Here is a 57,671-nt window from a genome sequence, read left to right on the forward strand (position 1 = left end):
TACAATATTTCAAAGAAAGCATTATTTAATTGACCCAATCTGCAACAAATACATTGGTATCTCTAGTGCCTCCATTATTCCTGTTACTTGAAAAAAGGATCTTTTTCCCGTCAGGACTGAACATAGGAAATGCATCAAACCCTTTATCCCGGCTAATTTTTTCAAGACCCGAACCATCTTGGTTAATAATATACATATTAAAGGGAAAGCCTCTTTTATATTCATGGTTGCTACAAAATATAATTCGCCCATCAGGTAAGAAGTTGGGAGCCCAATTCGCCTGGCCAAGATTGGTGACCTGCCTGGCTCCTGATCCGTCAGCATTTGCTATAAAAACTTCCATTTGAGTTGGAGCTACCAATCCTTCAGCCAGAAGTGCCTTATAATCTTTCACTTCGGCTTCGGTAACAGGACGACTTGCTCTCCATACTATTTTTTTACCATCCGGGCTAAACCATGCACCTCCATCATATCCAAGAGTATTGGTTATTTGTTTTACTTTCCCGGACTTCAATTCCATTAAATACAGGTCAAGATCTCCATTCCGGATGGATGTGAACAACAATTTATTCCCATCAGGGGAAAGTGTGGCTTCTGCATCATAACCTGGTGAATCTGTAAGTTTTTTTATGATCTTGCCTTTCGTATCAGCCATATAAATATCATAACCTGCATAAACTGGCCATATATAACGGTTGCCATATTTTGCCCTGTCAACAACAGGGGGGCATTGATCACCCTCTTGCTGGGTAGAGGCATAAATAATATGTTTATTATCTTTTGTGAAAAAAGCACACGTGGTCCTTCCCTTTCCGGAGCTAACCATCCTGTATTTAAATTTGTCATCTTTGCCAGGAAGCGATCCAAGAAATATCTGGTCGCATGGAATGCTATCTTTTAATGAAGTTCTCTGAAAAACAATATTCTTCCCATCATAGCTCCAGTAAGCTTCTGCGTTGTCTCCTCCAAAAGTCAACTGCCTGATGTTTTTGAAATGCTTCTCTTCAGGATAATGCAATGTATCTCCCTGGGCAAATAGGCAATTCATATAAATCAACAATACGCAAACTGTGAAAGGGATTTTCATTATGGCCAATTTATAAGTTGTTAAACTATCATAAAAATAATGATTGAGCTACCCAAAGTTGTCAGAGAATTATCATATGATGTTATACTTAATTAGTTTTGAGTATGCGACGTTCGTATGTTTTTTTAATGACATTAGTGCTCTTTGCCTGCAAAAACAATGACAAGGGTAATGATGATACCTTAGCGCAGCCACCATATCAAACCTTTACAGATAGTATTTCAAACTTTCCTGGTCGGGCAGATTTGTATTACAAGCGTGGTGTATTACTTTTTCAAAATGATCAATTGGCATATGCAAAAAATGACTTTCAAAAAGCATGGGAAACTTCTGCACAGGAAGAATATGCCTTAAGCATGACTACAGTTTTAAAGAAAATCTCTCCTGATTCCGCTATTTTATTTTTGGAAAATGCTACCAGGAAACTTCCTCAAAGCATTGCATTACAGGTTGGATTAGCAAGAGGTTATCAAAATAAAGGTGAATCGGAAAAGGCTTTAGAGATCACTAACAATGTAATTAAAAAATACCCGGCACAATTAGATGCATTAAGTATTAAATCAGAAATACAGGCTGCTATGAATGATAAAAAAGGATCGCTCGCCAGCCTCGAAAAAGCCTATTCTTTAGCTCCTGCCGATCCTGTAATCGCCTATGACCTTGCATACGCTTACGCAGATGCAAAAGAATCAAAAGCAATCGAACTTTCTGATTCTTTGATCAACTCCAAAACGGAAGAACCAGAAAAAGCTTGGTATATCAAGGGAGTTTATTATGCAAATACCGGTAATACAGATAAGGCAGTTAAAAGCTTTGATAATGCCATAAAGCTCAATTATAACTTTTTAGATGCCTATCGTGACAAAGGACAGGTGCTGATGAATGAAAGAAAATTTAAGGAAGCCCTTAAAACATACTCCCTTGCCTTAAAGATTGCCCCTGCATCTGCAGACTTTTACTACCTTATAGGAAAAGCTCAACAAGCTTTGGGTAACAACACTGAAGCCAAAATAAACTATTTAAGAGCTTATGGCCTGGACAAAACGCTTTCAGAAGCAAAAGAAGCAGCAGAAAAATTATAGCCATTTAGGTTATTAATAGTAAAACCACTTAGTCCAAACTGGCAGTGTAAATTCCTTTATCTTGCGGCCGCAAATCTTATCTAATGCCAATTATTGCACCCTCCCTATTATCTTCAAATTTTTTACGTTTAGAAGAAGAATGTAAAATGCTCAATGAAAGTGAAGCCGACTGGTTTCATCTTGATGTAATGGATGGGCGATTTGTTCCAAATATCTCCTTTGGATTCCCTATTATAGAACATATCCGCAAAGCGACCACCAAAATATGTGATGTTCATTTAATGATATTGGAGCCCGAACGATATGCCGAGGCTTTCAAAGCTGCAGGCGCAGATCAATTATCCGTTCATATTGAAGCCTGTGTTCACTTACATAGGAACATTCAGCAAATAAAATCACTGGATATGAAAGCTGGAGTAGCCATAAACCCTCATACTCCTGTCAGTTTACTCCAGGATGTGTTGGGTGATATTGACCTGGTTTGCATGATGAGTGTTAACCCTGGATTTGGTGGCCAGAAATTCATTCCACGCACACTGGATAAAATAACCGAACTCCGTCGAATGATAGATGATAATAAGCTAAATGTATTGATTGAGGTAGATGGAGGGGTGACCATTGAAAATGCAGGAGCCATTATTGATGCTGGCGCCCATGCCCTGGTGGCTGGAAATACGGTTTTTAAATCATCAGATCCCACAAAAACTATCAGCCAGTTGAAGCATATCAGGTAAATCACCTGTTATTGATACATCAGGCTGCAATTGATTTTAAAAGAGGTAAGCTTTATAAGAGTGTAAATTTGGGTTATGCCCAAAGATCTATTTTCAGAACAATCTGAAGCATATTTCAAATACCGTCCTGGCTACCCGGTAGAACTTTTTGAATATATATTAGGTTATGTTCAGGACCGCAAACTTGCATGGGATTGTGCTACAGGAAATGGACAGGCAGCTACAATTTTGGCTAACTATTTCGATAAAGTAATGGCCACTGATATCAGCACAGCACAACTGAAAAATGCTATTCGTAAACCTAATATAATTTACATTAAAGCTTCCGCTGAAAAAACTGGTTTTGAAGCCAATTCCTTTGACCTTATTACAGTAGCCCAAGCTTATCATTGGTTAAATTGGGACAAGTTTTACAGTGAAGCAACAAGGGTAGGGAAATCAAATGGGGTAATAGCTATCTGGACTTATAATTTGATACGTTCGGATGAAAATGCAATTAATAATATCATTGAGCATTTTTACCACGATATAACCGGTCCCTATTGGGATAGTGCAAGAAGGCATGTTGATGAAGGATATGATAATATACCATTTGCATTTGCTCCTCTTCCTTCAAAAACTTTCAATATTCAATGGGTTTATACCAGGGAAGACTTACTAGGCTATTTAAATACCTGGTCGGCCTTACAAACCTATATTAAACAAAAAGGCGAATCGCCGCTACCCTTAATTTCAGAAGCACTCTACGATAAATGGGGTACAGATGAAACCCGCGTATTTAACTTTCCCCTCAGTTTAAAACTGGGCAGAATTATAAAATAGAATAGTTTCCTGGTTTATCTATTATTTTTATTACAAATCTGCTTTTGTGAACCGCCGCCATCAAATCCTTATCGTAACCCTGCTTTTAGCCTCTGTATGTTTTGCACAAAAAAGAAGTGCAACTGTTACAGGTAAGGTCTTTGATGATTCAGGACATCCTTTATCTCATGTTTCTGTAACTATCCTTGGCCATCAACAAGGAGTCACTACAACAGATTCCGGCAGCTTTTTCTTAAAAGTACCAGCAGAAAAGGCTTTTGCACTGGTATTTTCATACACTGGCTATAAAACCATCCAGCAAAACTTCTTATTAAATGAGGCAGAAACCGAACATGTAACAATTACTCTTGAACAGGGAAGTGGGGTTTTGCAGGAAGTGATAGTGAAAGACCAAAGAGAGCGAACAGAGATTGGGCTTATTAAACCTAATCCTAAAACCATCATTAATATTCCTTCCCCAATAATGGGCGTTGAAAGCATGCTAAAAGTTTTTGTTGGTTCAAACAATGAATTAACCTCTCAATATAATGTGCGTGGTGGAAGTTATGATGAGAACCTGATTTACGTAAATGACTTCGAGATTTTTCGGCCATATTTGGTTCGCAATGGCCAGCAGGAAGGACTAAGCTTTATAAACCCAGAACTTGTTCGGAATATCAACTTTTATAACGGAGGGTTCCAGGCCAGGTATGGCGATAAAATGAGTTCGGTTCTGGACATACAATACAATAAACCTAAATCCTTTGGCGGATCAGCTTATATAAGCTTACTGGAACAAGGATTTCATTTGGAAGGTATAGGTGCAAAAAATAAACTTTCCTACCTGGTAGGCCTGAGAAACCGAAGCAATCAAAACCTTTTAAAGAGACAGGAAACACAAGGCAGCTATACTCCTTCTTCAGCCGACATCCAGGCTTTGATCAATTACCAACTTAATAATAAGTGGAGTACCGAACTATTAGGAAATATTTCCAGGACAAAATTTAGCCTCGTTCCTGAATTTAGTCAACTGACATCCAGTGTGTTTTCTCCCTTCTTTACAGCCAATGTTGGTGTAGACATTTATTTTGAAGGCAGAGAAAAAGACCAGTATAGTACTGCAATGCTTGGCATGTCAGCAACCTACGAGCCAAATAAAAAATTAAAACTTAAGTGGCTGACATCCAGGTTCGAAAATGATGAGCAGGAAAATATAGATATAGCTGGTGCTTATCTTTTTGGTGATAGGGATTTTGATAAGTCAAGTACATCCTATGGCGTTATTGTTAATCCATTAGGTGCAGGTATTAACCAGAATTTTGCCCGCAATCGCCTCAATATTGTGGATTATAACCTATCACATAAAGGTAGTTATGAGTGGAATAAACATTTTATTCAATGGGGTTTAGGTTACGATAAAACGAAGATCGGGGATAAACTTCATGAGTGGGAATACCAGGATTCTGCAGGATACTCATTACCTTTTGAAACTGATCGGCTACAACTGAACAATGTATTGAATTCCTCAGCCAACCTGGATATCAATAAGTATAATGGGTACCTGCAGGATAATATTGTTATCCATCAAAAAGGAAATACTTACACCTTCAATGGTGGCATTAGATTCAATTATAATGATCTAAACAGGCAACTTCTTGTATCTCCCCGTTTTGGTGTATCCTGGAATCCATCTGGCAAAAAAGATATTGTTTTAAGGGCAGCGGCAGGCACCTACCACCAACCTCCGTTTTATCGTGAGTTACGCCGTTATGATGGAACTGTTAATACTCAACTGGAAGCTCAAAGAAGCAGTCAGTATGTGATTGGTGCAGATTATAACTTTATTGGCCTTGGCAGACCCTTACGTCTTACTACTGAAGCTTATTTCAAATACATGACTCATGTGGTTCCTTATGATATAGATAATGTGCGTATACGTTACTTTGGTGAAAACAGGGCTAAGGCTTATGCAGCCGGAGTGGAAATGAGGCTTTTTGGTGAATTGGTAAAAGATGCAGAAAGCTGGCTTAGTCTAGGATTGATGAGAACCAGAGAGAACCTGGAAAATGATTTCTATACAAATTATACACTGGACTCAAACTTTAAACCAGTAGACAGCAGTATCGTGGAAGGAGGATGGTTACGTAGGCCTACAGACCGTTTGATCACCTTTGGGATGTTCTTCCAGGATTACCTGGCAACAAACAAAAACTTAAAGGTTTATATCAATTCATTATACGGATCTAACCTACCTTATAATATACCTGGAAGCATTAAATACCGCAATGCTTTGCGTATAGAACCATATATAAGGATTGATCTAGGATTTAGTGCATTATTGCTTGACTCAGAAAGATCCAATAGAAGAAGTCATTCTCCATTTAGGAGCTTTGATAACATTTGGGCAAGCCTGGAGATATTCAATCTCATTGACAGACCTAACACCATATCTTACCTGTTAATAAAAGATTTTCAAAACAACATATTTACTATGCCCAATCGATTAACTCCAAGGTTAGTGAATTTCAAGATTGTTGCAAGGTGGTAATTATTGAAAATGTAAGAATTTATGTGATATTACCTATCACGCTTTCTTCATCCAAAATTCATCCTTCCAATTACCAGTGAGCGGTTTTTCTATAGAAAGCTGGTCATATATCTTATCCAGATTTTCAAGGGATATAGTGCTTTCTGCGTGAGGGAAGAATTCTCTTTCTTCAAAACGAATATGATTTGCAATAGCGTCCGCTATGTTTAAAAGATTGGCTTCATCTACAATATTTTCATTAATATGTATCAATGCTTCAATCTCCTGGTGTTCATTTATCATTCGATCGACTTGTAAGTCACCAGCTGGCATATACGCTGCCAACACTTGTTCTTCTAACCGGAAATGCTCATGTAGATGAGATGCCCAGAACCATTGAACAAAGCGGCCAATTGTATTAATATCTGTGCCATTTTTTAATCCCTGCTTAATCTTCCAGCCAAACAATAAACCTTCATGATGTTCTCTTGAAAGCGGTGTTAATTGCGGGCTTCTCTTAATTGGATTTGTTTCATTTCCCATATCCAAAATTAAGGTTGTTTCATGCATTTACACCTACGTTAAAATGAATAGAGTCCAAACTAAGTATTAACCTCATTACCTAAATTTTTCAGCAAACAATTGTTCGCTTCGTAAATTTCCGCATAATATGATTTCTCAAATAATTGAGGAATCACTGATCAGTCCTCAGGACTTTCATACCTGCCTGTCAATTTTTCTAAAACAATTTTGTATACGACAAATGTAAATGGCTCCTCGCGGGGGTGAAGTCGAAAGGGAAATTGTTCGGGCGGTAATGCAGTGACACTCATTTTCATATAAAGCATTCTTTCAACAAAGGATTTCATAAGAGCTTCCCTTTCTGCTGGTTCAAGGACTTCTTCATACTTTCCCCAGGCAATCACACTTTGCCAGCTATTGTAAGTATTTATTTGATCTACCTCAAAGCAAACCTGTGTATTGGCACGCATCATCTCCACTTTCATCCCTACCTTGGAATGCAGAATAATATCTTTACCGTTATAGAAGTAGGTAATAGGAACAACGTAGGTTATATTACCATCTGTGCAGCCAATTCTTCCCAGAATATTAGAGGTCAAAACATGCTTTATTTCTTCCTCTGTTAAAAAACCCATCATAGCTGATAATTTAAAGGGTTAATCGCTTTTATAGGAAGTTGAGGGCAGTTGTGAACTTTTTTTCCTTTCCAATTTTTTAAAATAACCTTTTAATAAAAAGTTCTGTTTTAGGGCATCCATTATTTGATTAAAGGATGCAGTTCCTTTCTCTATGTTATTTAAACTGCTGTTCATCTTTAATACCAGGCCCTCGTCTTTTAATAATGCATTTGCGGTTCCTTTTCCACTATTTACATCTTTATCAATGCTAACAACCAATGCATTTATATGTCCGGACAATGTATCCGCCTGGTTCCCGATATTTTTAATTTTCTCAACCGCTTCTTCAAGTTTTATCGTAAAAGAACTGTCTCTTAAAAGTCTGCCCAGGGAACCTTTACCAGATTTTACATCTGTTATTAAAAGCTGTAGTTCTTTTACAAGGTTATTAGTACCATCGGTAGTTCTACGCGCATTATTTAAGGACCTTCTTAAATTGTAAGGTAAGGTCTTATCATTTAAGATCGCCCAAAAAGCAGCACTTGAATTGATTCGTTGAACAGTAGTTTTTAACCCGGATGCAATTGTGGCTACATCCTGGTTTGTTTTATCAAGAACAGCCATCATTGTCTCTGTGTCTATAGATTTCCCACTGGCTATCACATCCCCTTCATTAACAACTTGTGCTGCAAACTTTACCGGGCTTATATTGATCAACTTATTTCCCATGAGCCCATCAGTACCAAGGTTTGCCTGTGCGTTTTTACGTATATACCTCTTCATTTTTTTCCGGATTAGCATAGTTACTTCCAGTGAACCATCATCCAGGATAGTAATAGCTTTTACAGTTCCGGCGTCAATACCTGAAAAACGAACACTGTTGCCGGGAACCAATCCATGTACATCCTCAAACCTTGCCTTAAGCAAAAAAGTTGAACCAAAAAGATTTTCATTCTTTCCTATCATATATAGCAAAAGAATAAGGAAACACAATCCAGCAGAAACAAATACGCCAAGTTTAATATGGTTAACAACTTTTTTTGCCATGATCTAATCAAAAAATTGCCTTATCATTTTATCCTCTGAATGTCTTAACACTTCAAAGCTTCCTTCTGCCCAACATTTTCCGTCTATCAGCACTACCACCCTATCTGCAGTTAATTGCACACATTTCATGTCATGAGAAATTATGAGTGATGAGGTATTATATTTCCTTTGCAGCTTTACCATCAATTCACTTATCTCTTTGCTTGTAATAGCATCCAGACCCGTAGTTGGCTCATCATATAATATAATCTCAGGCTTTAATATTAATGTTCTCGCCAGGGCTATTCTTTTACGCATGCCTCCAGAAAGTTCTATAGGCATCATATCAACTGTATATTCCAGGCCAACATTCTCCAAAGCTTCCATGACCATATTATCAACCTCTTGTTGAGAGACCTTCATCCAATGTCGCCTTAGTGGAAATTCCAAATTTTGCCTTACGGTCATAGAATCATACAATGCATTACTCTGAAATAAAAAACCCACTTTAACGCGAACCTGGTCCAGTTCATCATCATTCAAATCAAGTATACTCTTACCTAAAACAGTGATCTGTCCCTGGTCCGGATCAAGCAAGCCAATAATACATTTGATCAAAACTGATTTTCCTGAGCCTGATCTGCCCAGTACTACCACGTTCTCTCCCTGGAAGAGGTTAAGATTAAAATCAGTTAGTACAATGTTAGTTCCGAAAGATTTTTTAAGATGCTCAATAGTAATTACAGAAATTCTGTTATTCTTTTTGACTACAGGAGCAATATCGGGTGACGCATCTAACATTGTTTTAGTTTAAACCCAAAATATCAGTGATCTGAACAGCAATGAGATCTATAAAAAATACCACTATAGATCCAACTACTACTGCTGTATTAGCTGACCTTCCAACACCTTCAGTTCCTTTACTTGAAAAGTAACCCTTATAACAACCTATGATACCAACAGCAAAACCAAAGAAAAACGATTTAATAAATGCTGGCAACACATCTCCAAATTCCAGCCTGTCAAACACCAAATTCCAGAATAAAGAAAAAGAAGTAAATCCCCTGATATTCACGCCAATGAAAGATCCGTATAATGAAATGGCATCTGATAATAATATAAGAATTGGAAGCATCACCATTGCTGCCAAAACCCGGGTAACGACAAGGTATTTAAAAGGATTGGTACCCGAAACCTCCATAGCATCTATCTGTTCTGTTACCCGCATAGATCCTAACTCGGCTCCAATGCTACTTCCAATTTTCCCAGCAAATATTAAAGCTGTGATTACAGGACCAATTTCACGAACTATAGCAATTCCAACCATAGCAGGCAATTGGGATTCCACGCCATACTCAATTAAGGAAGGGCGCAGCTGCATAGTGAGCACTAAACCCATAATAAAACCTGTTAAACCAATTAAGGGTAATGATTGATAGCCAATTATATAACATTGGCGAATAAACTCACCCCATTCGTTTCTTGGTTTAAAGCTTTGCTGAAAAAAACGTAAAGTAAATTGTGAAATAGCACCAACTTCCTTAAAATATTCCCGCCATGTTTCGGAGAAGTTCATTTGATTGTTTGACAATCAAATATTGGACATTTTAATCTGTTTTTAAATGAAACTCGTCAAGGGAAATAATGATATAAATCACCAAAGAAAAATTATAAAAGGATCTCTCTTTCTATCCATAAATTATTACGATAATTTAAAACGCTTTTTTTGCCTATTTCATTTAGTTCATCAAGAGATAGCTCATCCGTACCAGCTGTTTCAACCCATGAATAGCCATTCCGGCGATATATTTGTGTAAACAACCCAAATTGCTCTTTCATTTGCTCTTCAACCTCCCCGGCTTTCATCCATCTGTTAAAATGAATCATATTTTGAGTATGCTTTTTTGTTTCAATTGCAGATATCTTAAATTCGGATGAATAACGATGCGCTTTCCTGGTTGTTTCCCCCCAGTTATGCGGCATGTCAAAAAACTCAATCTTTAAATATGGATATTCTTTGCTAAAAGGCGATTGGATATCCTTAATACAGGATATTTTCTTGATTTCGAGTGTCATAATATTGGGTTTTCCTGAATGAATAATCTATATAATTGATCGAGTACAAAAACTATAATATCTTTTATATATCTAAACCCAAAAGCTATTAGCAAAACTGAGATCATCAGAAATGCCAATTGCCTGTAATCTGTATCAATAATATACGGCGCGGGGGTAAACATAAAGGTTAAGGGTTTATAGCAAATTAAGTAAGACCTAAAACACTTTCAATGAGCGCTGTCACCAAAACCAATGATGGCTGTCACCTATGATAGCTTAGCTATAAAATAAATTTGGTATAAAAGGGTTACTTCCAAATGTCATCTCGTAAAAAAAATAATAACCACTACCTACATAACAATCACATCCAGTTGATACGCGGTGGTAAGGATTACTTTTCAAAGTTGATTGCCCTTATTAATAAAGCAGAGCTGATCATACAAATGCAAATCTATATTTACGAGGATGATACCACCGGGCTAATGATTGCAGATGCGCTTATGAATGCATCAAAAAGAGGGGTAAAAGTATTATTAGCGGTAGATGGCTATGCATCTCAAGGCTTATCCAAATCTTTTATAAGACAGCTCAGAAATGCTGGAATATATTTTAGATTTTTCGAACCATTGTTTAGGAGCAAACATTTTTATTTTGGTCGTAGAATGCACCAGAAAATAATAGTTATTGATGGGTATAGTGCATTTGTAGGAGGAGTTAATATAGCAGACAGGTATAATGATATAAACGGAATTCCAGCCTGGATAGATTATGCGCTTTTAGTTGAAGGAGAGGTTGCATTACAATTAAATAAGATCAGTTTAAATTATTGGAAAACCGAACCATTATTTAAGGATCCGGTTCCAATGAAAGACATTTCTTATAAGATACCAAAGGATATGCAGTATTCTGTAAGGCTAAGGCAAAATGACTGGGTAAAAGGCAAACATGAAATCTGGAGAAGTTATTTCAACTTATTCAACAATGCCGAGCAATCCATTACTATTATGTGTAGTTACTCTTTGCCGGGTTATGTATTACGCCGGCAATTGAATAAGGCTTCACAAAGGGGGGTAAAAATAAAGGTGATACTGGCCGGTCCATCCGATGTAATGCTTGCCAAATATGCAGAGCGTTATCTGTATGACTGGATGTTTCGTAATAATATAGAGATCTATGAATACCAGCCAACTGTCTTACATGCAAAATTGGCTATAGCAGACAATCACTGGATGACAATAGGCTCCTTCAATGTAAATAATATTAGCGCATATGCTAGTAGTGAAATAAATGTAGATGTTCGAAATCGCCCCTTCGTCATTTCAGTAAACCAAGTTTTAGAAGAAATTATAAAAAACGATTGTATCCAGGTAACACGGAAAAATTTTGAAACCAATGCAACTTTATTCAGGCGATTCCTGCAAAAAACTTCCTATGAGATCATAAGAATTGTTTTAAATCTTTCAACATTTTATTTTAAACATGAAAATTAATTCCCCTTTATACGCATCCACAATGACTTCATAGAATTCATATCCCAATTAGCAAACCTTCCCCTTTGCACAACAAGCCTGTTATCTTCCGGAGAATGTTGCAGAAAATAATGAAAAACAAAATGCTCCCCTGGGTCGTACCAACCAACTATCTGTCCAAAGCGGAGGTCATTAAAAACAAGCGTATCATTCCATTTCTCGACTGTATAAAAACCCTGGGAGAACCGCAGTAGCTTTTGAACTTCTTCATGGTCTTTTATAGAACCCAACAATGAATCTCTTTTTGGAAAGTAATGAAAGTTCATTTTTAAATCATTGTCAAAAACAGAACGAAATCCGATATAAAACCCATTACTGTCGCCTGCCACCACATACCATAGCCAGTTATTCAACGGGGTGGGCGTAGTAAAATACTGGTTATATACTATTTTTTCATTTGCTAGTGCTGACCTTGTTTCTGTATCAATGATAAGTTTATTGAAAACACAGTACAATAAATAAAAAGCTGGAATTGTGATCCCGAATTTCCACCAAAAAGCCCTTCGCCTGTCTTTTCTTTTAAGAAATAACAACATTAAAAATGACAAACCAGCACAAATAGAGAAAAAAGGATCAGCAACATAAATCACATTAAAGGAAATACGATAATGGTTAAAGGGTTCCCATAGACCCATTCCGTAATTATTAAAAAGATCAAGGAATAAATGAGCACCAATTTCTACCGAAAAGAACACCACCCATATTTTAAAACCAACCTTATGCCTTCGATGAAAATGCTCAGCAAGCAATCCAAAAAAACAGACTCCTATAACAGCAAAAAAAAGGGAATGCGTGAATCCCCTATGCACCAGCAAATTAGAAGCAGGATCGTTCCAGAAAGCTGCAATGAAATCAATATCCGGGATACTTTGAGCTAAAGCCCCAAGGAACATAGCTCTTTTGCCCAGCTTTTTCTCAAGCAGGGCCTCGCCTATACATGCGCCCAGTACGATATGTGTGATGGAATCTATAAAATAAAAATGAGGTTTACCACTACATTGCTTTAGCTCCGCCAGTGGATTGTTTGATCAATAAATTATTAGTAACTAAAGACTTAACAATTAGTTTTCCATATTCATGCGCTAATTCCTCTCTTGAAGAAGGTTCGAAAGATTGGGTTTGAATAGAATATAGCAGCTTATTTTTATTCAGATCATAAAGGTTGCTTTCCCAAAAATAGTTTGAATAACTACTATAATAACCAGGAGTTTCTATTCTCTCATAAATTGTTCTGTAATATCCCCAAAAACGGGTATGGTATGTAAAGTAAGGTGTGTATATCACCCTGCCCGGTACGTAATACCTTTCCTGTTTCTTATCTAATAAAACAATAGTAAGCACTCCATCAAAACCACTCGATTTAAGTTTTTGGTTTGCCTGTTCTTCGGTTAAATTTTCAAAAGCCTTAGGACCATATTCTTCAAGAGCTGAATAGGCATTATAACCTAATTCTTTAAGATCCCCTACCAAGTGATTTTCCATATTCTGTTGAATGCTTCTATCTGCATCCCGAATCAATCCCAGCACCATTACCTTATCAAATGTGCGCGGTGCCGCATCGGGCGCTTTCCAAGTACTGGTTATTGCAGTGGTGGTTCCGCATGAAATAAATAACCACCCCGAAATCATAAGAAACACAATAATATTTTTCATACCCTTTTAAACCTGTAACAAATTATTAAATAGAAAAATGCCTATCAATGATGGCTGTCAGTTAATAGCAGAATTGATATCATTTTACCATTGATAACAGCTTTAATCTAGGAATCATTATAAAATCTGACGACCATCAGCACTTAGAAAAAGCGTTTAGGTTACCTTAACAAAAACTAATACTTGAATAGTGTCTCTTTTAATGGAATATTTACAGGTTTAACGCAAAAGGAAATTCCGGAACTTCAAAAGAAATATGGAAAGAACGCTTTTCAGTCAGGAGAGTCAGGCAATTTACTTCGCTTAACATGGGGAATTATTTCAGAACCCATGTTCATCATTTTATTGGTGGCCTGCGCCCTTTATTTCATTCTTGGCGAATCCAGGGAAGGCTTCCTTATGCTGGCAGCAATGATATTTGTTTCTGCTATTTCTTTTTACCAGGAAACGAAAAGTTCCAATGCTTTAGCCGCACTCAGGGAATTTACTGAACCAAAGGTTATGGTGATACGCGAGGGAAAGGAAACTGAGATCTTTTCCATTGATTTGTTACCAGGTGATATAATGTATCTATCCGAGGGGAGTCGTATTCCTGCGGATGCCATTATTATGCAGGCAAATGATTTTACCATCAATGAATCTATTATAACGGGAGAATCACTTCCTGTAAATAAATCTTCAAATACAAAAGACACTAAACTATTCCAGGGAACAACCATCAATTCCGGATGGTGCTATGCCAGGGTCACAGCAATTGGCAATGATACCACTTTGGGCAAATTGGGCAAATCAATTACAACTATAAATACATCCAAAACCCTATTACAAAAGCAGGTAAGCACTTTTGTAAAAAGAATGGCAACATTTAGTATGATGGCATTCCTGCTTATATGGTTTATCAACTACCGCCAAACGGGTAGCCTGGCAGAGAGCCTATTAGTTGGACTTGTATTAGCTATGTCTGTTATTCCTGAAGAGATTCCTGTGGCTTTCTCTTCCTTTATGGCATTGGGTGCTTTCCATATGGCTAAACTTGGCATCATTACCAGGCAGCCAGCAACTATTGAAAACCTGGGGGCGGTTAGTGTTATCTGCCTGGATAAAACCGGTACCATAACACAAAATAAAATGGCGGTAAAATTAATTTACGACTATAAAAGCGATAAACTACTGGACGTTCAACAGCTAACAAAAAATGAAACACCTGTTTTGCACTTTGCCAGGTTGGCAAGTGAACAAATGCCTTTTGATGCCATGGAAAAAGCAATTATTGATGCATACCAGGAATCTAATGATGGCGATGCAGATAGTGTTTTTTCAATTTCACACGAATATCCATTGGAAGGCTACCCTCCCATGATGACACATGTACACGGCCATGCTGATATAAAAACGGTGGCGGGGAAAGGTGCCCCCGAAAGAATAATCAAAGTGTGCAGGCTCGATGAAAACAGTATCGCTAAAATCCGTAAAATAGTTATCGACATGGCTTGCCAGGGATACAGGGTTTTAGGAGTATGCTCCGCCCTATCAGCCAATAACGATTTCCCTCAAAGCCAGGATGATTTTAACTGGCAATTTGAAGGCCTCCTGGCTCTTTATGATCCACCCAAAACCCAGGTACACGCTGAACTCAAAAAATGGTACAAGGCAGGAATCAAGATTAAGCTAATTACTGGTGACTATGCTGAAACCGCAATAAATATTTCAGAACAAGTTGGATTAAGGGAATTTAAAAAAAATAAAACAGGTGAAGAAATACAGCATTACTCGGAAGTTGAAATAAAAGAGGTAGCAGCATCAACAAACCTTTTTTCACGGATGTTTCCAGATGCCAAATTAAAGATCATAGAAGCTTTAAAAGCAAATGGTGAAATTGTAGCAATGATGGGAGATGGGGTAAATGATGCGCCAGCTTTAAAATCGTCGCATATTGGCATAGCGGGAGGAAGTAAGGGTGCAGACATTGCCAGGGAAGCATCTGATCTTATTCTTACAGATGACAATCTTGATAAGATTACCGAAGCTATCTACCAGGGTAGAAAGATCTTTAATAATTTAAAGAAAGCAGTCAGGTATATTATTTCCATTCATACCCCGATAATCCTGACAGCAGCCTTGCCTGTAATTTTAGGATGGAAATTTCCTAACATCTTTACTCCAATTCATGTAATATTTCTTGAGATCATTATGGGCCCCACCTGCTCTATCTTTTATGAAAGAGAACCAGCCGATAAGGATATAATGACCTTACCTCCCCGGGAAAGATCACAAACCATGTTTACCTGGAATGAATTGCTTGTAAGCTTAATACAGGGAGCGATCATTGCAATAGGTGTCCTTTCTATATACTATTACTTTATGAACCTGGGATATGAAATTAATTACGTCAGGACTATTGTATTTATCACGTTGATCTTCAGTAATATATTTTTGACCTTTGTAAACAGGTCCTTTAGAGAAACAATAAACAATACCTTAAAATATAAAAACAATCTTGCCCCATGGATACTTATTATTTCAGTAATATTTCTATGGAGTATATTATCCATCCCATTTATAAAGGATGTTTTTTATTTAAGCAAAATTTCAACACAACATTTTATACTTGCTATGGTAGTTGGCTTTACAACTACTGCCTGGTTTGAATTATACAAATTAATTAAGAAAAAAAAGAAGGCTCCTAGCATATAACATTGGGTATATCCTTATTAGTATACCACTATCCTTCCTGACCTGTTTCTGAATCCGCCTTTTAGTTTTGGGAAATATATTTTAAGCAGCCCGTCCTCGTAAACAGATTTAATAAAATCGGTATCAATATCTTCTGGCAATGGAATTCTTCCCATTAAAGATTTAAAATCGTAGTTCTTTACCTCGGAAAATAATGCCTGGGGATTCACTGGTTGCATGACAAAAATAATAAGGTCATGCTCGTTAATGAAAATGGCAAAGTCTTCTCTTTTCAATCCAGGCATTCCCATTTCCACCTTGATATGATCTGCAAACTCATAGGTATTGATCAAAGGAGCAGGACCCTTATTAATACCTTTATTGGTTAGCAGATCCTGTATATTATACGGAGGGGGGTTGTATTTACCTGGGTATAATGTCGTGGCATCATTGTCCTTGGTGTAGTAGTTATTCATAAACGATTACTTCAATTTATAAAATGAACCAATTTTAAGCAGGTAGTTCGGGAAGGGTGTTTTTATAGCACGGAAGGGTGGAGATGTACCGGGGAAGCATCTGCTACATAGCTAAGCTAAGGACATAAATACCTCCAAACCATGACGGAAATCATTATTTAAAAATCATTATTGGCCCGTATTTAAAAGTAGAATAAAACCACAGGCATTATACTATCCATTTACCAATAAGTTAATTCCTGGCAAACATATTCGTTTTTAAAATAATGAATTGAAGAACCCAAATTATATCTTCCTTTATGCCATCATTTTCCTTTCATATTTAAATGCTTTTCTGACCAGGTTATCACAAGTCTGTGCCGCCTTTATACCACCTCTTTAAAGAGCCGTTACAAAGCCGTTACATAGGCGGCACATAGGGGGTACATAGCCGTTGCATACATAGCTTTGCCTGCATTAACACCCAAGCAATGTCATTCAATGCCCTTACCTGAAATAATTCTTTAAATTGTTGATTTTGAGGTTCTTAGCTTGTTTTAGATACGGTTTGCTATTATTGGGAAGTTTTTCTTTATGAAATTCAATTACTGCTGCGGGGCTTCATTTCCGCCTTTATCTCCTCCATTAATCCCACCTGTACATTTTGGATTTCAAACATAGTCTTCATTTGCTCTGCTATCAACAGATCTAGCTTTTGGTGTAGATTTCGAACTTCTATCTCGGATTTTAAATTGACCAGGTAATCGTTAATGGCTCTCCGTCGATCCTTCTCTTCCTTGCGATTTTGGCTCATCATTATTATGGGCGCTTGTAGAGCAGCTATTGTAGAAAGAATGAGATTAAGTAAAATAAAGGGATAGGGATCAAAAGGCTTTCTTATCATATAAAGATTTAGAATGATCCAGAGCAGCATCAAAACCAAAAAGAACAGGATGAATAACCAGCTTCCACCAAATGAGGCAATTTTATCAGCAAGCCTTTTATCAAAGCCAGGATTCTTATCTTCAAATTCGTAAAGTTTTTCAGATATTAGTTTTTCTTCTTCAATAGATTTAATAACAATTTCATTAAGCTTCTGCAACTGTTGATTTTCAGTTTCTAAAAGCTCCTGCAATTCTTTACTTCTTTCCAATTTTGTATTTCTATTCATTTATGTGCAATGAAAACCGGCAACTTCAGGGATTGAATAATATCTGATGCAAAGCTTTTATGAAACATTTGAGATAGTGCTGAACGCCCAAATGCACCAAAAACAGCCAGGGCACCTTTCTTTTCACTTATCCAATCATCAAAGAATTTCCTGTGTGCAACTTTAAGTTTAAAGAACTCAATGTTTGGAAAATGCTGGTTTACCAATTCTTCCATATTTTCCTTATCGGGCATGAGTTCATCGCCTGAATTTGAATAAACAAGCAATGAAGGTGCTGATGTTAACTCGGGAAACAAGTAAGCAAACTGCTTAATAGCATATACCGCAGACTCAGTTCCATCATAAGTTAATAAAGTGCTTTGAGGGAAATCATAATGTTCAGGTACAATCAATATTGGACACTCCGCCATTTTCAAAGTTTCACGCATGTAATCATTCATTTCTATACCCATATTATTATAAAACACTTCTCCCCCTAACAGCAACAAATCCGCAAAACGTGTTTCTTTCCTAAGCTCTGCCATAGCGAACCCATAAAAGTTTTTATGAACACGAAACTTTATATTATTTAGCTGACATAATTCTTCAAAATGCCTTATATTTTTTTGAACCAATGTAGTATCTTCATCTTCCACCAAGGGTATTACCATACCCCCGGCCACGCCCACTGAGTAACTCCATAAATTGGCATAATCCACCTGAGGCATAAAAGCTGCAGTTACTAAAACCGGTTGCAATTCATTAATTCGCATTACGAATTCAAATGCACCTTCTGAAAAGTTGGTACCATCAAAAGCAAGCAAGATCTTTTTCATAACACCTGATTATAATACAAACTATGACTAAATTCTACCAGGAACAATGACCAAATAACACTTGCTTCACTGATTATTATCATTACAGCTCATCTTCCAGTGCAAGTCTTTAACTGACAGCAATTACGATTCGCTGTGATGGTCGTCATTGAAACACTCATACTGTCTTAATATGTTTGCCTCGAACATAAAAAACAACTTTATGTATATTACTTCCCCCCGGCTTACCCACGAAGAAATGGATATGCTGCAGACCAACGAAAATGATACTTGCATATCAATAATTCTCCCTTCCCATAATAACTGGACAGCAGGATCGAAATCTATAAACCTGGACCGATCGATTCAAAAAGCTATAGACCAATTAAACCTGTCATATCCAGATTCGAAAGAAGAACTGGAAGGAAAGCTTAAGCACCTGGCCAATAATGTCATACTTGAACAATATCCTTTGGGCCTTGGTTTATTTGTAAGCGAGAAGATTGAATATTGTGTTCAATTCCCCTTTATTGTAGAAGAAAAAATAAGTATTAGCAATCATTTTGAATTGAAAGACCTGTTATACAAGGTTAATTATTCAAACCCGTATTACGTGCTTTTACTGGATGAAAAACAAGCCTGCCTATATACAGGAGAGTTTAACATAATTCATAAAGTGCAGGATGCCAATTTCCCTCTTATCTATACGGAGGACTTTGAATACGAGAAAGCATCCAGGACAAATTCGTATTCTGGCAGGGCAACCATCAGCAGTTTTGAAAAAGACAAAAGTGCTGTACAAAAGAGCCGCTACCTTTCATTCTTAAAGTCTGTAGATGATTTGCTTGATATTTATATTTCTAAAAATGATAGCCAGGTTATTATTTGTGGCGTAAAAAGCGTTACAGCTTCATTTCTTAATCATTCTAAACATGATGACAAAATAATAGGTGTGCAGCATGGTAATTATAGTCATCTAAATGAATTTGAATTAGGACTATTGGTATCACCTTTACTGCTGGCCACACAGGAAGAAAAAATGCTTGAAGAAATATCTGATCTTGAAGAAAAGAAAGGCGAAGGATTAGCGGAAGAAGGTATTTCCGATGTATGGGCAGCAATTACTGACGGACGGGGATACATTTTACTTGTGGAAAGGGATTATGATGTTAAAGTATATTATGATAAAAGTTATCCCTTGGAAATACAGATGACGCCTTCCAAACAGTCGCCTGGCATTTTAGAGAACGCGGTTGACAAGGTTATAGAAATGCATTTGAACAAAAAAGGAAAAGTACTGATCCTAAATAATGGCATGCTGGCTGGTCATAAGCAAATTGCACTTATTACCCGTTATTGATATTTTTGATATCCATCGTGTATTATAATACAATGTGCTTCAAATGTAAATAGGAAATGAAATAAATATTTAGGTCTATTCTTTATTATTAAAGTGATTGTCTAACTATAGAAACAAATGATTGAATTAAACAAGTACATACTGTACCCATTAATATTTATATTAAACTTCAACCCAAATGTTTGGAAAATTAACAGCAGAGCAGATTGAACAGGTGTTACAAAATCAGCTCCTGGGCCACCTGGCTTGTCATGCAGATGATCAAACCTATCTCGTTCCAATAAGCTATGCTTATGAAAACAATTCGCTGTATGTTCATTCTGAAGATGGTATGAAAATAAAAATGATGCGGAAAAATCCGAAGGTATGCGTCCAGGTAGATGAACGCCAGGATATGTCCAATTGGAGAAGCGTAATTGGATGGGGAAAGTTTTCAGAAATTACAAATGAGGAAGAAAGGAAAAAAGCTTTGCAATTATTAGTAAACCGCCAGCTCCCCATTCTTTCCAGCTCAACTACTCATCTTGGCAGCAATTGGCCTTTCTCTTCCAATGATGAAACGGTTATTCCAGGTATTGTATTTAAAATAACACTGGATAAAAAAACCGGGAGGTTTGAAGAAAATAAGGTTTCGCCCCAATTTGCCGGTTAAATCATTCCATTTGGTTTTGAATATTTTCAGGAAATTATAAATGCGCAATAAATACAGGAATATGCCTTTCTTCAATGATGCCTTCTGCAAAACTTCTTTTTAAAAACTGTGATATGGCAGAACGTCCAAATGATCCACTTACCAAAACTGAATTGCGATTTGCCATCACCCATTTGGTAAAATCTTTTTTGGGATCTACATCAAGTTTTAAAAGTTCAAGATCAGTAAAATGTTGCGTTGCTAGTTCTTCAATATATATTTCATCCGGCAAATGATCCTGGGTATCATTCTTAGAAAAAACCAAAACCGTTTTATTTCTACAAAGCTCAGGAAATAAATAAGCAAACTGCTTAATGGCAAAAACACAATCACGGCTTCCATCATATGCAAGAATGTTAAATTCCGGAAACTCATATTTACCAGGTACCACCATAACAGGGCATTCGGCTTCATGCAATGCCTCTTTGAGATAGTCTATAGGGTTTACACCTACCTGATTTTGATAAAACGCATCACTCTCAATTATAAGAAGATCTGCAAAACGTGTTTCTTTTTTCAATTCGGGAATAGCAAATTTACCCTGGTCATTATGTACTCGGTAAGTTATTCCATTATGTAAACACATATTTTCAAACTGAGCAATAGAACTTTCCACCACGTCAGGGACTTCTTCTACTAATGGAACAAAGGCAGGTCCTGCCATGCCCGCTGTATAGCTCCATAAATTGGTATAACTGGTCTCAGTCATAAATACTCCGGTAAGAAGAACTGGTTGCAATTCATTAATTCTCCTGGCAAACTCAAATCCTGCAGAAGAAAAATGCCCTCCATTGAAAGCTATAATTATCTTTTTCATTAAAAATATTTTAGTTTAAATCACTTGAACTAAACTAATACATACAGTTAATTTATTTTATGACTAATCAGCGTCTATAAACTGATTATGGTTAGCCTAAAAGAAGAGGCAGAATAGAAATTCCGCCACTTATAAGATCCAGATATTAATTGAAAAACCTTAGTAAAGCTCATTAACCGACTCTATGTTTTCTATGACTGTTATTGACTTGTTTTATGATGGTTATCAGTACAAACACAATGCAGTTATATACTTTTATAAGTATAATTTTTATGATGTTACTTTCATTGCATTTGTTGTATTATGGCGAATGATATTATCGCAGATTCAATCAATGATGGGAGATTTTGCCAACGGATTGATCTCCTGTTCTGCTAAAAAATTTAATCTTGAATCAATATCCTTTTCGTCCTTTTCACTGGCATAAAATTCTGCAGCTGTTATATCAAGATCAAGAACTTGCGCAAAGGCAGCTATCGTACCATACACACATATCTTATAATGAATCATTTCCTGTATACTGGAAAGTAGAAGAGCATCAATTATTTCAGCATCTCTGCAATCGCTCATTTTTTCATTTACCTCATCAATGAAAGCTTGCGCTACAATATTCTGAACATCGAAATCAATAAGCTTCTTTCGTTCAAAAAATTTAAGTATTCCATCTACATGGTATTTTATGTAAACAAGATAGTGTTCCATTACAACTTTCAGCCGAGCGGATTTTATTCTGTCAATCCATCCCGGAAGTGCGCTTATAAGCTGGTTTTCGCAATAAAGGATCTTACGTGTATCATATATCAACAAATCATGCAATGTACCTATGGTTGCAATCTTTTTCATAATGACCTTTATTTAAACTTAATACTGTTAATGCTTGCTGCCAATGACAGGCATCATTCTTTTCTTTGATGACGCTCATTGATATACTTCACATTATTGGTTTGCTTTGGTATCATTAAGATTTAAAGTATTGCTTTAGTATAGAATTTCACACACCTAAATTTCAGACATGTCAAACTTATCACGGCAATTTGAGCCTTCAAAAGCAATTGACTATAAGGTATTAAATGTAAACAGCCCATCATTTGAAGCTGGCCACATGATACCAATAGAATATACATGTGATGGCAGGAATACAAACCCACCACTTGAAATTGAGCATATTCCCCATGAAGCCAGGAGTCTTGCCATTATTATGGATGATCCTGATGCCAGGTATAATCCTTTTGTCCATTGGGTTATATGGAATATTCCAATAACTAAACATATACATGAAGGTTTCAACCATGGCATAAACGGAATTAATGATTTTGGAAGAACACGTTATGAAGGCCCTTGTCCGCCCACTGGTATTCACAAGTATTATATTAAAGTATATGCTCTGAATGGGATACTCGATCTGCCCCCAGGCAGTAGTAAAAAACAACTTGAAAAAGCTATGTCTGATCAAATAATTGCATTTGGTGAACTTACCGGTCAATACCAAAGGAAAAATTCAAAATAGAATTTAAGATGATAAGTTAAAACTGAAGTTTTTTATATTGATTACTAGATTTAAATTTAGTCTCATCATTAATACATATCCACGAGTAACAATATCTGCTTCCTCAAATTAGAACTATTTATTTTTTCTGGTCCTTACATTAAAGGATGTCCTAGTCTATTATAAACCTTTTGAATAGCTTAATTTTGAGTGAGTAAACTCAAATTAAAAATTGATGTTTATCAGCTGAAGGATTTGAAAAAAGGCTCACCTTGCAGGTAACGAGATACCAAACGGATAAAACGGATTTTAGTCAATTATAAATTTTTAGGTCTTTCCTTTCACATTTTCTAATACCTGATTATTATGAAAAAGATCCTGGTCGTTGAGGATAATTTAGACATCCGTGATAATACGGCAGAGATCCTGGAAATGGCTAATTACAGGGTATTTACGGCAGAGAATGGATTGAAAGGGGTTGAATCTGCAATAGCTAACAAACCCGACCTGATTGTCTGTGACATTATGATGCCTGAATTGGATGGGTATGGGGTATTGCATGTAATTCAGCACAATCCTGAATTAAAGAGTACACCATTTATATTTTTATCAGCCAAAACAGAACCCGCGGAAGTTAGGAAAGGAATGGGCTTGGGTGCTGATGACTATATTCCAAAGCCATTTACCGCCACAGACCTTTTAAATGCAATAGAAAGCAGGCTTAAAAAAGTAGAAGTTTTAAAATCTACCATATCATCAGATATTCATGGGTTCAACCACTTGATGAGCATTACCTCGGGGAAAGAAGCCTTACAACAATTTATTGATGGCCGCAATACCAATAGATATAAAAAGAAACAGATTATATTTTCTGAGGGAAACAAGCCTACCCGACTATATTATATCCAAAAAGGTAAGGTCAAGATCATTAAATCCAATGATGAGGGTAAAGAACTGGTTGTAAACTTATTTAACGAAGGTGATTTTTTTGGGTATACAGCTTTACTCGAAGGAACATCCTACAAAGCTTCGGCTGTTGCAATTGAAGAGTGCGAAATAGCTGAAATTCCAAAAGAGGAATTTGAAGAGTTAATGAATACTAACCCGGAGGTAACTCATAAATTTATTCAACTGCTGGCAAAGAATATAACTGAAAAAGAAAAGCAGCTATTGAACCTGGCCTATAATTCCCTGCGAAAAAAAGTTGCAGATGCATTGATCACCCTTATGGAAAAATATAACCGAAAACTAAACGATCATTATACAATAGATATCAGCCGCGAAAACCTTGCTACAATTGCTGGTACAGCTACAGAATCTCTTATACGTACATTAAGTGATTTTAAAACCGAAAAATTACTTGAGATAATGGAAGGGCATATAATAATACTGAATGAGAATAAACTTCGAAAGATGATCAATTAATTGTAATAACCAACGACACTTTCAGCCAGGAATTCATTAAATTCCTTTTTTAGATTGAATAGAACTTCTTCAGCTTTCTCAACATCTTTTTTTAATTTCTGGTGGTTCCTGATGACTAATTCAAGTATCTGAGTATCTGTGGCAATATTTTGACTCAGGAATTTTATGTGTTGATGTATCTCATCCACAAGCCAGTGTATTGTTTCATCACTCATTATAAAATTTCCCTGGAAGTATTCAGACCTTTCTAACAATTCTTCATTGACAGCATCATTTAATATCTCAGATAAACGATTGCGGTAATAAACATTTTCTTCCCTAAAGAAATACAATATTCTTTTCCAGGATTCACATTCAAAATTAAACTGTCTGATAAATGTGGCAGGCATACGAATCGTTTCAATTTCACACCAATTCAGCAAGGGACCGTGCTTTCTGGTACTCCCGGGTCTTTGATTTTTGCAAAATCAGATGTTCAATGATGTTTTGAAAACTTATAACACCTATGAAATGGTCTCCTTCCATTACAGGGTATATCTTACCCTCATGGGCTGAAAGTTCATCCATCACCTCTAAAACAGGTTTGGAAGCATCATAGAATAGCGTATTTTCTTTCATTACCTCACTTACAGTAGTGTCATATTTCATTTCTGCAACTGCCTTTATGATCTCCATACGATTTACTATTCCAACAGGCCAATTGTCATCCATTACAATGAAATAGCGGCTGTGATTTTGCGCAAGTAAATTAGCGGCTTCATTAATCGTAGTACTGACATTCATATTATTGTAGTCATACATTACCACATCCCGTACAAATATGCCTTTTACTAATTCATTTATATTAAAATAAGATGCCTCGTCTGATGCAAATGCAAGAATATAAAGCCCTAACAGGGAGACAAAAAAGTTGTAGCTAAACAGCCCTGTTATTATAAGCAGAAATGCTACAATGCGGCCAGTATGACCAACTATGGCAGTAGCCCTTATATAGTTGTACTTAAACCCGAGCAAGGCCCTGAAAACTCTTCCACCATCAAGAGGAAACGCTGGTATGAGATTAATGACGGCAATGGCAATATTGAGTACGCCAAGGCTGTAAATAAAATTAGATGAGTCAATAATACCAGTATATGCCCTCATATCATTTAATGAAAAGGGTAGCCCGGAAAACAAAACAAGGGTTGATCCTATTAAAGTACTAACAAATACTCCGGCTAAACTGATTGGCAATTCCTGGCCCGGATTATCTGGTAATTTATCAATGCTTGCTATTCCGCCTACAGGATAGAAAGTGATCCATCTTGCATTAATGCCAAACTGGGCACCTACCAATGCATGTCCAACTTCATGCAAGACCAGGCTGAAAAAAATTGCAATAAAGAAAAGCAATGACCAAAGCATTTGACCAGGGTGAAGGCCGGAATAGATGTTCATAACAATCAACCACCCAATTAATAACAGAAAAGTAAAGTGAACAGAGATCACAACACTTTTAATGGAACATAACCTGATGGAGCCTTTCATAAAATAAGCTTTGTTTTGAAAAAAAGCCCCGCCGCATAGGGGCGACAGGGCTGTTCTGTAGGGTATAAGCCATACGGTAGATGGCCTTCTAATGAACAGCAATTTGTTTTGTTGCTGTTAATTTCTTTGAATTCTCTTTCCTTGGTAATGCAAGGATCAAAACTCCGTTTTCATATTTAGCATCAATGGCTTCCTGTTTTACATCCTCAGGAAGAGTAAAACTGCGTGAAAAAGAAGTGTAGTTATATTCCTTGCGTGTTACCATTTCATCCTTTTCTTCTTTCTTTTCTTCTTTCTCTGAGCTTATAGTTAGCATATTGCCTTCTACATTGATCTTGAAATCTTCTTTCTTTAATCCTGGAGCTGCCAATGACATTTCATAATGATCTTTTTTTTCAGTTATGTTAACTGCTGGAAGAGTCATCATTTTATTGGCAAATTCGTTATTATCAAACCATTCATTCCATGGTCTGAAGAAGTCATCAAAAATGGATGGTGTCATGCTCAATCTGGTTAAGGCTCTGCTTGACATAGTAATAATTTTAATGTTACTGAATCATTTTTTACATATCAAATCTATGCTTGCAGCATGCGCTATTCAAAGACGGTGGTCAGCATTTCTTATGAGTGTGGTCAGTAATTATTTTGGTTCATAATAAATTGGAAATTACGGCATAATACTTCTCTTTTTAAGCCATTTTTCAGCTTCCACAGCATGGAATATTAATGCTGCTGCTACCAGGCAAAGAGATAATTCTTTGAAAGAAAGTGGTTGTGTTTTAAAAATATTATTTGCAGCAGGCAAATAGATTACCACTAGCTGTAAAATGAATGTCAATACCAGGACCCAGGTTAAATTTTTATTTGAAAACAATCCTTTTTTGTATATGAATTCGTTGTCACTTCGGATAGCAAACACATGAGCTAATTGTGCAAGTGACAGCACTGTAAAGACCATAGTCTGCCAATGTGAATTTTGCTGATGTAGTGCCCATGCCTGAATTCCCAATGTAACAAAAGACATTAGTAAACCTACCCATATAATATGGCGTGTTATCCCTTCAGCAAATAAACTTTCATTCGTGGGCCTTGGAGGTCGCTGCATAATATTTTTTTCTGCTTTTTCAGATGACAAAGCAAGGCCTGGCAACCCATCAGTAACTAAGTTGATCCATAAGATATGAATAGGTAATAATGGTATAGGCAGCCCAAATAATGGCGCAAGAAAAATGGTCCAGATCTCGGCACCATTACAGGTCATGATGTATTTTACAAACTTGCGTATATTATCATATATCCTTCTTCCTTCTTTTACTGCTTTTACAATAGACGCAAAATTATCATCAAGCAGTATCATATCAGCGGCCTCTTTACTGACATCTGTTCCTGTTATGCCCATTGCTATTCCAATATTTGCCTTCTTTAAAGATGGAGCATCATTAACCCCATCCCCTGTCATCGCCACAAAATGTGACCGTTTTTGTAATGCTTTTACAATTTTCAATTTCTGCTCAGGCGTAACCCTGGCATATACAGTGATATTCTCCACTCTTTGCTCATATTCCTTCTCATTCAACCTGGACAATTCTTCCCCCGTCATAACCATATCCTTATCCGAATTCAGTCCAATTGCCTGAGCAATAGCAACTGCAGTTTCTCTATGATCTCCCGTAATCATGACAGGCACTATTCCAGCATTATAACATTCCTTAATGGCTTCAGGAATCTCTTCCCTGTGAGGATCAATCAATCCAATGATACCAGCCATCAAAAGATCTCTTTCAATTAAATTATAATCCAATGGTTCAGAAATAGAATCCATTATGCGATAAGCATAACATAAAACCCTTATTCCCTTTGAAGCCATTTCATTAGCTTGAGATAAATAATAGTTTAGTTTGTGATGAACATCCATTCGCCCGGTAATAGATTCAACTGCACCTTTGGTTATTACAAGGTATTGTTTCCCAAAACTGTGAATGGTGGTCATACATTTCCTATCTGAATCAAAGGGCAGTTCCATTACCCTTGGAAACTGAGTATGCAGGCTATTATAATCATCATTTGAATAATGATCTTTAAAATATTTAACTATTGCAACTTCAGTGGGATCACCAATGAAATCATATTGAGTTGAAATCCTGACATCATGGTTCAAAGCAATTGCAACATTCAATAAGGGCAAATGTTCTTTTCCAAGATGAACATTTGTAAAAGAAAATACTTCCACGACAGTCATACTATTCTGTGTGAGTGTACCCGTTTTATCAGAGCAGATATAGGTAACTGAGCCAAGGGTTTCCACTGCAGCTAACTTTCTGATAAGAACATTATTTAAAACAAGCCGTTTAGCGCCACGTGCAAGTGCAATTGTAATCAATGCAGGCAACGCCTCAGGAATGGCAGCTACAGCAAGCGAGATGGCAACAAGCAACATCCTAATTGGTTCTTCGCCTCCAAGGAAACCTACCACAAACAGAATAATACAGATCAACAGGATCAGGTAAGACAACTTTTTCCCGAAATCTGCCATGCGTAGTTGCAAGGGAGTAGGCAGTTCTTTATCTTTCAACATCTGGGCTATCTTACCTATTTCTGTATTCATACCCGTAGCTACCACAATCCCTTTTCCTCTTCCATTAATAACCTGAGTTCCTTTAAAAGCCATATTATACTGATCTCCTAGTGATAGATCATTTTTAGCGATGGGTTTCGTGATTTTGTCTACAGGTACAGACTCCCCTGTCAGGCTTGATTCCATAATTCTCAATGAATGAGCAGAAAGTAGCCGCATATCAGCAGGTATTGTATTTCCTGCTTCCAGCAATACAATATCCCCGGGTACAATTTGATCGGAAGGAATAATAAAAGTGATGCAATCTCGCATAACAGTAGCATGTGAGGCTGCCATTTTCCGTAAGGCTTCCATTGCCTTCTCAGCCTTGTACTCCTGCACAAACCCAACAATGGCATTTAATAATACTATTACTAGAATAATGATAGTATCTGCTTTATCTCCTATTATTCCAGAAATAATGGCAGCAGCAATCAATATCAAAATCATGAAATCCTTGAACTGAGAAAGGAAAAAATACCAGGCTGGCCTTATTTCCTTTTCTTCAAGTGAATTAGGCCCACTTTCTATTAATCGCTTCCCTGCTATTATTGTTGAAAGACCTTCCGCAGAAGAGTTTTGGTGTTTGAGAACAGTATCAATTTCTAAATTATACCATTTCATCTTATGGCCTTGTAGCTTATGGGAATAAAAGCTATTATTAGCATCAGGCAATACATTAAGTTAAAGCAATTTTGTAATTGTAAAATGATCTATTGAAATTATTTGAGTGCCAGGGCAACCCTTGCGGATCTATTGTATTTAATATCCTCTTTCTTAGATGAAGTTTTTGCAATTCCAGTTCATCACGAAAGTTTTTAATCAATAGCTTCTCCGCAAAAGGTAAATGTGGTTTAAACTCATGATCTACATACTCCAATGCTACACAGATATCCTGGAATTCCCCTAAAAGAACAGTAAAGCTAGATATCTGCTTTTTTTTCTGAATAATAAAGGGAAGCAATGGAGCAATAAAGGGTTTAATAAGCTTCCAATTATAAAGAATATCCTTTAAAAATTTACGCAACTGGTGCAGATCATTATCTTCAAAATGCTCTATGAATAACAGATTTTGTAATAATCCTGCCTGGTGAAATGCATATACTTCTATTTTATGCTTTTCAAGTTGATCCAGGGCATTATTTACTTTATTAATTTCCGATGTTTTGCAAGCTTTCTTATGCTTGTACTTTCCTGCTTTTTTAGTGTATGCCTGCTTCATTGATCCGATAAAAGAAATGTAATACTTTGGCCACACCTTAGATTTGAAGGAAAAGCTTATTACCTTTTCCAGTAGCAATTCAAGATTTCTTATATTACCTGTTTGCTTATAAAGACCTTTTAGTCCATTTGGAATTCTAAAGGTCAATCCCTGTTTATTGTAAAATATTAACCTGGTCAGTGCACGAAATTTTTTTAGCTCCACACGGAATTGGTGTACATCTTCCCTATTAAAATCCTTAACTGCTTTTATATAATACTTTTCTAGCTTTTTTAAAGGGCTTTTCATATATCATGAAAATTAGCCTGCTATAAAAGAACAGTAAGCTTTTGTTCAGCTGCAATAATATTTTGAATTCCTTTCAAAAAAGCATCAGGATTAAAAGAAATACTATCGATGCCTTTCCTTACAAGAAATTGTGCAAATTGCGGGATATCGCTTGGGGCCTGCCCACATAATCCTACCTTAACACGGCAATATTTCGCTTTATCTATCATCAAAGTTATCATCATTTTCACAGCATCATCCTGTTCATCAAAAATCTCACTTACTAATTCCGAATCCCTGTCTACTCCCAGGGTTAATTGCGTGAGATCATTAGAACCTATTGAGAAGCCATCAAATAATTCAGCGAATTTATCAGCCAATAAAACATTACTGGGTATTTCTGCCATCATAAATATTTGTAAAGAATGGTCTTTATTTCTATCCAATCCATTCGCCATCATAACATCCAAAACCTTGTGGGCTTCCTGTATAGTTCTGCAAAAAGGAACCATCAATTTTATATTGCTCAGTCCCATATCATTTCTTACTTTTTTGATGGCCTGGCATTCTAAATTAAACCCTTCCTTATACAATGGGTGATAGTATCTTGAAGCACCCCGAAATCCAATCATCGGATTTTCTTCATGCGGCTCAAATTCTTTACCACCTATAAGATTTGCATATTCATTTGATTTGAAATCACTCAATCGAACTATTACATCTTTAGGATAAAAAGCCGCAGCAATGGTTGCAATGCCCTGGGACAATTTATCAACAAAGTATTTTTTCTTATCCTTATAGGAAGAAGTCAGCTCTTCAATCTGCTTTCGGGCTATATCATCTGTCAACTTATCAAAGTGTATCAATGCCATAGGATGTACTTTGATAAAATGATTGATTATGAACTCCAGCCGCATCAATCCTACTCCATCGTTGGGATAAAATGATAGTTTGAAAGCCTGGTCAGGGTCACCAACTATTAACATTGGCTTTGTTACCTTAGGTTTCTTAATATTTGAAAAATCAGTTTCTTTTATCCTGTAGCCAATCTTCCCTTTATAGATATATCCGGTTTTACCCTCACAGCATGATATAGTTATTTCATCACCATCCCTAATGATTTCTGTAGCATTTCCACAACCAACAATGGCCGGCACACCCAGTTCACGAGCAACTATGGATGCATGACTTGTCCTTCCTCCCTTATTTGTTACGATAGCGGCACATTTTTGTAATAATGGATCCCAATCAGGACTAGTAACATCTGTAATAAGTATCTCTCCTTTCTTAAGTTTATCCATCTCTTTTGGTGACTGCAAAACTCTTGCAATACCTGTTGCCACTTTAGAGCCTATAGCATTCCCACTGCATAGCACTTCACTTTTATAAAGCAATTTATATTCACTGAATAGCATGGGATTAATTAATGAATGCACAGTCTCTGGCCTGGCCTGGATTATAAATATTTCACCGGATAAGCCATCTTTTGCCCATTCAATATCCATTGGCTTTTGATAATGATCCTCAATTATCAAGGCCCAATTAGCCAGTTTTGTTATTTCAATATCATCCAGTATATATTCATTACGCCTGGCAACAGGAGTTTCTACATTAATAGTACCAGCCCCTTGGGTTTCACCATATACCATAGTTAATTCCTTTGTTCCCAATTTCTTTTGGATGATGCCGTTTTTCCCATTCCTTAGCGAGGTTTTAAAAACATAATATTCATCCGGGGTTACGGTTCCCTGTACCAGGTTTTCACCCAATCCCCACACACCACTTAAATGGATAACATTCCTAAAACCAGATTCAGGATCCAGTGTGAACCCAACGCCAGAAGATGCCTTATCAGAACGAACCATTTTCTGCACGCCAACAGATAAATAAACCTTACTATGGACAAACCCTTTATCCTCCCTGTATTTTATGGCCCTATCAGTATATAGCGATGCGTAGCATTTTTTAATAGCCATAAGCAGATTATTGGCACCCTTCACATTTAAATAGGATTCATGCTGGCCAGCAAAACTCGCCTGGGGAAGGTCCTCGGCGGTCGCACTGCTACGGACAGCAACAGTAGTTTCAGCCCCCAAAATATTATAAGCTTCTACTATTTCATCTTTAAGATCTTTTGGCAATTCCCCATCCATTATCAACTTTCTTGCACTGGCACCGGTTTCTTTAAGATTAGAAAATAACGTCCTGTCAAGGCCTGTTATAATATTCTCAAGCCTGGCAGCTAATTGATTGTATTCAAGGAAAGCCTCAAAGGCAAACGCGGTTGTAGCAAAACCAGGAGGCACTTTAATTCCTTTGGTCGAAAGCTTATTATACATCTCTCCCAACGAAGCATTTTTACCGCCAACAATTGAAACATCATTGATCAGTATTTCTTCAAATTTTTTTATAAAAGGTTTCATTTGATTAACATTTATAGAGCATTAAATCTTCTTTAGGATAGTCCTGGCATCAAAAAAACATCTTACCTCTTCATCATGAAAATAGATTTACAAACTTTGTACATTATATGGGCTTTAGTTTTGGCGATAGGGTTTCTCCACCAGTTAAAACCACCCACCTATTTCCAATGTAATGGTAAATCCGGGCAACCAACCCAAAGTTGTTCCAAAGGTCCTCTTCCACTGTTTCTACTCTATACCATGATTTAATAGTACAAATCCCCGGATCATGTTTCTTTCTGATAGTTTCAACACGCACATTGGGGGCAAGAGGGAATAGTAGGTGATAATCCTTTATTGACCTATACCGTCGGTCATAAAATTCAATTTTCAAAAAGGGGAAGCTTTCATTGAAATTTTCCTGTAGATCTCCTATTGTTTTATTATCATCAATTTCTAAAAGCACATCATTGTTATTTATTGTGAGCAATAAATAGTGGCAACTTCAAATGGTTTAGTAAAACATCTGCCATACTTTGCCTGAATAATCTTGACATCCGGCTTCTTCGATAAGCTCCAAGTACTACTAGAGATTCTTTTTTTTGATGGGCCAGGTAACTGACTATTTTATCTTCAATAAATCCCTTTATGACCACATAGGTTGCTTTGGGGTAATGCCTTTTCATAAATTCCTTCATCAATTTGTTCTCTGGCAGATGAAGGGATTCATCCTCCCCCTTGGCACAGAGAAATTCAATATCAAAATTTTTAAATCCAGGCATCAAATAACTAAACATTTTTACTGCATGAACTGACGAGGGTTCTCCATCGTATAAGAAAACAATGTTTTCTACCGGTTTATAACTTGATGGCACTACAAGAACAGGACACTGAACATCCGTAAGCAGGTCCCGTATAAAACGTGTTGGTGGAATTTCTTCAAACCTTGTCATAGTTTCTTTACTATCGACAATGAGCAAGTCGGCATAAATTGATTCATGCAGCAGTTCTTGTAAAGCCACATTTTTATCCCTGTGTATTGAATAATTCACCCCAGCCTGTTGACAGTCCCTTACAAAGTTTTCGGCTGCCTGGTTTCTTGCGTCTTTATCTTTCTGATTTAATTCCTCAAGGTGATCATCAAAGGAACCCGCATATTTTGTTAATTCAGCCACACTGTAACTATGCCTGGTTACATCATCCAGTAGTATACCAACCAGGTGTGCTTCCATATGCTTAGCCATAAAAATGGAATAGTCTTTAGTACTTTCAGAGAAACTTAATCCATCAAAAGCTGCAATAATTTTTTTCATAACATATGTTTATATATGTGTAATAAATAGTGGCAGATCTACCATGCGAAATAGTAGTTCTGCAGCGCTTTTTTTAAACAAATTAGAAAGCATACTTCGCCCATAAGCACCCATAACTATCAACATACCTGTTTTATTGAAAAAGTATTTAAATAACTCTTCCTCAGGATTTCCTTTCAAATCTTTTGAATGAACAGAAGAAAAATGACAACGCAGCAGATCTATTAGTTTCTTTTTAGAGTCATTGTATTCCACTGCCTTTTTATGGTCCACTTCTAATAACGTAACCTTTTTGTTGTTATAAAATGAAAACAGGTAAGTGAATTGCTTAATAGCAAAGACAGCTGATGCGCTACCATCGTAACAAAAGACTACTTCCTTAATTTCTTCAAACCTGCCAGGGGTTAGTAAAACAGGACATTCTGCATGAAGAAGCACTTCCCTGGTGAAATGTGAGGGAAGATCTTCCTCCTTATTCTGAAAGCTAAGGGCCGGGTCAATTATAAGAAGATCTGAAAACCGACTTTCAAAGATTATTTCCTGGATAGGTTCACCTTTATCCTGGTATAGCTCATAACTCACACCATTCTTTTCGCACTGCTCTTTGAATATGCGAATGCATAAGTCAATATCTGTTATTATCCCTCCTTTAATAAGGGTACTTTCTGAAATTGTTGCAGCAGAAACCTCGTATACGGGTTCATCAGATGAAGGGATGTATTCGAAATATACATTTTCAACAAACACACCGGTAAGTTTCGAACCTGCATCCTTTGCAATATCACTCGCAAACCGGATAACTTGTACATCTGGCTTGTGAGCATTAATGACAAGTAAAATCTTTTCCATAAAACCGCTTTAACCAAATCTAATCTTCCAACCCTATTCATTCATATGACCATCATTACACGCTTTTGTGACAGCCGTCATTTACGGAAGCGAGTTGTATTTTATCGCTTTCTGAATATTATTATTCATCATATAATAAATGCTTAATTGATGAGCTTATTATTATCCATTTGCTTGTCTTATTTGAACTTTTGAAAGTATGTGACCTTGGTATAACAGGAAAACCAGTCAGGACATCGCTTTGCACACCTTAACATCCCTGTAAAGTCTTAAACAGTGCACTATTATTATCTTTGCGGGCTTGTTAGCTTTTATTTAGGCTAATATCTAATAAATTATGAGCAGGAAAGGAAAAGTATTAGTTGCTATGAGCGGAGGTATTGATAGTACCGTCACGGCATTAATGCTTCATAATGAAGGTTATGAGGTAGTAGGCATAACCATGAAAACATGGGACTATGCGGCAAGTGGAGGATCAAAAAAAGAAACAGGCTGCTGTAACCTGGATAGTTTTAATGATGCCCGTATGGCAGCGGTGCAGCATGGATTTCCACACTATATACTAGATATAAGGGATGAGTTTGGAAGTTTCGTTGTTGAGAATTTTGTCAACGAATACATTGCAGGAAGGACTCCAAACCCCTGCGTCCTTTGTAATACTCATATTAAATGGAGGGCATTATTAAAACGTGCGGATGCTTTGGGTTGCGATTTTATAGCTACAGGGCATTATGCCTCAGTATACCAACATGAAAATGGCAGATATGTGGTTACAAAAGGTGTTGATGAAACCAAAGACCAGAGTTATGTGCTTTGGGGTTTACAGCAGGATCTTTTAAGCAGGACTCTTTTGCCTTTAGGCGGTTATAGAAAAACACAAATCAGGCAAATGGCTCTTGATTTTGGCTACCCTGAACTTGCTAAAAAAAGCGAGAGCTACGAGATTTGTTTTGTTCCGGATAATGATTATCGGGGCTTTCTAAAGCGAAAAATTGAAGGATTGGAGGATCGTGTGAATGGTGGGCATTTCGTTGATAAAGATGGTAAGATACTTGGTCAACATAAAGGTTACCCCTTTTATACAATTGGTCAGCGCAAAGGTCTTGATATAACTTTTGGGAAGCCAGTCTATGTAACTGCTATTGATCCTGATACAAATACAGTAATTTTAGGAGATGAGGAAGACCTCGAAAAAGAACAAATGAATGTAACTGGCATCAACTGGATAAAATACCCAGGCCTTGATGTTGAGAAGGATGTTATAACAAAAATCCGCTATAAGGATAAAGGAACTTACTCTACAATTATTCCAGAAGAAAACGGTGTTTCGGTTCGCTTTTATGAAAAAGCAAAAGGAATAGCTCCGGGGCAAAGCGCTGTATTCTACGAAGGCGATGACGTTATTGGAGGTGGTATCATTCAGCGTGAATTGAAAATTCAGTAATATTAGCAGCTTTTCTAAGCTATTTTACCTTAACCAACATTCCCCAAAGGCTTGCCAACTTCATTGTTTTTTATTAGTTTTAGCCTTGGTATATCTACTGGTTAATAGCCAGGGATAGCTTATGAATCCATATAACTTATGAGAGCAAATCTTACTTACTGCTTTAGTATTGCCATTCTGACTTTTACAATTTTTAGCTGCAAAAAAGAATCTGAAGTTTTAGATGGCCATGATTATGAAACTGACCGCCTGACTGAAGTCCTCCCTTTACAAGTAGGTAAAACAATTACCTACCAAACAGATTCGCTGGTTTTCACCAATTTTAATAGGAATGAAGAGATCCATTCATATATTGAAAAAGACACTATTGATGATAAGTTCATGGACGCAATGGGCCGGACAAGTTACCGGGTAACAAGATTTATGCAGGATATCAATGGTACCAAACCAAGGTTTAGCAGCGGAACTTTTTTCATCACTCCTACTGCCTCAACAGTTGAAATTAACGATAATAACCTTCGTTTTGTTAAACTTGCTTTACCATTACGGGAGGGTACTACCTGGAATGGCAATCTCTACTTGCCAGATGAGCCTTACAGTACCATGTATAACTTTAGTAATGATAACAGGATGGATATATGGGCTTACACTTATTCTAAAGTAAACGATGTTTTTACCTATAACTCTACAGCTTTGAATAATGTAGTAACAGTAACAGGAATAGACTATTCAAACCTTGCTGATACTGTTACGGTTGCTGAAAATGCTGTCAATGTATCTGGAAAAACGACCGTATATCTAAGGGGAACTGCAACCGATTCTATACGGGTTTCTGCTGCAACCCCAACTCCTAATACTTCCATACTGGCATTGTATAACAGGACCAATCAACCACTGACATTGAATGGCATAGCTGTACCAGCAGGCCAGGGCAGAACGTATGAATTTGTAAACGGCAACTGGACATATGGAACAAAAGACAATAATGGCAATAGAATTGATGTATTAAATCCAGAACTGCCTTTTGGCTCCAGGTCTTTAATGATTGATAAATATGCTCCAGGTATTGGTCTTGTGTACCAGGAATACGTATTATGGGAATATCAGTACAAGATCACTAATGGCAGTGATGACGGCACTAAAACTGGTTTTGGTGTAAAGAGAAGAATGATCAATCATAATTGAAATGAAAAAAATTGCCCTGTGTTTATTGGTAGCCCTTATTATAACACAATTATCAAAGGCTCAATCTACCAGGTTTGTAATAGAATTTAAAAATAAAGGCAACAATCCCTTCTCAATTAGTAATCCTTCTGTTTATCTCTCTGAAAGAGCTTTAGAAAGAAGATCAAAGTATGGAATTGCAATAGATAGTTCGGATCTTCCAGTAACCCCAGCATATTTAGATAGCATTAAGCTGGTAGGAAATGTAACTATATTGAATGTATCTAAGTGGCTTAACTCTGTAAGTATTCAAACCACCGATGCTACTGCATTAGTGAAAATACATAACTTCCCTTTTGTAAAAAGCTCCCAACCTGTTGGGGCCAGATTTTCAGCAGGTCGTATCAAACCTGAAAACACCTTGGAAACCCCATCAATTTCTCAAAGAGAAAATGGGATATCTGCGGATCATTATGATTATGGCGCATCCCAGGCACAGGTGCATATTCATAATGGTCAGTTTCTGCACAACATAGGTTTACATGGTGAGAACATGATCATTGGAATGCTAGATGCAGGTTATTTGAATTACCTGAATGTTAAAGCCTTTGATAGTGTTCGGGCAAACGGACAAATATTAGGCACCTGGGATTTTGTAGCCAGGGAAGCCAGCGTAAATGAAGACAACCAACATGGAATGGAATGCTTCTCTACTATTGCAGCTAACATTCCAGGCCAATTTGTAGGCACAGCTCCAAAAGCTTCTTTCTATCTTTTCAGAAGCGAAGATGCCACTTCTGAGAATCTTATTGAAGAACACAATTGGGTATGTGCAGCAGAAAGACTTGACAGTGCCGGAGGTGATTTGATCTCCTCATCCCTAGGCTACTCACAATTTGATAATCCTGCATTTGATCACACATATGCTGACATGAATGGCAATACTACTATGGCAGCTATTGGAGCTGATATGGCGGCAAAAAAGGGAATTCTGGTTGTTAATTCAGCAGGAAATGAAGGAGCTGGCACTTGGGGAAAGATCACCACTCCAGCTGATGGAGATAGTGTGATGGCTGTAGGAGCAGTTACTGCCTCAGGATTGCCAGCCAGTTTTACCAGCAGAGGGCCTTCCTCCGATGGGCAAGTAAAACCAGATGTAGCTTCGGTAGGCGTAGCTACAGTAATTCAACTTCCAAACAATACAATAGGCACTGGAAATGGTACCTCATTTGCCTGTCCAAATCTAGCCGGGCTTACGGCTTGTCTATGGCAGGGATTTCCAGAATTTAATAATATCCAGATCATAGATGCACTACGGCGCTCAGGTAGCAGGGCCTCTAATCCAAATGATACAATTGGGTTTGGCATTCCGGATATGACAAAGGCAACCTTATTGCTATTAAATGAATTGGCTACATCTTCGGTGCAGTTGAACGGTTGCAAAGCCAGGATAAGCTGGACAAGTAAGGATATTGCTCCAATGAAATATGAAATAGAAAGAAGATTTTCAGGACAAAACAACTTTATTAAAATAGGGGAAGTCAGAGCCTCAAATAAAACTTTCAGCACCCAAACAAATGAGTTTGAAGACGACCTGGGAGATCTGCCGGCGGGGCTTTTAACCTACAGGATTAAACAAATGGTTGATAGTTCTTCCAATGGTTTAAAAGGTGGTTATATTGACACAACTTCTGTAGATATACCAGGTAACTGTTTTTCTGGCCAGAACAGTTTTACAATTGCACCCAATCCTACCAAAGGACCCCTTACCATAAAATTAACGACACCGACAGTATCTCAAAATATAACAATAAGGATCTCTAATTCTATAGGTCAATTGGTGTTTGAAAGAAAAACAACGAAATCCAATGGATTGGCGATTTTTGAAATACCTGTATTTTATTTGGCGTCAGGTAAATATTATATTACCGTATATGACAGTAATACAAGAATTGGAACCATGCAATTCATCAAACTATAATGTAAATAAAGCGGTAAACAAGGTATCAGCACTTTTATCATAACCAATAAAATATTGTTGACACAACAACTTTAAAGAACTATGACTTTGGAGGAACTGTACAATATCTTCGTTTTCATTTTCAAATACTGAACAGGTTATATACAAAAAGTACCCTCCTTTTCTAACTGATTTACTGGAATTTAATGAAATACTTTTTTGAAGTTTGTTATAATGGTCAATTGTTTCTTCTTTGAAAAAAGCCAGCTGCTCTGGTGTTCGGCTCCAGGTTCCGGATCCACTACACGGAGCGTCACAGATCACAAGATCAAATGTCTTATTAAGAATAAATGTTGGTTGGGTTAGATCGGCGTCAAAAGAATGGTAGTCTTTGATTCCTGCCTGACTAAAACGTTGATGCAAGTTTCTTAATATTGTTTCCCTAATATCAGAAACAGTTAATTCCACCTGCGGATACATATCTTTTAGCAAAATAGATTTTCCTCCACTAGCGGCACAGCAATCCCATGCACCAAAAGGCCGATCACTCTGAATATATCCAGGCAAAATATCTAACACTTTTTGAGAGTTGAGATCCTGGATAACAGCATCCCGATTTAAGTGAATTGCAGCATCGACTTTTGAACTATTAGCAATAGCAAGGCAACTATCATTTACTCTATTATATTGAATAGCTGCCGCTTTCAACTTTTGCTCGACAACATCAATTTTTCCTGGCCGAACCCTAATGAACAACAAGGGTTGATGGAACATGGAAATTTGAAATACCTCGCGATCGATTTTACTACTTAATTTATGGTGAAGTGGAAAAACTTTAGATAACTCTTCTTTAGCTTGTAGAAAGGAAAACTTTTCATGAGTGTTTAATGTAATATTTTCATTCCATAAGGGCTTTATCTCTTGCAGTACATCATTTGAACTCCTTGAACTCAAAAAAACTCCTATAAGTAACCTATCAATTACTGGTTGTTCCTCAAAAGCCTTTCCTAATCTAAAAAACCCATAACAAAGCTGGCTGATATTCTTCCTGTCTGTAGATCCATATTTTTTATGTTTTGCAAACTGTTTTTTAATAAACGAAGCAAAAGGCTCCTCGCCCTTATACATGGAAACAAATTCTTGTGAAGCATTTAACCAGGAATAGAATCTGCTCATAAGAATAAGAAATGGCTACAAATAGCTTTTAGCAGATTTATTGAAATAAAAATTATAATTCCAATAAAGTTTTTACCGGATCCTTTCCAAATAATAACAATTCAGGATTTTCTAATAATTCTTTTACCCTAACCAGGAATGAAACAGATTCTCTTCCATCAATAATACGGTGGTCGTAACTCAAGGCCAGGTACATCATAGGTCTGATAACTATTTGTTTATCAACCACTACAGCTCTTTCCTCTATTTTATGCATACCTAATATAGCAGATTGGGGAATATTAATTATCGGAGTAGACATCAATGAACCAAATACACCACCATTGGTAATTGTAAAGGTCCCCCCCTGCATTTCCTCCATGCTTAATTTATTATCCCGGGCTTTTGTTGCCAATTCCACAACTTTCTTTTCAATTTCAGCCATGCTTAAACTCTCAGCATTTCTTATTACAGGAACTACCAAACCTTTTGGTGCAGAAACAGCTATGGAAATATCGCAATATTGATGATAGACCAGCGAGTCTCCATCTATATAAGCGTTAACAGCTGGCCATTCCTGTAAAGCAAAGCAAACGGCCTTTGTAAAAAAGCTCATAAACCCAAGACCTACTCCATGTATTTCTTTGAATTTATCTTTATACAGTGTACGAATAGCCATCACCTTGCTCATATCCACTTCATTGAAAGTGGTTAACATGGCAGTTGTATTTTTGGCTTCTACCAACCTCCGGCTTACAGTTTTGCGCAGGTTGCTCATTTTTTCTTTTTTCTCTTCCCTTGTAAAAGCTTCCGTACCAGGCCTTTTACCGGGATGTTCTAAAGCACTTAAAACATCGTCTTTTAAAATCTTTCCATTATACCCACTTGGCTGAATGCTTTTGGGATCTACTTTTTTATCTGCAATGATTGCTGATGCTACCGGGGTTGCTTTTACATCTGCAGGAGCAATTACGGAAGGATGGGAATGAGGTGCAACTTCTGCTGTAGGCTTTGGTTCTCCAGTTGCAACCTTGGTTTCCGGGACAGGTGCAGGTTTTACAACTGTAGCAGGTTTTGCAGATTCTTGCTTTACTGCTGTTTCATCTATCTGAGCTAATACGTCACCAATATTCAAGGTATCACCTTCCTTACCCACAGTTTTCAACAATCCTGCTTTTTCTGCATTGACCTCAAAAGTAGCTTTCTCACTTTCTAATTCAGCTATCACTTCATCACGTTCTACATAGTCACCATCATTTTTTAACCACTTCACCAGGGTCACTTCATTGATAGATTCTCCAACTGTTGGTACTTTAATATCGATCATGATTTCCTTGTTTCAGATGTTTCTTTAAATCCTTAATTATTGGCTGCTTTATGATATATAGCCGGCCAAATCTATTAAACTTCTTATTTATTGTTACCTGATTTCTTTAAACTCCTTACCTAAAGCATAATATAATTAATATAACCTCTTAAATAGCAAAGGCAGTTTCAACTATTTCGGCTTGTTCCTGAGCATGTACCTTGCTATATCCACTGGCTGTTGAGGCACTTGGCTGACGACTGATGATACCAAAGTTTATCGTCTTCAGGTTCATTTGAAGAAAAGATGCGGCTCCCATATTAAGAGGCTCTTCCTGTACCCAAAACCAGGTGGCTTTATTATATTTTTTATACAAAGCTTCCAATTGTGGAAATGGTAATGGATATATCTGTTCAAGTCTCACAATTGAAATATCTGTCCTTTTTTCTTTAGCCTGTTTTTCAGCAAGATCATAATATATTTTACCAGAACAGAATAAAACCTTTTTAATTTCTGTGGGATCCTGGATTGTATTGTCATCAATGACTTCCCTGAAACCTCCATTCGTAAACTCTGAAACAGCAGAATAAGTTCCGGAATGACGGAGATTTGCTTTAGGTGAAAAGTTAATCAATGGCTTTCGGAAAGGCCATGCTAATTGGCGACGTAATGCATGAAAGAGATTTGCAGAAGTAGTTATATTAGTTACAACCATATTTAACTCGGCACATGATTGCAGAAATCTTTCCAGCCGGGCACTGCTATGTTCAGGTCCTTGCCCTTCATAGCCATGAGGAAGCAATAGTACAACACCATCCATGCGTTGCCATTTGGTTTCTGCAGATGATATAAACTGGTCTATAATAATCTGTGCACCATTGGCAAAATCACCAAATTGCGCTTCCCAAATTACTAATGAATTGGGGCTTGCAAGGGCATACCCATATTCAAAGCCCAATACTGCATATTCACTTAACAAGGAATTATATATTCTAAACTCGGCTTGTTTATCCTGGAAACTGTTTAAACGATTATGTTCCTTGTTTGTATTTTCATCATAGATTACTGCGTGACGATGAGAGAAGGTACCCCTTTTGACATCCTGACCACTCATTCTTACATCTTTTCCTTCAATGAGCAAACTTGAATACGCTAATAGTTCACCTGTAGCCCAGTCAACTTTTTTCTCTGCATCGAAAAGCTTTACTTTTTCCTGTAAAATCTTCTCAACTTTCCTTAAAGGTTTAAATCCTTCTGGCCATTTCATGAGTCCTTGAAATAGGCGCATAAAATCATCTTCGCTTATTGCAGTAACAGGAGATTGGTCAAAATCCTGAACATTGGCCTTACGCAGGCTTTTCCATGCCAGTTCTGGCTGCTGGTAATTATAAGGAAGGGGATTTTGTTTTACCTCATCCAAACGCTCTTGCAGATCAGCCCAAAACTTCTTTTCCATTTCTTTTGCAAGAGTTTGCGCATCGGCTTCTCCATTCTTCAACAAATACTGAACGTATTCCTCCCGGGGGTTGGCATGCTTATCAATCAAGGCATATAACTGCGGCTGCGTAAATTTAGGATCATCACCTTCATTATGTCCATGGCGGCGATAGCAAACCATGTCGATAAAAATGTCAGAATTAAATTCCTGCCTGTAGCGGGTAGCAATTTCAACACATTTAACCACAGCTTCCGGATCATCTCCATTCACATGAAAAACCGGGGCTTGAATTGTGGCAGCTATGGAAGTACTGTAATCTGAGCTCCTGGCATCATCAAAATCTGTTGTAAATCCTATTTGATTATTGATGACAAAATGAATTGTACCCCCTGTATAATACCCTTGAAGGTTACTCATTTGAAGTATCTCGTAAACTATTCCCTGGCCGGCAACTGATGCATCGCCATGAATTAATATAGGAAGTACAGAATCGAATTCTGATTTATAGAGTACATCCGCTTTTGCCCTGGAGTAACCCAATACTACAGGGTTTACAGCTTCCAGGTGAGAGGGGTTGGGAGTTAATTTTAAATGCATCTTTTTGCCACTGGCTGTTTCTACCTCACTACTAAAGCCAAGATGATATTTAACATCCCCACTGCCCATGGTTTGATCTGGAATGGCCGTTCCTTCAAACTCACTGAATATTTGTTCATAGGTTTTACCTAATATGTTAGCCAGCACATTCAAACGACCCCGGTGGGCCATTCCTATTACAGCTTCCTGAACGCCATTATTAGAAGCTACAGTTAGTATTGCATCAAGTGCGGCAATTGTTGTCTCCCCTCCTTCCAGTGAAAAACGCTTCTGTCCTACATACTTGGTGTGAAGAAACTTTTCGAAAATAACCCCTTCATTAAGTTTATCCAGGATGCGTTTTTTCTGTTCCAGGGGAACCGGGTTTTGAAGTGTAGTTTCTATTTCCCTCTGAAGCCATTCCATTCTATCCTGGTTTACCACATACTGGTATTCTATTCCTATATGGCCACAATAGATCTTTTGAAGTCGTTCTATTATCTGTTGGAGTGATGCACCAGGTATACCCACAAACTGGCCTGCAGCAAAATTTTGCGTAAGATCTGCTTCTGTTAACCCAAAATACTTCAAATCCAGGTTTGCACCCCTATCTTTCCTTTCACGGATGGGATTGGTCCGGGCCACCAGATGTGCTTTTTTTCTATAACACTGAATAAGGTTATATACTGAAAACTCTTTCTGCAATTTGCTTGCATCTACAGCCTTTTCTTCTTTTGGAGCTGCTACAGCCTGGCCATTAATATTGTTGGAAAAGGCAAAATCAAAACCTTCAAAGAATTTCCGGTATTCGGGATCAATGCTTTCAGGGTTTTGTTTAAAATCATTATAAAGGCTCTCAATGTAAGCCGGGTGTGAATGAGTGATGTAGGAAAAGTCCTTCATGAAAGGAAGTTTGAATTTGGGAACGCAAATATCGCTTAAAAAGTTGTGAGGTCAATCAGTTAGTTAAACACCTATTAAGTTTTTAAATGCCTATACTGATCATAATTAACCATTTACCAAAAATTATGGTGTACCAAAGGAATAATTAACAAATAGAACATCTTTCGAGATTTATGAACTTCTTCATGTCCCTAAATAGACAACTCTTCCATATCTAGCCAGATATAGTATATGAGGAATTAATCCTTTGTAGGTAGATATTCCTTAAGGATTCTTAAAAGGGTGTAAAATCCCTATTTTTTTACCATCTTTTTGCCAGTTTTCATTTATTTACCCTACTTTTGCCGTCCGAAATTAAAAGAACATGGCTAATCATAAGGCAACAAAGAAAGATATGCGTCAGGCTGCTAGGCGTCGCGAAAGAAATAAATATTACGGAAAAACTACCCGTAATGCTATTCGCGACCTAAGAACTATTACTGAAAAAGCTGCCGCAGGTGAAAAAACGCCTGAAGTAATATCTATGATTGATAAACTGGCAAAGCGTGGAGTGATCCATAAAAACAAAGCCAGCAATCTGAAAAGCAAATTGTCCAAAAGAGTGAATGTATTAGCATAAGCTTATTTTCATTGTGATTATATTATGTCCTGCCTACAGCGGGACTTTTTTTATGCCCCTTCCACAACAAGGTTAGCTGTCTGGGTATCAACTCCTATCTTAGCATTATGCGAAAGTTGATCCTTACACTCTTATTGAATCTACCCTTGCTGGTCTTCAGCCAAAAGATCTCAACACAATTTGAACGTACTAATGGAACAGAAACCCCCACTTATAATGATATCATAAACTGGTGGAAAAACCTGGATGCTGTATCTCCAATAGTTAAAATGCAGGAAATGGGTCCTACAGATGCTGGATACCCTTTACACCTGGTGATGGTTTCTGCAGATAAGGATTTTAGCATAGCTTCTATAAAGGCTAAAAAGAAGAGTATCATATTTGTCAATAATGGCATTCATCCGGGCGAACCTGATGGTATTGATGCCAGTATGGTACTGGTAAGGGATATTGTGGAGAACCGTTACAAATTACCGGGAAATGTTGTGCTAGCTATTATTCCGGTATATAATATAGGTGGTTGTTTAAACAGGAGTGCGGATTACCGGGTTGATCAGAATGGCCCGGCGGAATTTGGATTCCGTGGTAACTCAGAAAACCTGGATCTTAACCGTGATTTCATTAAGTGTGACTCAAAGGAAGCTTTCACTTTCACAAATATCTTCCATTACCTTGACCCGGAAGTCTTTGTAGACAATCATGTCAGCAATGGAGCTGACTACCAGCACATAATGACCTTACTTACTTCCCAGCACAATAAGTTAGGTGGCAAAATGGGGGAATACCTAAATAAACAATTTGAACCTACACTTTATACTTTAATGAAGGGTAAAGGATTTGACCTTGTTCCTTATGTTAACCATTTCAGTGAAACACCCGAAAAGGGATGGACTGAATTCTGGGACAGCCCTCGTTACAGTAGCGGGTACACTAGTTTATGGAACACCTTTAGCTTTACTCCAGAAACTCATATGCTGAAATCTTATAAGCAAAGAGTGGAAGCTACCAGTGCTTTAATGGAATGCTTTATTGAGTTCACATCAAAGAACAATAAAGAAATTATTTCTTTAAGAGAACAAACCAAAAAAGACATATGCATCCAGGAGAACTTTCCAGTAGCATGGAAACTTGACAAAGCCAAATCAGTGAATATAAACTTCAAAGGGTATGAAGCTGGTCATAAAACCAGTGAAGTATCAGGATTACCCAGGCTTTATTATGATCGCAATAAACCATTTGAAAGAAAGATTCCATTTTATAATGAATATGCAGACACCCTTGATATTCGCACACCTGCTGCTTATATTATTCCCCAGGGATGGTGGAAAGTAATTGAAAGAATCCAGGCTAATAAGGTTCAATTACGAAAGCTTACCAGGGATACTACATTAATAGTGCAATGGTATAAAATAGAAGGGTACCAGGCCAGCCCAAGGCCTTATGAAGGACATCACCCTAATACCAATGTAAAGATATCTGTGAACACAAAAGAAATGAAATTCCGGAAAGGAGATTACTATATACCCATGAATCAGCCTGCTAATCGGTTTTTGATCGAAACGCTGGAGCCACAGGCCGAGGATAGTTATTTTACCTGGAATTTCTTTGACCCAATACTTGGGCAAAAAGAAGGCTACTCAGATTATCATTTTGAAGATGTTGCAGCAGAATACCTCAACAAACATCCTGATATAAGAATCAGGTTAAATGAAAAAAAGATTTCAGATTCAACTTTTGCCAAAAATGGAGGCGCCCAATTAAACTTTGTTTTTCAGAATTCTCCCTTTTTCGAACCTGCATTTTTACAATACCCTGTATATAGAGTGCCTAAATAATCCAGGTACAACTTTTAAGTGAGCAAGCAGTTGGGATATTTATTCCAGACCGGAAGTAATAAACCTTACTGCTTTCCATTTCAGGCTTACCCTTTTAAAAAATAGATATTTCTTTGAAACTTACCTAAGAGCTATTACGTTCAGTTGCCATTTTACTTCTCTGCCATTTTAACTATTCCAACAAGACTATCGGTATTTACTCCCTCAAGCAGTTCTTCTGATCTTTGCATAAAGAAAGCTGCAGTCTTATCGTAAGGATGTAATTCAATTACCTCCTGGAATGCCTTACGAGCACTTTCAAAAGACTGATTGACGTAGTACATCATTGCTTCATTGAATATTGCCAATGTGGACGTTTTAAAATGTCTCTCCATTTCAGTATCCGCGCTAAAGCATTCATATATGCCAATTGCTTCTTGCTTACCTTTTAATTGCACCAATCCCAGGTGCCTCAGGTGAAAATCTGAAATATCATGCAATTGGCGGAAGCTGGCTTCGCTGATTATGATGCCTGCTTTATAATACTTGGTCAGGCTCTCTATTCGTGACGCTGTGTTAACCGTATCAGCAATAGTAGTAGCATCAAGCCTGTGATGATCGCCAGTGATACCCATTATCAAAGGTCCTGTATGCATGCCTACACCCATTTGAATAAACGGTAGATCCATTAATCTTCTTTCTGCATTTAGCTCTTCCAATGCCCGCCTCATTTCAATGGCAGTTTGCAGTGCATCCAATGCATTCCCGGGAAATATGGCCATAATGGCGTCACCTAAATACTGATTAATAAATCCTCCGTTGCGCCTGATAATCGGTCCCATTCGCTCATTAAAAGAACATACAAAACTAAAGTTCTCTTCCGGGGTCATCTTCTCTGAAAGTGTAGTATAATCCCTGATATCAGAAAACAATACAGTTACAATTTTTTCTACGTGCTCACCCAAATGCACATCAGTGATTACCTTATGCCCAAGAGCACCAATGAACTCATAGGGAACGAACTTGCCTGTAACTTCGTAAACTTTGCGCATAGCCTCTTCACTTTCCCTAGCCTCTTTAATATTTTTTTCATAAAGCAATGCACTTTCAATAGCCCCCGAAGATTGCAAAGCCAGGGTAGTCAATAATTTAAGATCTGCCGCTGTATATTGAACAGATTCGTTGCTGGCAAGTATAATGGCTCCCATCACTCTATGCTTCACCTTCAATGCAGAATAAATAATGGATTGTATAGCAGGTAGCACAATACCGTTTTCAACTAAGGCCGAAGTATCAGTAATGATTTCCGATTGACCGCTGATAATAATCTTACTTAATAAGGGTACCTGTAAATTAATGACCTCTGTATGAAAGAATTCATCGCCTGTAGAGGCAATAACATTCAGTCTTTTTTCCCTTTCATCCCATAAAACAATTACCCCGTCATCATTTCTGATCACATGAGTTGCCTCTTCAAGGGTAATAGCACAAATTGCAGGAGCATCGATGGTCTTAGCCAGCTTTTCGGAGAAATTAAAAATGAGATTTATTTCCTGGTACAGGTTGAGTACTTCAGTCCCTAATTTCTTTTTTTCTCCTTCCTTTTGCACAAGTTGTTCAAGCAGGTTATGAATTGTTTTTGCTAATGCATCCCCTTTCACCCAACCTAATAATTCCTCTTCATAAAGAATGGGATATTGAAATTCAGGTGAATTATTCTGGGAACCTGCAAGCACATTTCCCTTGACATCTTCTATCCATACATCTGCTTTAAGGCTATCCAGTAAAAGTGGAATAGCTGATAACGTATCTGCCTTCTTGCCTACAATATTTTTTAAACTTATCCTTGCCATTTATAATATTAGTTGGGATCAGTTGCTTAACTCGAGTACCTCTCTTGCCTTGGCAAGTATGACCTCAGGATCAAAAGGCTTGGTCATGTACAGATCAGCGCCTACTTCCTGCCCTTTCAATCGGTCAAGTTCCTGCCCTTTAGCTGTAAGCAGTACAATATAAACGTCAATGGATAATTCTTTTTTTACCCTGCGGCATACCTCCATACCATTCATTTTGGGCATCATCACATCTAAAAATACAAGTTGAGGGTTTTCAGATTGAATAAGTTCCAGTGCCTGTTCACCGTTTTCAGCCATCAAAAAATTGACTCCTTCGTCTTCAAGTTCTTCCAATGTTTGTTCAATTAACATTCTTATATGGGCCTCGTCGTCTACGATCAATAGTTTCTTTTCCATTTCTTCAATTTAAAAAGTTAGTAAGTAGTTTACTGGTACATTAAGAATAAAACATTTTCCAGCCCTTTCTCAAAGCGTAATGCCTGTACCATTTCATTTTTACCTGATTGCACTGAATTGAGTATTATAATATCTGGTTGGGTATCTATAGCTGTCTGTACAAGGGCAGTCCCATCTGATTCCACTACGTGGTAACCCTTTGCCTGCAATACATCTGTCAATGATCTAACAGCAGCTGAATCTTCATCTACAACCATAACTTTTTTCCTGCTTTTACCCTGTTCCAATAAATTACCCACCTCAGTAAATAATTGTGCTGTGTCAATTGGCTTGGTGAGATAACGATCTACTCCTATACGATACCCCCGTGCCTTATCCTGCACAATGGACAATACGATAATAGGAATATCCATTGTCTGTGGATCATTCTTTAATATAGCGGCAAGATCAAATCCATTCATTTCCGGCATCATTACATCCAATATGATAAGATCAGGCTTATTTACCCGGATCTTTTCGAGTGCATCTTTGCCGTTTGATGCTTCTTCAATCAAATAGCCAGCCTCACTTAATTCCTGGTGTAGTAATGAGCGTATAGCTTCTTCATCATCCACTATAAGTATCGTCGAATTTTGTCCATCCATTTGGATGGTTGACTGGGCCATTTGCACTTTAAGTTGCTTTACCAATTCATTTAAATGTATGGGTTGAACACTTTCTGTTTGAATTACAGGCAATGCAAAAGAAAAAGTACTTCCTTTTCCAACTTCACTTTCAAGCCATATCCGGCCACCATGATGTTCAACGATCTCTTTACAGATAGGCAGGCCAAGGCCTGTTCCCTTAGGCTTGTCCGTTAGTGTATCTCCACCTACCTGTTTAAATTGTTCAAAAACTGCCGAATAATCATCCATTGCTATTCCAATACCGGTATCTGTTATACTGACAATCAATTCATCCTTCTTGCGGTAAACATCACAAGTCACGAAACCTGAATCAGTGAATTTTACCGCATTGGAGATGAGGTTGATGATCACCTGGATCAGTTTATCCCTGTCACCTGATATTTCCGGAATGTTGGTATCTATATTTTTTACTAGTTGAAGTGATTTCTGTTCAAATAAAGAGGATGTTGCCATTATAGCCCGCTCTGCAACTTCTGGTAAAGAAACCTTTTCGAAATTCCATTCCATTTTACCTGCCTCAATTTTAGCCAGGTCTAAAACATCATTGATCAGATGAGTTAATCTTTCACCCTCAGAAATCACCACGTTGAGATTCTCAGATATCTGGTTGATTGTTTTTTCATTCTTTCCATCACTCCTGTCAAGAGCAGGAAATATCTTATCCTCAAGTCTTTTACGGATGATTTTTGTAAATCCTAAAACAGAGGTAAGAGGAGTTCTTAATTCATGGCTTACAGTTGACAAGAATGCACTTTTGGCTTCATTTGCTTTCTCTGCAACTTTACTGGCAGCTTCTGCCTCCAGTTTTGCCTGTTTCACTTCCTCAAACAACTTAGCGTTCCGCAAAGCCACACCCACTGATGCAGCTATGGTGGACAAAAGACGGAGGTCATTTTCATTGAAACTGTTTTCATGTTCAGTGCTTTGAACACTTAATACCCCAATGATATCTTCCCCAACTGGTATAGGCACCCCAAGGTAGGATGCTGCCGGAATACCCACACGTTGTACTCCTAAATGAGATCTAAGTTCTTCAACATCTTTATTGATCAATAAAGGTTCACCGGTAAGAATGATTTTGGATGTCAGGCCTTCTCCCAATTTTATTGGCGACATATTATCACCAAACTGGTAAGGGAAATGAATAATCCTGGTTTTTTGATTTAACAATGCCAGGTACACGATATTGGCCCTGAACAGGTCCTTCATCTGGTTGCCCACTAATTCTATTAATTCATCAGGGTTTAATTGCGAAGCCAGAGCTTTGCTGATGCTGTTTACTGTACTTAATTCAGTAGCCCTTTGTTTTGCTTCAGCCAAAAGATGTGTAGTTTCATCAAACAACCTTGCATTCTCAAGCGCTACACTCATGCTATTGGTCAAAGTGGTCAGCAATCTTAGGTCTGATTCAGTAAAAGCATTTTCCTTATCAATATTTTGCAGGCTTACCGATCCTTTCACTACATCACCTACGATCATGGGAACAAATAGTGCAGATTTCGGAGGCTGCCCTTTACTAACTCCTGTTCCACCATATTTCTTTGCGGTTTCCAGGTAATTGCTATTGATCAGTAATGGTTCACGTGTAGCTATAAGTTGTTTGTTTGCCCATATCATCGGGCGTAGTTCATTGTAAAACCTTTCACCCCTTTCTAAAGCAAATCGCCATTGTTCCATTCCCTTCCCTGCATCAAGCGTGCGTATGATGACTGTATGTGTATCAAATAATTCGCTGATTCTGTTACCTACAAGATCATAAATAGCTTGTACATCCATTTCCCTGACCAAATCTTCCTGTACACTGTTTATCACTGCCAGCTCACCTGTACGCTGTTCGGTTTCTTTTAAAAGCCTTGTTGTTTCATCGAAAAGGCGGGCACTCTTAAGAGCGACACTCATACTATTTACAAGCGTCGTCAATAAATTTATATCTGAATCAGAAAAAGCATTTTCCTGGTCAAGGTTCTGAAGGCTGATAATACCTGTCACTTCTCCTCCCGCCATCATTGGCACCAATACCAGGGATTTAGCAGCCTGGCCAACAATAACAGTATTATCGTATTGTGACCTGAGCTTGTCCATATCCTTATTAATGACCAGCAATTGGGTACTGTCAATTACATGCTTTCTAAATCCGTGTGGTTCACGAGGGCCCAACAAGGTACGATCACCCTTTTCATAGGCATACCGGTCTTCTATAATATTGGTCTTCCTGTCGTAGGTTACAATATCAATTACCTGCGCATTGAATATCTCCCTCATCTTTTCACCAACAAGGTCATAGATGCCCTGTATATCCATTTGCGCCACCAGGCTTTCCTGCACACTGGTGATCACCGCCAGCTCTGCGTTGCGCTGACCTGTCTCTTTTAATAACCGGTTTGTCTCATCAAACAGGCGGGCACTTTCCAGCGCTACGCTCATACTGTTGGCCAATGTAGTAAGCAGGCTCACATCAGATTCTGAAAATGCATTTTCATGATCAATATTCTGAAGGCTGATGATACCAGTTACTTTTCCCCCAGCAATCATGGGAACATATATCTGTGATTTAGGTGTTTCCCCAATCAGGATTTCATTCCCAAATTCACGCATTGCTCTTTCTACATTGTTATTGTGCAATAAGATATGCCCTGTTTCGATGACATGTTTTCTAAATCCCTTCGGCTTCCTTGGCCCAACCAATGTCCTGTCTCCTTTTTCAAAGGAATATTTATCTTCTATTAAATTAGCACGGCTGTCATAAGTAACTATATCGATCACTTGTGGATTGAATATCTTCCGCATCTTTTCACCTACCAACTCATAGATCCCATTCATATCCATTTCTGCAACGAGGCTTTCCTGTACACTGTTGATCACAGCCAGTTCAGCATTCCTTTGCTCGGTTTCTTTCAACAACCGGGTGGTTTCATCAAACAGCCTTGCACTTTCCAATGCGACACTCATACTATTGGCAAGTGTTGTGATCAGGCTGATATTTGATTCACTGAAGGCATGCTCCTGGTCAAGGTTCTGCAAGCTAATAACACCCTTTACTTTGCCACCGGCTATCATTGGCACATACACTTGCGATTTAGGCATCTCACCGATCAATATCTCGTTCTCAAATTCCTGGACTGCCTTGGCTACATTTTCATTGTGCAACAACAATTCGCCTGTTTCTAGAACATGCTTACGGAAACCCTTTGGCGCTCGTGGTCCCAAAATGGTCCTGTCTCCCTTTTCATAAGCATATTGATCTTCTATCAGGTTTTTTGACGGGTCATAGGTAACAATATCAATCACCTGTGCATTGAATATTTCGCGGATCTTCTCGCCTACCAATTCATAAATAGATTTAATGTCCATCTGGGCCACCAGGCTTTCCTGTACACTATTAATAACTGCTAGCTCTGCATTCCGTTGTTCAGTTTCTTTTAATAACCTGTTGGTTTCATCAAATAACCTGGCATTTTCCAAAGCAACACTCATACTATTGGCAAGTGTTTCCAGCAGTCTTACATCCGAGTCAGTGAAAGCATTTTCTTTATCAATATTTTGAAGACTAACATAACTCTTGACCTTGTCTCCTGTCATTAATGGAACAAACAAAAGGGACCTGGGATATTCGGTTCCTGGTAATACTTTCAAGCCAAACTCTGAAGCGGCTGCTTCGTAATCTTTATTGATCAGGATCTTTTCCCTGGTCAGTATCAGGTGCTGACGCAACTTATCATAGGGTCGTGGCTTCAAATAAAACCTTTCTCCTTTCTCAATAAGGTATTTGAATTCCTCCATGCCTGTTTGCTGGTCAAGTGTGGCTATGATGACTGCCTGTGCATTGAATACATCACGAATACGATCCCCCACCAGGTCATAAATGGCCTGCATATCCAATTCCTTGGCCAATCCTTCCTGCACACTGTTAATTACAGCTAATTCAGCTGTACGTTGCTCTGTTTCTTTAAGTAAGCGATTGGTCTCATCAAACCGTCTTGCACTTTCCAATGCAATGCTCATGCTATTAGCCAACGTAGTCAATAAATTAACCGATGAATCGGAGAATGCATTCTCTTTATCAAGATCCTGCAGGCTGATCATGCCTTTAACTTCACCACCAGAGATCATTGGTACAAATACAGCTGATTTTGGCTGTTCACCATAAATGACCTGGCTGTCAAATTTCTTGCTCAGGGCATCAAGATCTTTGTTGATGACAAATACCTGCCCCGTATCGATAACATGTTTCCGGAACCCTTTAGGTTCCCATTTACCAACTTTTGTCCTGTCGCCTTTTTCAAAAGAATAATGATCCTCCAGTAGGTTGGTCTTCTTGTCATAGGTAACTATATCTATTACCTGTGCATTAAATATCTCCCGTATTTTTTCCCCTACCATATTGTAGATCCCTTCCATTTCCATTTCGCTAACCAGGCCTTCCTGTACCCTGTTAATCACGGCAAGTTCCTCTACACGATGGCTTAATTCAGCAGTTCTTAAAGCAACAGTGTGTTCCAGCACCCTGTGCTTGGCTTCCAACTGGCGTGTACGCCACCTGACCAGGTAATACACAACAGCCAAAGCAGCCAGTCCATAAAATAGGTAAGCCCACCAGGTACGCCACCAGGGTGGTAAAATGGCGAATGTGTATATAGTTTCCTCACTTGGCTTTTGATATACATTCAAAGCCTTCACATGAAACTTGTAATGACCATCAGGAAGGTTAGTGTATTCCTTATAATAATTGTTGTCCCATCCTGACCAGCCGCTTTCAAAACCTTCCAGCCAGGTCTGGTATTGTGTTTTATCTTCCTGTTCAAAAAATGGGGCAGCATATTCAAAACGAAGTGTACTATTTTTAAAGGAAATGGATGAAGAAGTACTATCCCCTGTTAATGGGTTTAAAACTTCATTGCCTGCAGTAACATGCCTTAATATGGTTTTAAAATCCTGGTTATAATTCTTTTCCAGTTTTTCATCAAAACGAACCAGGCCATCAGTTGTACATATCCAGGTAATTCCATTATCCTCGGGGTAAATACTGGAAAAAGACCTGTCGGCAATGGGCAATAAGGCTGTCTTATCTAAACGATATTTTCCATTAGGCTGTGGAGTAGCAATAATGGTTTCCTTACCAAACCGCAACCAGACCCTGCCCCCCTTATCTTCTGTAATAAAAAATTCCTCCTTTCCACCACTTTTAAATTTCCCAAAACTAGTATCCGTGAAAAAGGTATTCCTTCTTGAATCAAACCGATAAATACCTCCCTCAGCGGGGAACCAGGTATCACCTTTGATCTTATATACATTACCCTGTGCATTCTTTAAACCCTGTTCTTCGCCATAACGTTGATATCCAAATTTGCTAAGTACCGGCTGACCTGATTGATCAAAAGCAGGAGTGATTTTATAAACAACTCCACTTTGCGTACCAGCCCAAACAGAACCATCATTATTCTCTGAGAACGTCCATACCTGGTCGTCGAGGTTCGGCAGCGGCCCTATGTACTTCCAGTCAGATGAGGTTTTAGTGAATATCTTTACACCAGAAGTAGCACCACCATATAATAGGTTTGGATATTTATTTGATTGCAGCATCCCTGCCAATTGCATATTGCCACCAATAGAAGGCTGTATACTTTTCACTTTACCATCCTGTAACATAAAAAGACCATCATTAGGTATCAACAGGTTATTATTGTCTGCTAATAAGGTAAATGTTTGATTAGGTGGTATTCCATGAACAGGTTCAAACTTCGAAGTCTTTTCATTGAAGCGAAGCAAGCCGTTAGTTGTGCCCAGGAACAGGGTTCCCTTGAACCTATCAATTACAAGTGTGGCCGTATTGATTCCTGACTGGTTTGTAAACTGTGTTAAAGGAGAAGATGTTTCTACTCTTGAGATCCCATTATCCAAAGCCAGCCATAGTGTTCCCTTAGTATCTGCATATACCGCATAAACAGATTCATCCTGTAGTCCGACATCACGATTGATCTGTTGTATAATCTTTCCATTTCCATCAATAACCACCAGGCCTTTTCCGGTAGTGGAGAGTGCATAAAAACCATCCTTTGTTTTCGCACCCTTATATAAAGTACCAGATTTTAAAAGCTCAGAAGCTTCCGAAGCAAAAGGTTGAAATTTTTTGCCATCGAATAGATAAAGACCACTATAAAATAATCCTATTAAGTATTTTTTCTCACTTGTCTTTTTTTCCTCTCCTGGGGTAACATAGGGTAACATAACCTGCATGCGTTCCTGCCCCAAAAATTCACTTCCAGGAATCAATTGTAGTGAATCATTGACCATCTTAAAGAGGCCTAGTCCCTGTTCATGCACATAATAATTATCATCGATGTAGAAAGAATACATAAACCTGGCCTTTGGTTTCCAAACCTTAACCTCATTCTTTGAATTCAATCTCACTATCAGTTCTCTAGACTGGAAGTATACCCCTTCATCCGCAGCATGAATTGTCCATACATCATAAAAATTACGATAAGCAGCAGGCACGTATTTTATTAAAGAGCGGCCAACTGTTTGTCCCACACTATCCTGTTCAAGGAATCCAAAATCTCCTATAGCACCATAATAGATCCTTCCGTTCTTATCCTTAGCCAGCGCCCTTGTAACCACAGGAATGTTCTTAAACTGAACTTTTCTCCACTTAACACCATCGTATTCCAGGATACCATTCTGTATCCCAAAATACATAACTCCCCTGTTGTCTTCCATCACACACCATGTTTGTGGAAGAGCCTTATAAGTTTTAGGCAGGTAATTGGTTATAAAAGGCAAACCTTTTTCAGCATTACTTTGGGAAATTGCGGAAAAAGGAAGAAAAAATAGCAATCCTGAATAAAGTACGTATTCAAGTTTCTTAAAGCAGGAATTAAGTAAGGTCATAGCAGATCAATTATAAAAGAATCAATGTTCTTGAATAGCAGATTGGATGATCTCGTCTTCTATAAACCTTTGGGGTAAGAATTCAGAAACTTACAATAGACAATAAATAAAAAGCTGTTTATAAATATAACATAAACCCGGGGCATTATAAAATAAGAAAATCAGGGTCATATTTCTTCTCTACAGCCATGCGTGCTTCCACTTCAAAGCGGTTATTATGATAACCTTTGCGAATAGATTCCAATAAGTATTGCCATAGAAATCTTACAAAACCTAATTTTTGGTATTGACGTACATGTTCCATTTCATGCATAAGCCATTTCTGGTTTTGTACAAAGCTGTCTTTATCAACTTTCCATAAATGAATGGTCAAGCCAAACACGATAGCTACAGACGGGGCATTCAATTTCCAGGCAGCTATCCTGGCAATTTGTGAATTCTCTTTTATTCTAACACAAACAGGCATGATTCAAAATTAAGAAGTACATAATGTACAATTCTGCTGCTTTAGATAATGCACCATTTTCATTGAACCTGGTTCCTTCTAAAAGGAAAATGTTTCAGCATTTAAAAATCATAATAGTATGGTAGAGTTGATTTGGTACAGGGGCATAAAAAAAGCCTTTCATTTCTGAAAGGCTTTCATTTAATAAATATGGCAGCTACCTACTCTCCCGCATTTTGGTGCAGTACCATCGGCCATGAGGGGCTTAACTTCTCTGTTCGGTATGGGAAGAGGTGAACACCCTCGGCAAAACCACCAT

Annotated in this window: 45 protein-coding genes and 1 rRNA gene (1 of these 46 only partly in view); 15 read left to right on the top strand and 31 right to left on the bottom strand. The window is 37.7% G+C overall.

Annotated elements, in window-relative coordinates:
- Nucleotides 1-25 precede the first annotated feature (25 nt).
- A complete protein-coding gene (locus BUA53_RS03650) occupies nucleotides 26-1,087 on the bottom strand; it encodes a TolB family protein (protein ID WP_072833880.1) in 1,062 nt (353 codons plus the stop codon).
- A gap of 104 nt (nucleotides 1,088-1,191) precedes the next feature.
- Here BUA53_RS03650 and BUA53_RS03655 point away from each other — a divergent pair, with 104 nt between their 5' ends.
- From BUA53_RS03655 to BUA53_RS03670, 4 genes are all read left to right on the top strand, one after another.
- A complete protein-coding gene (locus BUA53_RS03655) occupies nucleotides 1,192-2,169 on the top strand; it encodes a tetratricopeptide repeat protein (RefSeq protein ID WP_084079791.1) in 978 nt (325 codons plus the stop codon).
- Between the two features lie 83 nt (nucleotides 2,170-2,252).
- Nucleotides 2,253-2,903, top strand: coding sequence for a ribulose-phosphate 3-epimerase (gene rpe / locus BUA53_RS03660; protein WP_072833882.1), 651 nt, complete (start codon nucleotides 2,253-2,255; stop codon nucleotides 2,901-2,903).
- A 75-nt stretch (nucleotides 2,904-2,978) separates the two neighbouring features.
- Nucleotides 2,979-3,725 carry a class I SAM-dependent methyltransferase gene (locus tag BUA53_RS03665; protein ID WP_072833883.1) on the top strand — a complete coding sequence of 249 codons (747 nt, stop codon included), beginning with the start codon at nucleotides 2,979-2,981 and terminating at the stop codon, nucleotides 3,723-3,725.
- Between the two features lie 46 nt (nucleotides 3,726-3,771).
- Nucleotides 3,772-6,252 carry a TonB-dependent receptor gene (locus tag BUA53_RS03670; protein WP_245793002.1) on the top strand — a complete coding sequence of 827 codons (2,481 nt, stop codon included), beginning with the start codon at nucleotides 3,772-3,774 and terminating at the stop codon, nucleotides 6,250-6,252.
- A gap of 36 nt (nucleotides 6,253-6,288) precedes the next feature.
- On the opposite strand, the gene BUA53_RS03675 is transcribed toward BUA53_RS03670, so the two are convergent.
- From BUA53_RS03675 to BUA53_RS03700, 6 genes are all read right to left on the bottom strand, one after another.
- Nucleotides 6,289-6,774: a hemerythrin domain-containing protein gene (locus BUA53_RS03675; protein ID WP_217652922.1), complete on the bottom strand. Its 486-nt coding sequence runs from the start codon at nucleotides 6,772-6,774 to the stop codon at nucleotides 6,289-6,291.
- 158 nt (nucleotides 6,775-6,932) lie between these two features.
- Complete coding sequence (locus tag BUA53_RS03680) at nucleotides 6,933-7,391, bottom strand: pyridoxamine 5'-phosphate oxidase family protein (protein WP_072833884.1); 459 nt, start codon at nucleotides 7,389-7,391, stop codon at nucleotides 6,933-6,935.
- An 18-nt stretch (nucleotides 7,392-7,409) separates the two neighbouring features.
- Complete coding sequence (locus BUA53_RS03685; RefSeq protein WP_072833885.1) at nucleotides 7,410-8,417, bottom strand: MlaD family protein; 1,008 nt, start codon at nucleotides 8,415-8,417, stop codon at nucleotides 7,410-7,412.
- 3 nt (nucleotides 8,418-8,420) lie between these two features.
- Nucleotides 8,421-9,197, bottom strand: a complete 777-nt coding sequence (locus BUA53_RS03690) for an ABC transporter ATP-binding protein (protein WP_072833886.1) — start codon at nucleotides 9,195-9,197, stop codon at nucleotides 8,421-8,423.
- 4 nt (nucleotides 9,198-9,201) lie between these two features.
- Nucleotides 9,202-9,972: an MlaE family ABC transporter permease gene (locus BUA53_RS03695; RefSeq protein WP_072833887.1), complete on the bottom strand. Its 771-nt coding sequence runs from the start codon at nucleotides 9,970-9,972 to the stop codon at nucleotides 9,202-9,204.
- A 92-nt stretch (nucleotides 9,973-10,064) separates the two neighbouring features.
- Complete coding sequence (locus BUA53_RS03700) at nucleotides 10,065-10,472, bottom strand: hypothetical protein (protein WP_072833888.1); 408 nt, start codon at nucleotides 10,470-10,472, stop codon at nucleotides 10,065-10,067.
- A 299-nt stretch (nucleotides 10,473-10,771) separates the two neighbouring features.
- Here BUA53_RS03700 and BUA53_RS03705 point away from each other — a divergent pair, with 299 nt between their 5' ends.
- Nucleotides 10,772-11,944, top strand: coding sequence for a phospholipase D-like domain-containing protein (locus BUA53_RS03705; RefSeq protein ID WP_072833889.1), 1,173 nt, complete (start codon nucleotides 10,772-10,774; stop codon nucleotides 11,942-11,944).
- Here BUA53_RS03705 and BUA53_RS03710 read toward each other — a convergent pair.
- Nucleotides 11,941-12,999 (bottom strand): metal-dependent hydrolase, encoded by a 1,059-nt coding sequence (locus tag BUA53_RS03710; protein WP_317041261.1) that lies wholly within the window; start codon nucleotides 12,997-12,999, stop codon nucleotides 11,941-11,943. The two genes, BUA53_RS03705 and BUA53_RS03710, sit on opposite strands and share 4 nt — an antisense overlap.
- Nucleotides 12,977-13,636 (bottom strand): hypothetical protein, encoded by a 660-nt coding sequence (locus BUA53_RS03715; RefSeq protein ID WP_072833891.1) that lies wholly within the window; start codon nucleotides 13,634-13,636, stop codon nucleotides 12,977-12,979. Before BUA53_RS03715 ends, BUA53_RS03710 begins: the two co-directional genes overlap by 23 nt.
- 183 nt (nucleotides 13,637-13,819) lie before the next feature.
- Between BUA53_RS03715 and BUA53_RS03720 the strand changes: the two genes are divergently transcribed.
- Nucleotides 13,820-16,330 (top strand): cation-translocating P-type ATPase, encoded by a 2,511-nt coding sequence (locus BUA53_RS03720; RefSeq protein WP_072833892.1) that lies wholly within the window; start codon nucleotides 13,820-13,822, stop codon nucleotides 16,328-16,330.
- 17 nt (nucleotides 16,331-16,347) lie between these two features.
- Here the strand turns inward: BUA53_RS03720 and BUA53_RS03725 are convergent, their stop codons facing one another.
- The 3 genes from BUA53_RS03725 to BUA53_RS03735 form a co-directional block, all read right to left on the bottom strand.
- Nucleotides 16,348-16,785 (bottom strand): Hsp20/alpha crystallin family protein, encoded by a 438-nt coding sequence (locus tag BUA53_RS03725; protein WP_072833893.1) that lies wholly within the window; start codon nucleotides 16,783-16,785, stop codon nucleotides 16,348-16,350.
- Between the two features lie 580 nt (nucleotides 16,786-17,365).
- Nucleotides 17,366-17,935, bottom strand: coding sequence for a DUF1003 domain-containing protein (locus tag BUA53_RS03730; RefSeq protein ID WP_072833894.1), 570 nt, complete (start codon nucleotides 17,933-17,935; stop codon nucleotides 17,366-17,368).
- On the bottom strand, nucleotides 17,932-18,750 hold the full coding sequence (locus tag BUA53_RS03735) for a hypothetical protein (RefSeq protein ID WP_072833895.1): 819 nt from the start codon (nucleotides 18,748-18,750) through the stop codon (nucleotides 17,932-17,934). The genes BUA53_RS03730 and BUA53_RS03735 overlap by 4 nt, the downstream gene beginning before the upstream one ends.
- A gap of 202 nt (nucleotides 18,751-18,952) precedes the next feature.
- Here BUA53_RS03735 and BUA53_RS03740 point away from each other — a divergent pair, with 202 nt between their 5' ends.
- Nucleotides 18,953-20,089, top strand: coding sequence for a baeRF3 domain-containing protein (locus tag BUA53_RS03740; RefSeq protein WP_072833896.1), 1,137 nt, complete (start codon nucleotides 18,953-18,955; stop codon nucleotides 20,087-20,089).
- Nucleotides 20,090-20,267: 178 nt separating this feature from the next.
- The gene (locus BUA53_RS03745) at nucleotides 20,268-20,741 is read left to right on the top strand and encodes a pyridoxamine 5'-phosphate oxidase family protein (protein ID WP_072833897.1); all 474 of its coding nucleotides are present in this window, start codon (nucleotides 20,268-20,270) and stop codon (nucleotides 20,739-20,741) included.
- 34 nt (nucleotides 20,742-20,775) lie between these two features.
- Here the strand turns inward: BUA53_RS03745 and BUA53_RS03750 are convergent, their stop codons facing one another.
- Both BUA53_RS03750 and BUA53_RS03755 read right to left on the bottom strand, forming a co-directional pair.
- On the bottom strand, nucleotides 20,776-21,597 hold the full coding sequence (locus tag BUA53_RS03750; RefSeq protein WP_072833898.1) for a hypothetical protein: 822 nt from the start codon (nucleotides 21,595-21,597) through the stop codon (nucleotides 20,776-20,778).
- 327 nt (nucleotides 21,598-21,924) lie between these two features.
- Nucleotides 21,925-22,440, bottom strand: a complete 516-nt coding sequence (locus BUA53_RS03755; RefSeq protein WP_072833899.1) for a YciE/YciF ferroxidase family protein — start codon at nucleotides 22,438-22,440, stop codon at nucleotides 21,925-21,927.
- A 169-nt stretch (nucleotides 22,441-22,609) separates the two neighbouring features.
- Here BUA53_RS03755 and BUA53_RS03760 point away from each other — a divergent pair, with 169 nt between their 5' ends.
- A complete protein-coding gene (locus BUA53_RS03760; RefSeq protein ID WP_072833900.1) occupies nucleotides 22,610-23,104 on the top strand; it encodes a YbhB/YbcL family Raf kinase inhibitor-like protein in 495 nt (164 codons plus the stop codon).
- Nucleotides 23,105-23,449: 345 nt separating this feature from the next.
- Nucleotides 23,450-24,508 (top strand): response regulator, encoded by a 1,059-nt coding sequence (locus BUA53_RS03765; protein ID WP_072833901.1) that lies wholly within the window; start codon nucleotides 23,450-23,452, stop codon nucleotides 24,506-24,508.
- Here the strand turns inward: BUA53_RS03765 and BUA53_RS03770 are convergent.
- The 9 genes from BUA53_RS03770 to BUA53_RS03810 all read right to left on the bottom strand — a co-directional run bounded on the left by BUA53_RS03770 (nucleotide 24,505) and on the right by BUA53_RS03810 (nucleotide 34,702).
- Nucleotides 24,505-24,897: a hypothetical protein gene (locus BUA53_RS03770; protein WP_072833902.1), complete on the bottom strand. Its 393-nt coding sequence runs from the start codon at nucleotides 24,895-24,897 to the stop codon at nucleotides 24,505-24,507. The genes BUA53_RS03765 and BUA53_RS03770 overlap by 4 nt on opposite strands.
- A 16-nt stretch (nucleotides 24,898-24,913) precedes the next feature.
- The gene (locus tag BUA53_RS03775) at nucleotides 24,914-26,035 is read right to left on the bottom strand and encodes a site-2 protease family protein (protein WP_072833903.1); all 1,122 of its coding nucleotides are present in this window, start codon (nucleotides 26,033-26,035) and stop codon (nucleotides 24,914-24,916) included.
- An 88-nt stretch (nucleotides 26,036-26,123) separates the two neighbouring features.
- A complete protein-coding gene (locus BUA53_RS03780; RefSeq protein ID WP_072833904.1) occupies nucleotides 26,124-26,567 on the bottom strand; it encodes an Hsp20/alpha crystallin family protein in 444 nt (147 codons plus the stop codon).
- A gap of 135 nt (nucleotides 26,568-26,702) precedes the next feature.
- The gene (locus tag BUA53_RS03785) at nucleotides 26,703-29,273 is read right to left on the bottom strand and encodes a cation-translocating P-type ATPase (RefSeq protein ID WP_072833905.1); all 2,571 of its coding nucleotides are present in this window, start codon (nucleotides 29,271-29,273) and stop codon (nucleotides 26,703-26,705) included.
- A 55-nt stretch (nucleotides 29,274-29,328) separates the two neighbouring features.
- Nucleotides 29,329-30,159, bottom strand: coding sequence for a CHAD domain-containing protein (locus BUA53_RS03790; RefSeq protein WP_072833906.1), 831 nt, complete (start codon nucleotides 30,157-30,159; stop codon nucleotides 29,329-29,331).
- A gap of 20 nt (nucleotides 30,160-30,179) precedes the next feature.
- The gene (gene ppsA / locus BUA53_RS03795) at nucleotides 30,180-32,561 is read right to left on the bottom strand and encodes a phosphoenolpyruvate synthase (protein ID WP_072833907.1); all 2,382 of its coding nucleotides are present in this window, start codon (nucleotides 32,559-32,561) and stop codon (nucleotides 30,180-30,182) included.
- A gap of 103 nt (nucleotides 32,562-32,664) precedes the next feature.
- Nucleotides 32,665-33,030, bottom strand: a complete 366-nt coding sequence (locus BUA53_RS03800; protein WP_072833908.1) for a hypothetical protein — start codon at nucleotides 33,028-33,030, stop codon at nucleotides 32,665-32,667.
- The gene (locus BUA53_RS03805) at nucleotides 33,014-33,853 is read right to left on the bottom strand and encodes a universal stress protein (RefSeq protein WP_072833909.1); all 840 of its coding nucleotides are present in this window, start codon (nucleotides 33,851-33,853) and stop codon (nucleotides 33,014-33,016) included. The genes BUA53_RS03800 and BUA53_RS03805 overlap by 17 nt, the downstream gene beginning before the upstream one ends.
- Before the next feature lie 9 nt (nucleotides 33,854-33,862).
- Nucleotides 33,863-34,702, bottom strand: a complete 840-nt coding sequence (locus tag BUA53_RS03810) for a universal stress protein (protein ID WP_072833910.1) — start codon at nucleotides 34,700-34,702, stop codon at nucleotides 33,863-33,865.
- Between the two features lie 337 nt (nucleotides 34,703-35,039).
- Here BUA53_RS03810 and mnmA point away from each other — a divergent pair, with 337 nt between their 5' ends.
- From mnmA to BUA53_RS03825, 3 genes are all read left to right on the top strand, one after another.
- Complete coding sequence (mnmA, locus tag BUA53_RS03815) at nucleotides 35,040-36,146, top strand: tRNA 2-thiouridine(34) synthase MnmA (RefSeq protein ID WP_072833911.1); 1,107 nt, start codon at nucleotides 35,040-35,042, stop codon at nucleotides 36,144-36,146.
- Between the two features lie 138 nt (nucleotides 36,147-36,284).
- Nucleotides 36,285-37,331, top strand: coding sequence for a hypothetical protein (locus BUA53_RS03820; protein ID WP_072833912.1), 1,047 nt, complete (start codon nucleotides 36,285-36,287; stop codon nucleotides 37,329-37,331).
- A 1-nt stretch (nucleotide 37,332) separates the two neighbouring features.
- On the top strand, nucleotides 37,333-39,291 hold the full coding sequence (locus BUA53_RS03825) for a S8 family serine peptidase (RefSeq protein WP_072833913.1): 1,959 nt from the start codon (nucleotides 37,333-37,335) through the stop codon (nucleotides 39,289-39,291).
- Here BUA53_RS03825 and BUA53_RS03830 read toward each other — a convergent pair.
- The 3 genes from BUA53_RS03830 to BUA53_RS03840 all read right to left on the bottom strand — a co-directional run bounded on the left by BUA53_RS03830 (nucleotide 39,286) and on the right by BUA53_RS03840 (nucleotide 44,648).
- Entirely contained in the window at nucleotides 39,286-40,446 is a 1,161-nt protein-coding gene (locus BUA53_RS03830; RefSeq protein ID WP_072833914.1) for an RsmB/NOP family class I SAM-dependent RNA methyltransferase, read from the bottom strand. The genes BUA53_RS03825 and BUA53_RS03830 overlap by 6 nt on opposite strands.
- 52 nt (nucleotides 40,447-40,498) lie before the next feature.
- Nucleotides 40,499-41,752 carry a 2-oxoglutarate dehydrogenase complex dihydrolipoyllysine-residue succinyltransferase gene (gene odhB / locus BUA53_RS03835; protein ID WP_084079795.1) on the bottom strand — a complete coding sequence of 418 codons (1,254 nt, stop codon included), beginning with the start codon at nucleotides 41,750-41,752 and terminating at the stop codon, nucleotides 40,499-40,501.
- Nucleotides 41,753-41,900: 148 nt separating this feature from the next.
- Nucleotides 41,901-44,648: a 2-oxoglutarate dehydrogenase E1 component gene (locus BUA53_RS03840; RefSeq protein WP_072833916.1), complete on the bottom strand. Its 2,748-nt coding sequence runs from the start codon at nucleotides 44,646-44,648 to the stop codon at nucleotides 41,901-41,903.
- A gap of 364 nt (nucleotides 44,649-45,012) precedes the next feature.
- Here BUA53_RS03840 and rpsT point away from each other — a divergent pair, with 364 nt between their 5' ends.
- Both rpsT and BUA53_RS03850 read left to right on the top strand, forming a co-directional pair.
- Complete coding sequence (rpsT, locus tag BUA53_RS03845; protein WP_072833917.1) at nucleotides 45,013-45,267, top strand: 30S ribosomal protein S20; 255 nt, start codon at nucleotides 45,013-45,015, stop codon at nucleotides 45,265-45,267.
- A gap of 107 nt (nucleotides 45,268-45,374) precedes the next feature.
- Entirely contained in the window at nucleotides 45,375-47,102 is a 1,728-nt protein-coding gene (locus BUA53_RS03850; protein WP_072833918.1) for a M14 family zinc carboxypeptidase, read from the top strand.
- Nucleotides 47,103-47,254: 152 nt separating this feature from the next.
- Here BUA53_RS03850 and BUA53_RS03855 read toward each other — a convergent pair whose 3' ends face one another.
- The 5 genes from BUA53_RS03855 to rrf form a co-directional block, all read right to left on the bottom strand.
- Nucleotides 47,255-48,934, bottom strand: coding sequence for an adenylate/guanylate cyclase domain-containing protein (locus BUA53_RS03855; RefSeq protein ID WP_072833919.1), 1,680 nt, complete (start codon nucleotides 48,932-48,934; stop codon nucleotides 47,255-47,257).
- An 18-nt stretch (nucleotides 48,935-48,952) separates the two neighbouring features.
- Nucleotides 48,953-49,333 (bottom strand): response regulator transcription factor, encoded by a 381-nt coding sequence (locus tag BUA53_RS03860; RefSeq protein WP_072833920.1) that lies wholly within the window; start codon nucleotides 49,331-49,333, stop codon nucleotides 48,953-48,955.
- Nucleotides 49,334-49,362: 29 nt separating this feature from the next.
- Entirely contained in the window at nucleotides 49,363-56,907 is a 7,545-nt protein-coding gene (locus BUA53_RS03865) for a GAF domain-containing protein (protein WP_072833921.1), read from the bottom strand.
- A gap of 145 nt (nucleotides 56,908-57,052) precedes the next feature.
- On the bottom strand, nucleotides 57,053-57,373 hold the full coding sequence (locus tag BUA53_RS03870) for a hypothetical protein (protein ID WP_072833922.1): 321 nt from the start codon (nucleotides 57,371-57,373) through the stop codon (nucleotides 57,053-57,055).
- 187 nt (nucleotides 57,374-57,560) lie between these two features.
- Nucleotides 57,561-57,671 (bottom strand): 5S ribosomal RNA (rrf, locus tag BUA53_RS03875); it runs 1 nt beyond the window's last position.

Origin of the sequence: Flavisolibacter ginsengisoli DSM 18119, from assembly GCF_900129295.1 — a bacterium.
Classification (GTDB): Bacteria; Bacteroidota; Bacteroidia; order Chitinophagales; family Chitinophagaceae; genus Flavisolibacter; species Flavisolibacter ginsengisoli.

What these genes read in the sequence shown, in the direction of transcription:
- BUA53_RS03755 (WP_072833899.1), bottom strand. Translation starts at nt 22,440, where the DNA reads ATGAAAAAGATTGCAACCATAGGTACATTGCATGATTTGTTGATATAT.
- odhB (WP_084079795.1), bottom strand. Translation starts at nt 41,752, where the DNA reads ATGATCGATATTAAAGTACCAACAGTTGGAGAATCTATCAATGAAGTG.
- BUA53_RS03725 (WP_072833893.1), bottom strand. Translation starts at nt 16,785, where the DNA reads ATGAATAACTACTACACCAAGGACAATGATGCCACGACATTATACCCA.
- BUA53_RS03705 (WP_072833889.1), top strand. Translation starts at nt 10,772, where the DNA reads ATGTCATCTCGTAAAAAAAATAATAACCACTACCTACATAACAATCAC.
- BUA53_RS03685 (WP_072833885.1), bottom strand. Translation starts at nt 8,417, where the DNA reads ATGGCAAAAAAAGTTGTTAACCATATTAAACTTGGCGTATTTGTTTCT.
- BUA53_RS03840 (WP_072833916.1), bottom strand. Translation starts at nt 44,648, where the DNA reads ATGAAGGACTTTTCCTACATCACTCATTCACACCCGGCTTACATTGAG.
- BUA53_RS03715 (WP_072833891.1), bottom strand. Translation starts at nt 13,636, where the DNA reads ATGAAAAATATTATTGTGTTTCTTATGATTTCGGGGTGGTTATTTATT.
- BUA53_RS03680 (WP_072833884.1), bottom strand. Translation starts at nt 7,391, where the DNA reads ATGATGGGTTTTTTAACAGAGGAAGAAATAAAGCATGTTTTGACCTCT.
- BUA53_RS03865 (WP_072833921.1), bottom strand. Translation starts at nt 56,907, where the DNA reads ATGACCTTACTTAATTCCTGCTTTAAGAAACTTGAATACGTACTTTAT.
- BUA53_RS03825 (WP_072833913.1), top strand. Translation starts at nt 37,333, where the DNA reads ATGAAAAAAATTGCCCTGTGTTTATTGGTAGCCCTTATTATAACACAA.
- BUA53_RS03860 (WP_072833920.1), bottom strand. Translation starts at nt 49,333, where the DNA reads ATGGAAAAGAAACTATTGATCGTAGACGACGAGGCCCATATAAGAATG.
- BUA53_RS03785 (WP_072833905.1), bottom strand. Translation starts at nt 29,273, where the DNA reads ATGAAATGGTATAATTTAGAAATTGATACTGTTCTCAAACACCAAAAC.
- BUA53_RS03735 (WP_072833895.1), bottom strand. Translation starts at nt 18,750, where the DNA reads ATGAAAAAGATCTTGCTTGCTTTTGATGGTACCAACTTTTCAGAAGGT.
- BUA53_RS03700 (WP_072833888.1), bottom strand. Translation starts at nt 10,472, where the DNA reads ATGACACTCGAAATCAAGAAAATATCCTGTATTAAGGATATCCAATCG.
- BUA53_RS03665 (WP_072833883.1), top strand. Translation starts at nt 2,979, where the DNA reads ATGCCCAAAGATCTATTTTCAGAACAATCTGAAGCATATTTCAAATAC.
- BUA53_RS03780 (WP_072833904.1), bottom strand. Translation starts at nt 26,567, where the DNA reads ATGTCAAGCAGAGCCTTAACCAGATTGAGCATGACACCATCCATTTTT.
- BUA53_RS03765 (WP_072833901.1), top strand. Translation starts at nt 23,450, where the DNA reads ATGAAAAAGATCCTGGTCGTTGAGGATAATTTAGACATCCGTGATAAT.
- BUA53_RS03855 (WP_072833919.1), bottom strand. Translation starts at nt 48,934, where the DNA reads ATGGCAAGGATAAGTTTAAAAAATATTGTAGGCAAGAAGGCAGATACG.
- BUA53_RS03695 (WP_072833887.1), bottom strand. Translation starts at nt 9,972, where the DNA reads ATGAACTTCTCCGAAACATGGCGGGAATATTTTAAGGAAGTTGGTGCT.
- BUA53_RS03655 (WP_084079791.1), top strand. Translation starts at nt 1,192, where the DNA reads ATGCGACGTTCGTATGTTTTTTTAATGACATTAGTGCTCTTTGCCTGC.
- BUA53_RS03745 (WP_072833897.1), top strand. Translation starts at nt 20,268, where the DNA reads ATGTTTGGAAAATTAACAGCAGAGCAGATTGAACAGGTGTTACAAAAT.
- BUA53_RS03830 (WP_072833914.1), bottom strand. Translation starts at nt 40,446, where the DNA reads ATGAGCAGATTCTATTCCTGGTTAAATGCTTCACAAGAATTTGTTTCC.
- rpsT (WP_072833917.1), top strand. Translation starts at nt 45,013, where the DNA reads ATGGCTAATCATAAGGCAACAAAGAAAGATATGCGTCAGGCTGCTAGG.
- BUA53_RS03775 (WP_072833903.1), bottom strand. Translation starts at nt 26,035, where the DNA reads ATGAAAGGCTCCATCAGGTTATGTTCCATTAAAAGTGTTGTGATCTCT.
- BUA53_RS03675 (WP_217652922.1), bottom strand. Translation starts at nt 6,774, where the DNA reads ATGGGAAATGAAACAAATCCAATTAAGAGAAGCCCGCAATTAACACCG.
- BUA53_RS03850 (WP_072833918.1), top strand. Translation starts at nt 45,375, where the DNA reads ATGCGAAAGTTGATCCTTACACTCTTATTGAATCTACCCTTGCTGGTC.
- rpe (WP_072833882.1), top strand. Translation starts at nt 2,253, where the DNA reads ATGCCAATTATTGCACCCTCCCTATTATCTTCAAATTTTTTACGTTTA.
- BUA53_RS03760 (WP_072833900.1), top strand. Translation starts at nt 22,610, where the DNA reads ATGTCAAACTTATCACGGCAATTTGAGCCTTCAAAAGCAATTGACTAT.
- BUA53_RS03730 (WP_072833894.1), bottom strand. Translation starts at nt 17,935, where the DNA reads ATGAATAGAAATACAAAATTGGAAAGAAGTAAAGAATTGCAGGAGCTT.
- BUA53_RS03820 (WP_072833912.1), top strand. Translation starts at nt 36,285, where the DNA reads ATGAGAGCAAATCTTACTTACTGCTTTAGTATTGCCATTCTGACTTTT.
- BUA53_RS03870 (WP_072833922.1), bottom strand. Translation starts at nt 57,373, where the DNA reads ATGCCTGTTTGTGTTAGAATAAAAGAGAATTCACAAATTGCCAGGATA.
- BUA53_RS03790 (WP_072833906.1), bottom strand. Translation starts at nt 30,159, where the DNA reads ATGAAAAGCCCTTTAAAAAAGCTAGAAAAGTATTATATAAAAGCAGTT.
- BUA53_RS03770 (WP_072833902.1), bottom strand. Translation starts at nt 24,897, where the DNA reads ATGCCTGCCACATTTATCAGACAGTTTAATTTTGAATGTGAATCCTGG.
- mnmA (WP_072833911.1), top strand. Translation starts at nt 35,040, where the DNA reads ATGAGCAGGAAAGGAAAAGTATTAGTTGCTATGAGCGGAGGTATTGAT.
- BUA53_RS03805 (WP_072833909.1), bottom strand. Translation starts at nt 33,853, where the DNA reads ATGAAAAAAATTATTGCAGCTTTTGATGGATTAAGTTTCTCTGAAAGT.
- BUA53_RS03740 (WP_072833896.1), top strand. Translation starts at nt 18,953, where the DNA reads ATGTATATTACTTCCCCCCGGCTTACCCACGAAGAAATGGATATGCTG.
- ppsA (WP_072833907.1), bottom strand. Translation starts at nt 32,561, where the DNA reads ATGAAACCTTTTATAAAAAAATTTGAAGAAATACTGATCAATGATGTT.
- BUA53_RS03750 (WP_072833898.1), bottom strand. Translation starts at nt 21,597, where the DNA reads ATGAAAAAGATAATTATAGCTTTCAATGGAGGGCATTTTTCTTCTGCA.
- BUA53_RS03810 (WP_072833910.1), bottom strand. Translation starts at nt 34,702, where the DNA reads ATGGAAAAGATTTTACTTGTCATTAATGCTCACAAGCCAGATGTACAA.
- BUA53_RS03690 (WP_072833886.1), bottom strand. Translation starts at nt 9,197, where the DNA reads ATGTTAGATGCGTCACCCGATATTGCTCCTGTAGTCAAAAAGAATAAC.
- BUA53_RS03650 (WP_072833880.1), bottom strand. Translation starts at nt 1,087, where the DNA reads ATGAAAATCCCTTTCACAGTTTGCGTATTGTTGATTTATATGAATTGC.